The sequence below is a fragment of the Flavobacterium degerlachei genome, from assembly GCF_900106645.1.
Classification (GTDB): domain Bacteria; phylum Bacteroidota; class Bacteroidia; order Flavobacteriales; family Flavobacteriaceae; genus Flavobacterium; species Flavobacterium degerlachei.
On sequence record NZ_FNMV01000001.1, the window covers coordinates 115,344 to 173,014 of the forward strand.

44 protein-coding genes and 1 pseudogene (2 of these 45 cut by a window edge) are annotated in these 57,671 nt (G+C 35.2%); 17 read left to right on the forward strand and 28 right to left on the reverse strand.

Annotated elements, in window-relative coordinates; genetic code table 11:
* Positions 1-569: the 5' end (the start) of a zinc-dependent metalloprotease gene (locus BLV91_RS00475; protein ID WP_091428447.1), read on the reverse strand. 2,089 nt of this gene lie to the left of the window's left edge; the window shows 569 of its 2,658 coding nt (coding positions 1-569); it begins with the start codon at positions 567-569; its stop codon lies beyond the left edge, outside the window.
* Between the two features lie 195 nt (positions 570-764).
* Between BLV91_RS00475 and BLV91_RS00480 the strand changes: the two genes are divergently transcribed.
* From BLV91_RS00480 to BLV91_RS00495, 4 genes are all read left to right on the forward strand, one after another.
* Positions 765-1,688, forward strand: coding sequence for a bifunctional riboflavin kinase/FAD synthetase (locus BLV91_RS00480; RefSeq protein WP_091428449.1), 924 nt, complete (start codon positions 765-767; stop codon positions 1,686-1,688).
* Positions 1,689-1,811: 123 nt separating this feature from the next.
* Entirely contained in the window at positions 1,812-2,255 is a 444-nt protein-coding gene (locus tag BLV91_RS00485) for a hypothetical protein (protein WP_091428451.1), read from the forward strand.
* Positions 2,256-2,356: 101 nt separating this feature from the next.
* Positions 2,357-2,794 (forward strand): hypothetical protein, encoded by a 438-nt coding sequence (locus BLV91_RS00490; RefSeq protein ID WP_091428453.1) that lies wholly within the window; start codon positions 2,357-2,359, stop codon positions 2,792-2,794.
* A 79-nt stretch (positions 2,795-2,873) separates the two neighbouring features.
* Positions 2,874-3,311, forward strand: coding sequence for a hypothetical protein (locus BLV91_RS00495; protein ID WP_091428455.1), 438 nt, complete (start codon positions 2,874-2,876; stop codon positions 3,309-3,311).
* Positions 3,312-3,710: 399 nt separating this feature from the next.
* Here BLV91_RS00495 and BLV91_RS00500 read toward each other — a convergent pair whose 3' ends face one another.
* Both BLV91_RS00500 and BLV91_RS00505 read right to left on the reverse strand, forming a co-directional pair.
* On the reverse strand, positions 3,711-7,574 hold the full coding sequence (locus tag BLV91_RS00500; protein WP_091428457.1) for a T9SS sorting signal type C domain-containing protein: 3,864 nt from the start codon (positions 7,572-7,574) through the stop codon (positions 3,711-3,713).
* A 374-nt stretch (positions 7,575-7,948) separates the two neighbouring features.
* The gene (locus tag BLV91_RS00505; RefSeq protein ID WP_091428459.1) at positions 7,949-14,080 is read right to left on the reverse strand and encodes an Ig-like domain-containing protein; all 6,132 of its coding nucleotides are present in this window, start codon (positions 14,078-14,080) and stop codon (positions 7,949-7,951) included.
* 617 nt (positions 14,081-14,697) lie between these two features.
* Between BLV91_RS00505 and BLV91_RS00510 the strand changes: the two genes are divergently transcribed.
* On the forward strand, positions 14,698-15,177 hold the full coding sequence (locus BLV91_RS00510; RefSeq protein ID WP_091428461.1) for a regulatory protein RecX: 480 nt from the start codon (positions 14,698-14,700) through the stop codon (positions 15,175-15,177).
* Positions 15,178-16,144: 967 nt separating this feature from the next.
* Here BLV91_RS00510 and BLV91_RS00515 read toward each other — a convergent pair.
* Together BLV91_RS00515 and BLV91_RS00520 are read right to left on the reverse strand one after the other, a co-directional pair.
* Complete coding sequence (locus BLV91_RS00515; protein ID WP_091428464.1) at positions 16,145-17,311, reverse strand: aminotransferase class I/II-fold pyridoxal phosphate-dependent enzyme; 1,167 nt, start codon at positions 17,309-17,311, stop codon at positions 16,145-16,147.
* A 60-nt stretch (positions 17,312-17,371) separates the two neighbouring features.
* Positions 17,372-19,192: a TonB-dependent receptor plug domain-containing protein gene (locus BLV91_RS00520; RefSeq protein ID WP_091428466.1), complete on the reverse strand. Its 1,821-nt coding sequence runs from the start codon at positions 19,190-19,192 to the stop codon at positions 17,372-17,374.
* A 77-nt stretch (positions 19,193-19,269) separates the two neighbouring features.
* On the opposite strand from BLV91_RS00520, the gene BLV91_RS00525 reads away from it, so the two are divergent.
* The 4 genes from BLV91_RS00525 (at position 19,270) to BLV91_RS00540 (ending at position 23,396) form a co-directional block, all read left to right on the forward strand.
* Positions 19,270-20,766 (forward strand): aminotransferase-like domain-containing protein, encoded by a 1,497-nt coding sequence (locus BLV91_RS00525; protein ID WP_091428469.1) that lies wholly within the window; start codon positions 19,270-19,272, stop codon positions 20,764-20,766.
* Positions 20,767-20,831: 65 nt separating this feature from the next.
* Entirely contained in the window at positions 20,832-21,371 is a 540-nt protein-coding gene (locus BLV91_RS00530) for a hypothetical protein (protein WP_139262246.1), read from the forward strand.
* 293 nt (positions 21,372-21,664) lie between these two features.
* On the forward strand, positions 21,665-22,786 hold the full coding sequence (locus tag BLV91_RS00535; RefSeq protein WP_091428473.1) for a hypothetical protein: 1,122 nt from the start codon (positions 21,665-21,667) through the stop codon (positions 22,784-22,786).
* Between the two features lie 190 nt (positions 22,787-22,976).
* The gene (locus tag BLV91_RS00540) at positions 22,977-23,396 is read left to right on the forward strand and encodes a hypothetical protein (RefSeq protein WP_245709575.1); all 420 of its coding nucleotides are present in this window, start codon (positions 22,977-22,979) and stop codon (positions 23,394-23,396) included.
* A 107-nt stretch (positions 23,397-23,503) separates the two neighbouring features.
* Here the strand turns inward: BLV91_RS00540 and BLV91_RS00545 are convergent, their stop codons facing one another.
* The 7 genes from BLV91_RS00545 to BLV91_RS00575 all read right to left on the reverse strand — a co-directional run bounded on the left by BLV91_RS00545 (position 23,504) and on the right by BLV91_RS00575 (position 34,585).
* Positions 23,504-23,785, reverse strand: a complete 282-nt coding sequence (locus BLV91_RS00545; RefSeq protein WP_091428475.1) for a F0F1 ATP synthase subunit delta/epsilon — start codon at positions 23,783-23,785, stop codon at positions 23,504-23,506.
* 60 nt (positions 23,786-23,845) lie between these two features.
* Positions 23,846-25,357: a F0F1 ATP synthase subunit beta gene (gene atpD / locus BLV91_RS00550; RefSeq protein ID WP_091428476.1), complete on the reverse strand. Its 1,512-nt coding sequence runs from the start codon at positions 25,355-25,357 to the stop codon at positions 23,846-23,848.
* Between the two features lie 260 nt (positions 25,358-25,617).
* Positions 25,618-27,144, reverse strand: coding sequence for an SGNH/GDSL hydrolase family protein (locus BLV91_RS00555; protein WP_091429090.1), 1,527 nt, complete (start codon positions 27,142-27,144; stop codon positions 25,618-25,620).
* A gap of 34 nt (positions 27,145-27,178) precedes the next feature.
* Positions 27,179-30,013, reverse strand: a complete 2,835-nt coding sequence (locus BLV91_RS00560; RefSeq protein WP_091428477.1) for a TonB-dependent receptor domain-containing protein — start codon at positions 30,011-30,013, stop codon at positions 27,179-27,181.
* A 302-nt stretch (positions 30,014-30,315) separates the two neighbouring features.
* Complete coding sequence (gene glmS, locus BLV91_RS00565) at positions 30,316-32,163, reverse strand: glutamine--fructose-6-phosphate transaminase (isomerizing) (protein ID WP_091428478.1); 1,848 nt, start codon at positions 32,161-32,163, stop codon at positions 30,316-30,318.
* A 7-nt stretch (positions 32,164-32,170) separates the two neighbouring features.
* Complete coding sequence (locus BLV91_RS00570) at positions 32,171-33,757, reverse strand: BamH family beta-barrel-assembly machinery protein (protein ID WP_091428480.1); 1,587 nt, start codon at positions 33,755-33,757, stop codon at positions 32,171-32,173.
* A 21-nt stretch (positions 33,758-33,778) separates the two neighbouring features.
* Positions 33,779-34,585 carry a glycogen/starch synthase gene (locus BLV91_RS00575; protein ID WP_091428482.1) on the reverse strand — a complete coding sequence of 269 codons (807 nt, stop codon included), beginning with the start codon at positions 34,583-34,585 and terminating at the stop codon, positions 33,779-33,781.
* A 78-nt stretch (positions 34,586-34,663) separates the two neighbouring features.
* Here BLV91_RS00575 and panC point away from each other — a divergent pair, with 78 nt between their 5' ends.
* From panC to BLV91_RS00605, 6 genes are all read left to right on the forward strand, one after another.
* Positions 34,664-35,542 carry a pantoate--beta-alanine ligase gene (panC, locus tag BLV91_RS00580; RefSeq protein WP_091428485.1) on the forward strand — a complete coding sequence of 293 codons (879 nt, stop codon included), beginning with the start codon at positions 34,664-34,666 and terminating at the stop codon, positions 35,540-35,542.
* Between the two features lie 14 nt (positions 35,543-35,556).
* Positions 35,557-35,907 (forward strand): aspartate 1-decarboxylase, encoded by a 351-nt coding sequence (panD, locus tag BLV91_RS00585; RefSeq protein WP_091428487.1) that lies wholly within the window; start codon positions 35,557-35,559, stop codon positions 35,905-35,907.
* A 112-nt stretch (positions 35,908-36,019) separates the two neighbouring features.
* The gene (gene radA / locus BLV91_RS00590; RefSeq protein ID WP_091428489.1) at positions 36,020-37,381 is read left to right on the forward strand and encodes a DNA repair protein RadA; all 1,362 of its coding nucleotides are present in this window, start codon (positions 36,020-36,022) and stop codon (positions 37,379-37,381) included.
* Positions 37,382-37,556: 175 nt separating this feature from the next.
* Positions 37,557-37,967 carry a hypothetical protein gene (locus BLV91_RS00595; protein WP_245709576.1) on the forward strand — a complete coding sequence of 137 codons (411 nt, stop codon included), beginning with the start codon at positions 37,557-37,559 and terminating at the stop codon, positions 37,965-37,967.
* A 69-nt stretch (positions 37,968-38,036) separates the two neighbouring features.
* Positions 38,037-38,450, forward strand: a complete 414-nt coding sequence (locus BLV91_RS00600) for a hypothetical protein (protein WP_091428491.1) — start codon at positions 38,037-38,039, stop codon at positions 38,448-38,450.
* Positions 38,451-38,685: 235 nt separating this feature from the next.
* Positions 38,686-40,647 (forward strand): transglycosylase domain-containing protein, encoded by a 1,962-nt coding sequence (locus BLV91_RS00605; protein ID WP_091428493.1) that lies wholly within the window; start codon positions 38,686-38,688, stop codon positions 40,645-40,647.
* Between the two features lie 106 nt (positions 40,648-40,753).
* Here the strand turns inward: BLV91_RS00605 and BLV91_RS00610 are convergent, their stop codons facing one another.
* The 3 genes from BLV91_RS00610 to BLV91_RS00620 all read right to left on the reverse strand — a co-directional run bounded on the left by BLV91_RS00610 (position 40,754) and on the right by BLV91_RS00620 (position 43,690).
* Entirely contained in the window at positions 40,754-41,791 is a 1,038-nt protein-coding gene (locus BLV91_RS00610; protein ID WP_091428495.1) for an aldo/keto reductase, read from the reverse strand.
* Positions 41,792-41,945: 154 nt separating this feature from the next.
* A complete protein-coding gene (locus BLV91_RS00615) occupies positions 41,946-42,887 on the reverse strand; it encodes an OmpA/MotB family protein (RefSeq protein ID WP_091428497.1) in 942 nt (313 codons plus the stop codon).
* A gap of 38 nt (positions 42,888-42,925) precedes the next feature.
* Positions 42,926-43,690 (reverse strand): exodeoxyribonuclease III, encoded by a 765-nt coding sequence (locus tag BLV91_RS00620; RefSeq protein WP_091428499.1) that lies wholly within the window; start codon positions 43,688-43,690, stop codon positions 42,926-42,928.
* Positions 43,691-43,827: 137 nt separating this feature from the next.
* On the opposite strand from BLV91_RS00620, the gene BLV91_RS00625 reads away from it, so the two are divergent.
* Entirely contained in the window at positions 43,828-45,636 is a 1,809-nt protein-coding gene (locus BLV91_RS00625) for a GNAT family N-acyltransferase (RefSeq protein ID WP_091428501.1), read from the forward strand.
* A gap of 56 nt (positions 45,637-45,692) precedes the next feature.
* Here the strand turns inward: BLV91_RS00625 and BLV91_RS00630 are convergent, their stop codons facing one another.
* The 13 genes and pseudogenes from BLV91_RS00630 to BLV91_RS16935 form a co-directional block, all read right to left on the reverse strand.
* The gene (locus BLV91_RS00630) at positions 45,693-45,974 is read right to left on the reverse strand and encodes a TM2 domain-containing protein (RefSeq protein ID WP_091428503.1); all 282 of its coding nucleotides are present in this window, start codon (positions 45,972-45,974) and stop codon (positions 45,693-45,695) included.
* 48 nt (positions 45,975-46,022) lie between these two features.
* Positions 46,023-46,397, reverse strand: a complete 375-nt coding sequence (locus BLV91_RS17310; protein WP_394331827.1) for a VOC family protein — start codon at positions 46,395-46,397, stop codon at positions 46,023-46,025.
* 36 nt (positions 46,398-46,433) lie between these two features.
* A pseudogene (locus tag BLV91_RS00635) lies at positions 46,434-47,327 on the reverse strand (2-hydroxyacid dehydrogenase); the annotation flags it as partial.
* A gap of 212 nt (positions 47,328-47,539) precedes the next feature.
* The gene (gene proC / locus BLV91_RS00640) at positions 47,540-48,316 is read right to left on the reverse strand and encodes a pyrroline-5-carboxylate reductase (RefSeq protein ID WP_091428506.1); all 777 of its coding nucleotides are present in this window, start codon (positions 48,314-48,316) and stop codon (positions 47,540-47,542) included.
* A 48-nt stretch (positions 48,317-48,364) separates the two neighbouring features.
* A complete protein-coding gene (gene mgtE, locus BLV91_RS00645) occupies positions 48,365-49,717 on the reverse strand; it encodes a magnesium transporter (RefSeq protein WP_091428508.1) in 1,353 nt (450 codons plus the stop codon).
* On the reverse strand, positions 49,707-50,486 hold the full coding sequence (gene rsmA, locus BLV91_RS00650; RefSeq protein ID WP_091428511.1) for a 16S rRNA (adenine(1518)-N(6)/adenine(1519)-N(6))-dimethyltransferase RsmA: 780 nt from the start codon (positions 50,484-50,486) through the stop codon (positions 49,707-49,709). The genes mgtE and rsmA overlap by 11 nt, the downstream gene beginning before the upstream one ends.
* Positions 50,487-50,650: 164 nt before the next feature.
* A complete protein-coding gene (locus BLV91_RS00655) occupies positions 50,651-50,962 on the reverse strand; it encodes a DUF4286 family protein (protein ID WP_091428512.1) in 312 nt (103 codons plus the stop codon).
* A 45-nt stretch (positions 50,963-51,007) separates the two neighbouring features.
* Entirely contained in the window at positions 51,008-52,786 is a 1,779-nt protein-coding gene (locus BLV91_RS00660; RefSeq protein ID WP_091428514.1) for a tetratricopeptide repeat protein, read from the reverse strand.
* A gap of 193 nt (positions 52,787-52,979) precedes the next feature.
* Positions 52,980-54,251, reverse strand: a complete 1,272-nt coding sequence (serS, locus tag BLV91_RS00665; protein WP_091428515.1) for a serine--tRNA ligase — start codon at positions 54,249-54,251, stop codon at positions 52,980-52,982.
* 200 nt (positions 54,252-54,451) lie between these two features.
* On the reverse strand, positions 54,452-54,991 hold the full coding sequence (locus BLV91_RS00670) for a DMP19 family protein (RefSeq protein ID WP_091428516.1): 540 nt from the start codon (positions 54,989-54,991) through the stop codon (positions 54,452-54,454).
* A gap of 249 nt (positions 54,992-55,240) precedes the next feature.
* Entirely contained in the window at positions 55,241-55,675 is a 435-nt protein-coding gene (locus BLV91_RS00675; RefSeq protein ID WP_245709577.1) for a hypothetical protein, read from the reverse strand.
* Positions 55,676-55,686: 11 nt separating this feature from the next.
* On the reverse strand, positions 55,687-55,998 hold the full coding sequence (locus BLV91_RS00680) for a hypothetical protein (RefSeq protein ID WP_091428518.1): 312 nt from the start codon (positions 55,996-55,998) through the stop codon (positions 55,687-55,689).
* Positions 55,999-56,122: 124 nt separating this feature from the next.
* Complete coding sequence (locus tag BLV91_RS16935; protein WP_175513922.1) at positions 56,123-56,293, reverse strand: hypothetical protein; 171 nt, start codon at positions 56,291-56,293, stop codon at positions 56,123-56,125.
* 298 nt (positions 56,294-56,591) lie between these two features.
* Here BLV91_RS16935 and metG point away from each other — a divergent pair, with 298 nt between their 5' ends.
* On the forward strand, positions 56,592-57,671 hold the 5' portion of the coding sequence (metG, locus tag BLV91_RS00685) for a methionine--tRNA ligase (RefSeq protein WP_091428519.1). Its footprint extends 981 nt past the window's final position; only the first 1,080 of its 2,061 coding nucleotides appear in the window; its start codon is at positions 56,592-56,594; the stop codon falls past the right edge of the window.

The window sequence follows — 57,671 nt, forward strand, 5'->3', positions numbered from 1 at the left end:
TTCGCTGTCTTATTTAGTAATTGTTTATTTAAAGCTACGTCCTCCGTTTGACAAAGAAATGGCAAACTCCCTGCATCTCTGTATTTAGAAGATAAAACAACATAAAGAGAAGGATCCTCTGTATAAGTCTCTATAAATTCAGATCCACTACCAGCTCTTAAAACCATGGATTGAAGTCCCTCCAGAGACAAACTAAAATTTACCGAAGCCTTAGCATCTGTAATTCCAATTCCGGCATACGCTCTAATTTCAGGATATTTTGCTTGCAATTCCGGTTCGAAATTAGACGATTCCCATACCCGAAACTTCTCCATTACTCCAGCCGAATTTGGAATACTAATTTCAACACTTCCTTTTTTTGAGGTTATGCTATTTATTGTAGCCAATGATTCTACTAAAATATTTTGATCTAAACGATATAACGACTGTTTTATGGAGCTAGGTTTATCCGAATTGTTATCAAAAGTAGATACAGAACTTTGCTCTATTTTTTTCCACGGCGATTGATTTTGGGCCTGTGCCGATGAAAACCAAATCAGAATGACTATATATAAGATGTTTTTTTTCATGGACAACACTATTTATGCTTCAAAATTAAAGGATTTAATTTAATCCCGTAATGCAAAACCTCTATAATAGACAAATTTAACCTTTGATTTAAAAATATTAGCTTCCTTTTCTCTCAATTTTGATGAAAATCGATTTACTATACTTTAGATTTAAAATAGATAGTATAAATTTGCGCCACTATAAAAACATATATTTTGAAGATTTTTCGTTCCATACAGGATTTCAGTACCACAAAAAAAACCATACTCACTTTAGGCACTTTTGATGGGGTACACTTTGGCCATAGAAAAATTCTGGAAAGAGTATTGCAAAATACCGAAATTGATAAATATGAAAGCTTGGTGCTTACCTTTTTTCCACATCCAAGAATGGTTTTACAGGAGAAGTCAAACATAAAACTATTGAATACCATAACGGAAAAAATAGAATTATTGGAAAAAATAGGAATTCAAAACCTTGTTATACATCCATTCGACGAAATTTTCTCGAGATTAACTGCAGAAGAATTTGTCAGTTCTGTACTTGTTAACCAATTACACATCCATAAAATAATTATCGGCCACGACCATCGTTTTGGTAGAAATCGAACAGCTAATATTGACGACCTTATCGGTTTTGGAAAGCAATATGGATTTGAAGTGGAACAAATATCCGTTCAGGAAATAAATGAAATTTCAGTAAGTTCTACCAAAATTAGGACAGCGCTATCAGAAGGGAACATGATTCTAGCCAATAAATATTTGGGATACGACTATTTTCTAACTGGTACGGTTTTTAAAGGAAAACAGCTAGGAAGAACCATTGGATTTCCTACTGCCAACTTAAAAATAGAAGAGGACTACAAACTCATCCCTAAAAACGGCGTTTACATTGTAAAAAGTACGATAAACAAAGAAATTGTTTTTGGAATAATGAATATCGGTTTTAACCCAACAGTAGAGGGAGAAAACCTATCTATCGAAATCCATTATTTTAATTTCAATTCTGACTTGTATGACCAAGAAATAACGGTTTCCATTCTCCACTACATACGTCCTGAGCAAAAATTCAATTCAGTTGACTTACTGAAAGAACAATTAGAAAAAGACAAAATTTTTGCATTAGCGTACTTGGAGTAATTTCAAGAAAATTAAAAAATTTCTTAGCGTTTTTCGTAAAACATCTTTATATTTTACGTAAATTTGATAGGCAACACCTTGTTTATCAAGTAGATGATTTTTTAACTTTAGAAACCAAAACGTATGAAACTGCCAAAAGAATTATACAACGGAGTCATTATTTTCATAGGAATTGGCCTCTATTTCATATTGATGGAAATATTAGGACTTGCTGATTTATATTATTTACGTCTATTTAATGTGCTATTTGTCTTTTATGGCACTAATAGAACACTAAAAATGAACTACGAAGAAGGAAAGACCGTATTTACCAGCAATGCTACCTCAGCACTGCTTACTTCTCTAATAGGAGTGTTTTTAAGTGTTATTGGGCTGATTACCTATAGTTATATACAAGGTGGTGACGCATACCTTCAGTCGTTATCAAAAACATTTTTATTTGGTGGTTCCCCTTCAATAATGACCTATAGTATCAGTTTACTTTTTGAAGGAATAGTGTCAGCTGTAATAATTTCATTTATGCTAATGCTTTATTGGAATAATCGACTTGTTTCTGACAATCAATAAGTTAGATAAGCGTTTTTATCCTTCTATAAAAATACTGTCCTCAACTTTAGGTTACCGATTTTTAGTACAGTGTTCTATTCGTCTCAAATAAAACCAACAAGATGAAACTACCAAAAGAATTAGTTAACGGATCTATTATATTTATTGGAATCACAGCTTACTTTCTATTAATGGTTATTTTAGGTTATGGGAATTCGTTTTATCTACGGCTCGTCAACATCTTTTTTGTTTTCTATGGCGTCAATAGGACAATCCAAATGAATGTTAAGGAAGGGCAAACAGACTTTGTTTCAAATGCTGTTTCAACAATGGTTACCTCCCTTATTGGGGTGTTTTTAAGCATCATCGGATTGGTTATTTATAGCTATATGCAGGGAGGAGATGACTATGTACAATCGTTATCCGAAACCTTTTTATTTGGAGGAAACCCATCAATATTCATCTATTCTGTCAGTTTGCTTTTTGAAGGGATTGCCTCTTCGGTAATTGTCACCATGTTACTGATGCTGTACTGGAACAACCGCCTTACAGCTGATTAGCAATGCTTGTTGAATAGTATTACTGCTTTATAATATGCATTTCAATCACTTAATTATTTTATAACTTAAATCAACAACCATGAAACCACCTAAAGAATTAATAAATGGAATACTTATTTTTATTGGAACAAGCTTTTATTATCTATTAATGGATATCTTAGGACTTTCAGATCTGTTTTATTTACGCTTCCTAAGTGTTTTCTTTATTTATTACGGCATAAATAGAACTATAAAAATGAATCTTGCCCAAGGAAAGAGAAACTTAGCCTCAGATGCAGGTTCAGCGCTTACAACCGGTTTTATTGGAGTAGCACTATCTATCTTAGGCATAATTATATTCGCCTACCTAAACGGAGGTGATTCCTATGTTAGTTCCTTGCCTAAAACATTTTTCTTAGGCGGTGATCCTTCCTTAATGACTTATTCCATTTCTTTACTCATTGAAGGGATTTCCTTTGTAGTAATTATTACTATGCTACTATTGTTCTACTGGAACAACCGCCTTACAACTGACTAACAATTGGTGTTTAAAGATTGTCTATTACTTTTCAACAGCATTACATTGCTTCTTTGGAACAGTTTGAATACTTTCCGGACATCAAAAAACCGCAACAATGAGCATTAAAAAACACAATTGGGCAAAAGAATAAATTATTGCAATTTATAATAGCCTAATGGATTTGCTCTATGAAGCAGTTTGGAGAAATGTAAAAGACGGACGTGAATTTGACTAAGTATTGAAATTCAAAGTATACTATGATCTTGGTAAAAAAACCATAATGGTCAAGACATGGACATGGTATCGAAAAAAATATTGAGACTTCAGGAAGAGGAAAATAGATTTTACACCACTACAAAAAAACCTTTTCAGCCTAAACTGAATGGTTTTTTTTTGTAAAAACTAATATCTCCAACCTCAATAAATTATCTTTTTAACAATTGATTTGCCATCTAGCAGCACTACCTTAACAAGCACTACTTGCTGGCCTATAAGCAAATTTGAAATTTTTAATTCCTGATTATCTACATTTGTTTTTTGGTAAATATTTCTCCCTGCTGCATCAAATAATATTACTTTATCTATTGCAGCTGCAACTGAAGTAATCGAGATCTCTTTATTTTTATTTGTAATGAAAACTAGCTTTTCCTTTGTTGTTTCAAAATCAGTCACCCCTAATGTTTTATCAGTGTATAGCATTACAAAACGGTCATTAAAAGTTCCTTTATCTGTCACAAAGCGATAAGGAGAATTTTTCAAATTATGCGACGTATTATTTAATTTATCAATAATATAAATTTCTTGCTCCTTTAAAATACCATCAATCTCATCAATTTCAATAGTATAATTCCCATTGATAGTTGATTTATATCCTAAAACTATTTCGTCTTGATTATTAAAAGGCAAACCCCTTGCCTGTATCACTAAATTTTTCTCTTCACAAATACTGTAAAAGTCCAGATATTTATTTGCATTAAAAGTGGTTCCATCTAAAAAAGCATCGTAAGCATCAGTTGCGCCTTCCATATACCCTACCAAAATTTGCTTGAATACACCTTCTGAATTATAAATATTCAACCAAGCCCGATGCTTTTCAATAGCAGTTGCCTCATTTCTTTTTTGAGAATTGTTCATCTTATAGAAATTACTATTTTGGCCCGCAAGCCTCATCTTATTATTAAATTTTGCAATTCCACCGCCAGTAGACGCCGCAATAAAAAAAGACTGAGCCGAGGCAATTTTTCCATCAGGCTTAGTATTATTAATTCCTTGATTTTTTGAAGAACTTGTCCCAACTCCTCCCAATAAATTATAAACCGCATAATCGTCTGATGTATAAACATTATTTGTAATAGGCGTATTATGTGACCACAGATATACTGTTCCTTTTAATAAAGTGGCATTTTCCTTTAAAAAAAGGTCTATATCAATGGCAGATGGGTACGGATTCCCTATTAAGTTAAAACTTGCTGCAGGCCCAAGAGTTAGCGTCTTTTCGCCATTATTAGGAATCCCCTTAAAACTAGCCTCATAAATAGCTCTAGTTGTCGTAGAAAAACTTTGAGGTCCCCTAATTATATATCCTTTTGCAGTCTCCATAGTTTTACTAGAAGCTTCAGTTACCCAAGAATTTGTAGCAGGATTAAATGAATAGAATTTGTCCCAGCTCGTTTCAGGAGACGTATTATAAAGCGTCTGATTCGCAACGGGAGAAGACCAATAGGTATAGTCAGATCTTAGAACGGCTGTTGTTTTTCTCTTCAACAAAATAGCACCAGTATTGACAATTTCATCATCTGACTGATAAAGTGAAGCATTATTCTCTAGAACTAGAGTTCCCAAACCCGAGTAATCAAAAATCAAAGACAATGAATTACCAGCTGGCACAGTAACTATCTTTCCTTCTGAAATTTGACAGGAACAAGCATTGACAGTTGTAAAATTGGGAAAATTATCTGTAAAAACGATTGTTTTATCACTCGATGGAAGTCCGTTTTTCCAATTTGCACCATCCCAAATAGAGCTATTTGTACATAGTTTGATTCTGGCAACCCGATGCTTTGCAACACCAGAAACAGAGTTAAAGTTCCCGCCAATCATCAGTTTATTATCGGCAGTAAAACAACTAGTATATAAAGTACTATTTAATGCCACTGAGAAAGTGGGGTCATAAACACCATTATTTAATAAACGGCCCATACGTTTTATTGCAATACCATTATAAGTACCAGTGAAAGTCCCTCCAAATAAGATTCTATTATCTGGTTGAACTAAAAGCGAACGAACTTCTCCGTTACTTAAGCCAGTGCCCATCGTAAATGAAGAATCTAGTGTTCCATCTATATTTAACCTTAATATCCTTTTAGCCGGTACATTGCGATAATTAAGAAATATACCGCCAATAATCAACTTATTATCAGACTGAACTGCTAACGCATAGACGTTTTTATCAAAACCAATACCAACAGAAAAACTAGTATCTAAACTCCCATCAGCGTTTAATCGTGCTATCCTATTACGACTATTCCCATTAACATTTGAAAAACGACCTCCAATGACTATTTTACCATCTGATTGTATTAGAACTGCTTCTACTATTCCATCAGCACCAGAGCCCACATTAAAACTTGTATCTAATGCTCCCGTTGGTAACAGTCTCAGCACCCTATTTGCGAGAACTCCGTTGTAAAGAGTAAAGTTACCTACAACAACTATTTTTCCGTCCTGCTGAAGCGCAATTGCATAAATTTGATTGTTAGCGGCTGTTCCAGTAATAAACGCTGGATCAATTGCGCCGTCATTTAAAATCCTTACAATTCTATTAGCGTTTACGCCATTGTAGCTCGTAAAACTTCCCGCTATTACCATTTTACCGTCATTTTGAATCACAGCAGTTCTAACTATATTATTGGGGCCTGAACCAGAAGAATTATAAGTTGCATCTAATGTTCCATCTTCTAGTAGCCTCGCGATTCTAGGAGAATTTACACCGTTAAAACGGCTAAAGCTTCCAAAAGCCATCGTTCTATTATCTGCCAAAGGGACTACTTTATAAACTGAATTATCAAAACCAACACCCGGCGTGAGGTAGGCTATATCTAATAAACCATCTGTATCAATTTTTGCTAACCTTCCCTGATTTTGAGATTCAAATATAGAAAAAGAACCACCTACAAACCACGAGCCATCGGCTGCATTCTCTAAAGCATAAACTGCTGCACTTGAGGGTCCAGAACCAATATCAAAACTTGGGACAATTACACCATTGGAATCTAACAATACTAATCTATTGACATCTGTACCATTATATTTTTGACTAAAAGTCCCTCCCACCATAATAGAACCACTAGAAGCTACTTTTATCACGTTCACTCCTCCATTACTAAACCCAGTTCCCGAAGCAAAAGATGCGTCTAAACTACCGTCAAGATTCAACCTCACAATCCTATTTGCTGCAATGCCTTTGTACATTGTAAAAACACCTCCTATAATAATTTTTCCATCGGGCTGTAAAGCGAGCGCCGTAACATTATCACTAAATCCACTACCAGTTATAAAGCTAGTATCAATGCTTCCATTCGTGTTTAATCGAACAATTTTATTACACAGAACTCCACTAAAACTATCAAAGGAACCTGCTACAATAATTTTACCATCGGCTTGTACTTTTACTTCGCCCACTAAACCGTTTGGGCCAGTTCCAATAGAAAATGTCGGATCAATTGTCCCATCTGCTAAAATTCGCAGCACCCTATTTACAGTAGTTGAATTATACTTTGTAAAACTCCCTACAAGTATTGTCTTACCATCAACCTGCTGTGCTACTGCATATACAATGTTGTTTTCAACACCTACACTAGAATTAAAAGTAGCATCACGTGATCCATTACTATTGAGTCTTATTATTCTTCCTGAATCTATTCCATTGAATCTTGTAAAGGAGCCTGCAATCATAATTTTGCCATCAGGTTGAAGTATTGAGGTGTATACTTTTCCATTAAGACCACTCCCTAAGTTGAACGAAGCATCAACCGTACCGTCAGGCTTTAACCGACTCAAATACGGCAATGAAACACCATTAAAATATAAATAGTCACCTCCAACAATAAGATCTCCATCAGCTTGTAAAGCTACAGTCCTAACTGTGTTGTCAAAACCATCTCCTTGAAGTCCATCATCAGCTGTATTAAATGTATTATCTAACAAACCTTGCTGGGCCATAATACTTCCTGAAAAAAGAAAACACAGCAAAAACAAATAACCCCTTAGACTTGTATTCATAATGAAAAGGTATTAAATATTGATATCGAAAAGAATCACTCTGCAGTTGAAGATAATTGCTTTTCAATTCTATAACCCAGTATTTACTGAACTATAGTCATTAGCAAAAAATCCCTGATAAAAGTATTCTTAATATCCCATCCTTACAATACCCACTTTTAGTGATATTTCAATTTAAAATACTAATTTTAAGTGATTAACAAAATACATAAACACAAATTAATGATATTAAAATACCTACAAAAACATAACTTTAGTTTCACTGATATGTCACTTATCAACTATATTTGATAATAAGCCACTTACTACTACAAAAAAATACCCCATTACACAATCGTATAATGGGGTGTTCTTAAAAAGGTATAACTGTATGTTTAAAATATAATTTTCTTTGTAACTATGCTATTATCTTGCAATAAAACCTTCACAACTAAAACATGATTAGTACTTCCTAAGTTACTAATAGTAAATTCGTTTTTATCTATTTTTGATTTTAAGAAAATTTGCTTTCCTGTTACATCATAAACAAATACTTTGTCAATATAATTTGTTGAAGCATTGATGTTGATTTCCTTATTCTTACTTGTAATTACAACTTGATTTTCTACAACTTGAAAATCATCTGTAGCTAAGGTTTTATTAGTATAACTCAATACAAAACGATCGTCAAAAGTACCTTTTTCAGTGGTAAAAGTATAAGCGCCCTTTTTTAGGTTGTGAGTAGTATTAGTTAATTTATCCTCTACAAAAACAGCCATAGTAGACAACTCTCCATCCGTTTTATCAATTGAGATGCTAAAATCTCCTGCGATGGTTGAACTATATCCAAGAGGTACAACATCTGTTTGTTGAATAGGAAGCGCTCTTCCCTGAATAGTTAAAAGACTCGTATTATTAATACTGTAAAAATTAACAAAACTGTTTCCATTAAAACTCAATGCGTCATAACCCCTATCGTAATTATCTGTTGCTCCTGTCATATAACCTAACAGCATTTGCTTGAAAGCGCCTTGAGTATTGGTTAAATTTAACCAAATTCTGCTTTTCTCAATTTTATTAGTAGTAGTTGTTTTTTCTGTTTTTGAAGCAGAGGCCGGTTTCAAAAAGCCACTATTATCAAGGGTTTTATCACCATTAAGTCTCATACTATTAACAAACTTAGCTTGCCCTCCAGTAGTAGAACCCCTAGCAAAAAAACCTTGACCTGCTGCAATATAACCTGTCACTGAATTAGTTCCCCCTACTTTAGTAAAAGCCGAATAATCATCTGATGTATAGGCATACGCTCCAGAACCAGCTTTGCCGGGGTCAATTCCTGATGCTAACTGTATAGCTGATTTATGTGTCCAAAAATACAATGTCCCTTCAAGAATATCTGTCGCCCCTCCAGGTACTACATCTGTATTTGCTGCTAAAAAAGCGTCCCCATCTACAGCCGATGGATAAGGATTCCCTATCAGATTATTTTTACCAGCTCCTACTATGGTTACTGGGATAACACCATTGGTAGGCGTCCCAACAAAGTTAGCCGTTAAAGTAACATTACCTGTGTCAAACCATGTACCTGCACCTCTAACAATATATCCTTTACCAGTATTCATTATTGTATTAGCATTAGCATTTACCCATGAATTTCCTGAACCATTAAAGGAATAATACAAAGTACCCGTTTGTATTGCTTTTAAAGCAGCTAAGCTAACTGGTGATGACCAATAAACATAATCCGTTTTTTTGATTTCAGGAGTAGTTCTCTTATAAATTATATTTCCTTTATTTACAGCATCATCATTTATTTGAACTAAACTGGCATTGTTTTCAAAAATAAGTTTCCCCGAACCTAAAACCTCTACTTCATTAACAATTTTCATCGTTTTTCCAGCTTTAATAGTAACGTTTTTACTTCCCGTTACTTTACATGAGCAACCATCTACATCAGCGTCAATATCATAACCATCAGTAAATTTAATCGCCTGTAGAATAGTAGGTGTACCATCAGACCATTTAGTACCATCCCAAGTGTTTGTAATTGCTGGATTGATGACTATGTCGCCAACCGTTGTGGCTGATGAAGTACAAGTTCCGTTAGATACAGTATAAGTATAACTACCAGCAGCTAATTCTGAAATAGTTGTGGTTGTTCCTGTTCCTGAAGTCGTAGTACTTGATGTACCATCACTTCTTACTAAAGTCCATGTTGCTGGTAATCCACTTAAAACTACACTACCAGTTGGAGTAACGCAGTCTGGTTGAGTGATTGCACCTATTGTAGGCGCAGCTAACACATCTTCTACCGTTATCGCAACTTCATTACTGTTAATTGTACCGCAGCCATTGGTTGCATAATATCTTATTTTTTTACCATTATCTGCAAAGCCAACTGTATATGGTATCGATATACTTGCAAATGACCCGCTTCCAACTCCTGTCTCCAATTGCCAACCTGATGCTGTAACCGTAGAACCATTATCTGTTACAGTAGGAACAGTTGGATTTAAAGACCCGCCTGAACATAAGGTTGCAGTAGAGGTTATCCCTGAAATCGTAGGTGTATTATTAACCGTAATTTGAATCGCAGTAGATGTATTTGAACATCCACCAGAAGTAACCGTTCTTCTATACCATGTGGTAGCTGTTAAAGCCCCTGCTGTATATCCTTTCGTATTACTGGTTCCTGAAGCCGTGACAAAATTTGAAGTTGCACTCGTAGTACTGCTTTCCCATAAATAAACATAAGAACCACTTCCGCCTGTTGGTATAGTTCCTGTAAAAGCTGAAGGTGCTGTAGACATACAAATAGTTTGGGCTGAACTTACAGTATTATTAGAAATAACTGGATTCACAGTCATATTTACTTGTGATGCAGCACTTTTTACATAGACAGCACTCATTAAAAGATTGTCAAAAGTGGGCGATAGTTTCCCCGATGCATCTGTTATTTTTCCCAGAACTACATCGCCGGCATCTGTCCAATACATTGGTTTTCCAGGTGTTGCAGTTAGCGAAATCCATTTCTCTGTACCATCAACGTATAAATGGCCATAACCATCTGAAGGGTCATACCTAAAACGATAATTACGGAAAGTATTATCCATTGGGATTGGAAAAATATTGCCGCTAGTCACTGTTGTAAAAGACCCAGCACCGTTACTCACGCGGTAAGAAACACTAAAATTTGAACCACCAGTGATAATCAATGAACTTCCCCGAGTAAATAATTGGCTATCACCTTCATTTCTTAAATAACTTAAACTGTAATCGATACCTTCACTGTTAAATTCAGGTGCTGTTCCAGCAAAAGTTAAATCTATATCGGTTTTAGGAGAAGTAATAGGCGCAAGGCTATATGTTCCATCAGGACCTACAACATATTGCCCAGAACCTGAAAGTGCATCTATGCCATAATCCGAATCTGTAATTGCCTTTGTATTGTCATTCCAAGAAAAATTAAGAATTGGTTGTGTGAGTAAACCTGAAACACAGGCATCGCTCGAAGTTAAAACAACAGACACCTGATCTCCGTTTACGGGAGTATAGGTATAAGTAGGGCTATTTGTGCCCACATTCGTACCGTTTACTTTCCATTGATAAGCTGGTGAAGTACCTCCATTGGTTGGTGTGGCTGTATATGTAACAGATGTGCCATTGCAAACTATGAGGGAAGGGTTTGCAGCAATACTTACACTGGCAGTAAGTAATGGGTTTACTGTTACTGTTACTGTAAAAGTGGCTCCGGTACAGCTTCCTGTTTTTGGTGTCACAGTATAAATTGCTGTTTGTGCTGAACTTGTTGTGTTGGATAATGTTCCCGTTATACTTGAACCACTTCCAGATACGCCACCTGTCAAACCTCCTGGTACTGAAGGTGCAGTCCATGTATAAGTTGTACCTGGCGGTACTACGCCATTGGTTGCGTTAACTGGGGTTGAAGTAAAGCCAACGCCACTACAAGTAGCATTGGTCATAGCTGTTATAGCTGGTGTTGTATTTACAGTAACCGTTACTGAAGTTCGCGTACTCTCACAACTGTTCAATGTTTGAGAAGCAAAATATGTCCCAGATGCCAAACTAGTAGTTGAAACTAAAGCTGTTCCTCCTGTTGAAGCTGCATACCATTTTATTGTCGTACCTGTGGCAACTAAATTAGAAACTGTCGCTCCTGTGCAAAAAGTTTGTGATGACGCTGTAGGTGCTGGTGTTGTATTTACAGTAACCGTTACTGAAGTTCGCGTACTCTCACAACTGTTCAATGTTTGAGAAGCAAAATATGTCCCAGATGCCAAACTAGTAGTTGAAACTAAAGCTGTTCCTCCTGTTGAAGCTGCATACCATTTTATTGTCGTACCTTTGGCAACTAAATTAGAAACTATCGCTCCTGTGCAAAAAGTTTGTGATGACGCTGTAGGTGCTAGTGTTGTATTTACAGTAACTGTTCTCGAAGCACAAGTTGTTGTATTACAACCTCCTTCATATCTAACAAAGTAAGTAGTTGTACTTGTAGGCGAAACGATAATACTATTTCCCGAGCCTACTAATGTTCCTCCACAAGAACTGGAATACCACCTGGCTGTTCCTCCAGCTGCTGTTCCTCCGGTTAATGTAAGCGTAGTAGAACCACCGCTACAAATTGTAATAGTGCCTGATATACCTGTAGGAGCTACTGAAGACTGAGTCACCGTTATTGTGCCCGTTGCATTAGCTGAACCACAACTACCTCCTGTTAATGGAATACTATAATTAAATGTACCTGCTGCAGTAGGTGTACCGCTAATTGTTATTGTGTTTGAAGCAAAAACCGCACTAACTCCTGCTGGTAAACCATTTGCTCCTGAAACTCCACCATTAGATATTCCACTAAATCCAATTGTAGTATGTGTTATTGGAGTTAAAGCTAAATTAGCACAAATTGTTGGTGTTGATGATGCTGCACTTACTGTAGCGCCTGCGGTAATTGTTAAATTACTACTTGTTGATGTTCTACAAACTCCATTTTGAGTAGTAAAAATAACCCTAACTGTACCAGCACTAACTCCTGTTACTAATCCCGCTTGTGTTATTGTAGCACTACCTGTTTGATTAAAGATTGACCATTGCCCCCCTGTAGAAGGATTACTACCACTAATGGTAAATGTAGTATTAGATCCTGAACAAATTGACGCTGCCCCACCTCCAATTTTGCCAGGAGTTGACGAACCATTACCTGTAAGAATAAAACTAATTACATTTGAGTTTCCTCCAGTCCCACAAGTTGTATTAGCTCTCATTCTATAATAGTAAACACCCCCTGGGGCAAGTCCAGTTATAGTATGAGAAAGTGTTTTACCTACTGGTCGATTTTGATAACCAGTAACATAATTTGTAAAAGTATTATCAATTGCGACATCTAAAAAGTATCCATCTGCTTCTTGTCCGCTTGTGTTATAAACACCATTCCATTGCGCTACCCAATCATTACAACTTCCATACCCTGAATTAGCTGTAGGTGCCGCAATAGTCCTTGTTATAAAACTGTGTGCATTTGAATTAGTACTAACACCACAACTATTAGAAGCTCTAACTCTAAAATGATATGTTGTATTTGGAGACAAACCTGATAAAACCAGACTATTTACATTCCCTACATTTAGATTATTATAGCTAGAAAGTATTGTACCTGCTGAAAATGTATCACTAGTCGCTACATCTAAAAAAAATGATGTAGCTGAACCATCCCATCTAATAGTAGAAGTACACCAATTAACATTATCTGACCTTGTGTTCGTTGGAATAAGCGGTGTGATACAGGCTCTCAGTGCCAATAATATTGCACCCGCCTTATCTTTTTTATCATTCAATTGAACTGCGCCCTCTCCAGTAGGTCCCGGAGTTGGTTTTATCGCCCAAGCAGAGCCTACTGAAGCATCACCTGACCCCTGATTATCAAAAATTTCCGTTAAACTTCCTGGAGTAATGGTTTGCCAATTGCTAAAAGTCAAGTCTTTTTTTGACATCCCAAATATTAATACAGCTGTATTAGGAGTCACAGTTGTTATAGCATTGGTTGTAACATTATTATCGTTATCATTTCTCTTCAAAACACCAATAGCATCAAGTGGATTTGAAGTGTCTACTCCTGAAAAAGCAACAATTGCTCCCACAACTTTTTTTGATTCACTCCCTAATGTAAAACTATAATTATTTACTGAAGCGTCAGCGGGTGTAGCAATTTTGTACAAAACAGCTCCCCAAGCACGACCTCCTTTATCTTCAATAGCAGCACCCGCAACTAATGTCCAACCACTGGAAGCCGGATTCGTTTCATCTATTTTATTTTCTTGTTGTGCTATAGTTACCAACATAATATCTCCAACTTGGACCCCATTAGGTTTAGGAATCGTCAAAATAGGGTTGTCTTCTTTTTTGTCAATATTAACACTTGCTGATGTAGAAGCACCGCGCTGCTGAATTTGACTAAAAATTGGATTAACGAAAACGAATAGTAACAGTAATAAAAGTAATTTTTTCTTCATGTGGTATTTATTAATTTGGGGGTAAAATCATTTGAAGGACTTTAATTTTAAAATAAAAATTTTAGTCGTCACGTGCGCGAATAACCTAAAATAAATTTTTTAATAAAAATAAAATCGTTAATCTGTTATTTTATCCGTTAAAGTACATCAACCAAAAAAAAAACGAAAAGCCTTACAAAAAAATAGTTTCATTGTTCTTCTAATTTTAGTCATTCAATAACAAATTAATCTACGTAAGAAATAAGCTCCCGGTTTTATCAATTTTCAGTTTATTTTTTTCCAAATCCAAAATTAAAAAACCAACAAAAAAAGCAACCTTCCTCAACGCTATTCATCAAAATTATAACTGAATTTATTAAGCTAAAAACTCAAATTATTGCCCTTTTAGGCCATCCCTAAATGTGAATAAAAAAACAAACTAACTATAGAGAGAAACATCAAAATCAGCCATATATTTGAATATAGACCACTCAATTAAGAGTCAAAAACCACTTGCTTAACCAATCAACATTCTCCTAAAAAAATAGGAAACTTAAGCAAAATTCATATTGTTTGTAAATCCAATTAAAAACCCGAAATTTGAACAAAACTGTCTACCCCCCAAATTATAACCTCCTATGAATCCTATTTTTTCTATAAAAGACGCCACAAAAAAAATAGAACATTATTGCGCGTACCAAGAGCGTTGCCATGAAGAAGTAGAGTCTAAACTGCGATCCATGAAAATGGACTCAGACGAAATTGATCAAATTATTGCGCATCTTATTCATGACAATTTTCTTAACGAAGAGCGCTTTGCTTGCAGCTTTGCGCGTGGCAAACATCGTATTAAACATTGGGGAACTATCCGGATTACAAATGAGCTTAAATTCAGAAAAATAAATTCTCGCTTGATTACCACAGCGCTGAAAGAAATCACTCCAGAAGAATACTTAGAAACTTTTGAGAAACTAGCGGAAAGGACTTGGGAAAATAGCACAGAAACGAATGCTTTGAAAAAGAGAAAGAAATTTTGTGATAATTTACTTAGAAAAGGCTTTGAGAGTAATTTAGTATATGAAAAAGTAAAAGAATTAGAAGGGATGGAACGCGGATAAGAGGGATTTAATTTTTAAACATATAAGTCATATAAGTTTTTATCAAAATGCGGTTAAATAATTGAAAATGATGGGACACGGATGATACGGGTGTTGCGGATAAAAACGGATTTTAAATGTTAAACATATAAGTCATATAAGTTTTTACCTAAATGTGGTTAAATAATTGAAAATGATGGAACACGGATGACACGGATGTTGCGGACAAAAACGGATTTTAAATGTTAAAAATTTAGGTCATATAAGTTTTTATCGAAATACGGTTAAATAATTGAAAATGATGGGACGCGGATGACGCTTATGTTGCAGATCAAAACGGATTTTTTATTTTTATAATCAGTGAAAATCATTAAAATCTGCGGTAAAAAACAGCATTAAGACATTTACTTTTCTGTGAAGTTCATGGTGAAAAAAAGGGACGCGGATGATACGGGTGTTGCGGATAAAAACGGATTTTAAATGTTAAACATATAAGTCATATAAGTTTTTATAAAAATCCAGTTAAGAAGCTTTTTAGTAGATTATATAAGGCCGTATAAGTGGCGGGTAAACGAATTAAAGATCGAAAAAAAAGCCTAAAATTTAGAAGCAATTGAACGCGGATGACGCTGATGTTGCAGATCAAAACGGATTTTTTATTCTCTTAATCAGTGTAAATCTTTTAAATCTGCGGTGAAAAAACAAACAGACATTAATTTTTCTGTGAAGTTCATGGTGAAAAAAGGAACGCGGATGACACGGGTGTCGCGGGTCAAAACGAATTTTTAATGTTAAACATATAAGTCATATAAGTTTTTATAAAATGCTTATGAAAATATCTTTAGCAAATGACTTAAGGCCATATAAGTGACGTGTAAACGAAATAAAGATTGAAAAAAAGCCTAAAACTTAGAAGCAAATGAACGCGGATGACGCTGATGTTGCAGATCAAAACGGATTTTTTATTCTCTTAATAAGTGTAAATCTATTAAATCTGCGGTGAAAAAATAAAAACACTCAACAATTGCAACACTTCACTAATTTCTTCTGGAGAATTATAACTGTGCAAACAAAAACGAAGTCGTTCCTGCCCTTCGGGAACCGTTGGCGAAAGTATCGCTTTCACATCAAATCCTTTTTCTTGTAGTTTTTGAGCTATAGATGTAACATTTTCATTACCCGTAATGATGGCTGATTGTATTGCTGATTTACTGTGTACGAACAATTGTTTCAGTCCCAACATGTTCTTTTCCTGATTGAAATGAATGATGTTTTTGCGAAGTTGCGCTATGGTTTGTTGTTCTTTTTCTAAATGTTGATATCCAGTCAAAACCGCGGCAACGGAAAGGGGCGAAAGCCCTGCGGTATACTTAAACCTTTGGGCAAAATTTACTAAACAATCCCTCAATTCAAGCGAACCTAAAATCGCTGCTCCCTGACATCCTAAAGCATCTTCGAAAGTCAAAACACGAGCAAAAATAGAGTCTTGAAGTCCCAACATTTGAACAAATCCTTCGCCTTTTGAACCAAAAACACCCAAAGCATGTGCTTCATCAACTACTAAACGACAATGGTACTCATCTGAAATCCGCACTAATTCTTCCAGATTGGGACAATCGCCATCCATAGAAAAAACAGATTCGGTTACAATGTAAATACTTGTTGGGTCTTGGGTTTTAGGTCTTGGAGTTTGGATTAAGCTTTCTAAATCTTCAAAATCATTGTGATTGAATTTACAAGCTTTGGCATTCGACATTTGAATTCCGTCCTGAATAGCGGCGTGACATAATTCATCGTATAAAATCAAATCTCCTTTTTGAGGAACTACACTAAAAAAACCAATAGTAGCATCACTACCCGAATTGAAAATTAAGGCGGTTTGCGTTTGATGGAAATCAGCAATAAAATCTTCTGTTTCTTGATACAGCTTTTGGCTCCCAGATAAAAATCGGGAACCAGTCGCTGCTTCTTCAATGAATTTATTTTTAATTAAATACTCCTGCCTGTCCTCAGTAATAATTTCTGACCGAGAAAAACCTAAGTAATCATTCGATGCAAAATCAATTAAATCATTGGGCAAAGCGACTTTTTGCAAAGCATCGTTTTGTTCCAGTTGATTTAGTTCCGACTGTATTGATTTTGGAAAACATTTCATTTCCCGAAAATATAAAAAGTCTGTCGATAATCTGGAACTTTCCGTTTAGATTGTGATTCTCTATCTAAAATTATATTGTAATCCAAACAATAAATTACCTTTTGGCATAGGAACTAAATTCGTCTCTGTATACTCCGTGTTGAAAATATTGTTAGCGAACAATGACAACTCAAAAGCATGTAAAGTATAGGAAGCGCCCAAATCTACAACTGAATATGAATCTCCAGCAGTTCGTTCCGCATAACGATATGAGATCGTATTACTGAAGTTTTTCAAGAATTGCATATTGTAACTCCCCACAATCTGATGCTTTATTGAATTTAAAGAATACTGTGAGAAAGTATAGCTGCTTTGCTCAATATCATTCTCAATAAAAGAATAACCCAATTGCAACTTTTGAGCAAATGAATTAAGATTAAAGGTATAAAGCAGTTGTGTTTCAAAACCTTTGGTGGTAACATCTTGAATGTTTTGCGCTTGCCACGGATCAGTCAGCTCCATTTTTACGTAATCAATTAAATGATCAGAATTGCGATTAAATACCGCCGCAGACACATTAAAATTAGATGTATTCCATTTCAAACCAATTTCTTGCGAAAATGCTTTCTCTGGTTCTAAATTAGAATTCCCTATCGTAGTTGGAGATTTATAATTCAAATCGGTAAAAGTGGGGATTCTGTAGGTATAACCCAAATTACCATACACTTTCAGATTATCAAGCAATTCATACCCAACATCTATCCCTGGAAAAGCAAAAAATTTAAAGTCAGAAAAATAAGTCACCGCTACTCCCGGAGTAATATCTAATTTTTTATCAAACAATTCCAAACGATGCTCTAAAAACAAAGTACTTAGAAAACGGTTATTATCCCCCAGATTATTACTCGAAAGAAACACTTTAGCCGTTTCTATACCAAAGCCGGTAATACCAATATTTGACGTATACGATCCATTTAATTCTGCAGCAATTTTGTTTGAAATATGCAAATTCCTGTAAATAGACGGATTCTTTCTAATATAAATATATTCGTCTTCATTGCGCCTCCAGTATACCTTTGGCTTCCAGGTAAAATTACCTTTTTTAATAACCGTTGAAAAACCAACTAAACTAGCGGTTGTTTCCTCATATTGATCAATAGCGGCTGGCGAAGAATAGAATCCATTTGACCCAAATTTTTTGTCCGAAAGAGCCACCAACATCGTTATTGGCAAACTATTTTTGTTAAAAACACTTTTCAACACAAAATTCTGATTGTCAAAATCTGTATTATAGCGATAGCCATTCGATATGTTTTTTGAAAAATGCAAAATATGACTACTTTCATCCAAACTAACTCCAGCGGTAACCGCAGCACTAAACTGACCATAAGAGCCCGCCTGAAGACGTAATGAAGCATCATTATCAAGCGAATCCTTTGTAACGATATTGACAGCGCCGGTAAAAGCATTTTGGCCGAATACACGACTTGCTGGCCCTTTTATAATCTCAATTCTCTTGATAACTTCAATCGGCAATGCTAAATTCATCGAGTGATGTCCAGTTTGAGCATCATCTACCTTGAATCCATCTATAAGTAGCAGCGTTTGATCAAAGCTTCCGCCCCGTATATATAAATCAGCTTGCATACCACTAGTCCCGCGACGTCTTACATCAATTCCTGCAATTTGCTGTAAAGCATCGGCAACATTTGTCACTCCAGATTTTTTTATATCCTCGGCAGTAATTAACTGAATGGTTCTGGAATTTTCTTTGAAAGGCAAATCAATCCTACTGGATGTAATAACCACTTCTTGTAAAGTATCTGTCTTTTGTGTGTTTTGCTGTGCACTTACTATCAAAGAACCGATAAAAAAGAAAGCTGAAAAGTATTTATTTTTCATTTATAAAAGTGTTGAATTATTTAAAAACGCTGCAAAAGTACTATCTTTCCGGACTACTAAAATAGTCCAGTTTTAAAATGATAGATAGTCCGGTTAATACATTGCTAAAAAATCTTATCCACTTCGAAAAATCAAGTGCTAGCCCTGTATATATACAAGTTTCCCAACAAATCATCAATGCTATTCAGCGTAGTTATTTAGCAGGAGGCTCTTTATTACCTGGAACTAGAATTTTTAGCCAATTAATAAATGTCCACCGAAACACAGCCGTTGCGGTATATGATGAATTAGCTTCTCAAGGTTGGGTTGAAATAATTGCTAACAAAGGAACTTTTATATCTGTTCCCGAACAGAGAACTGTTACAATAAAAGCGGGTTCGAATCGGATAGGAGACCTTTATAATTTTGCAGCAACAACTGGATTTCCCTTTCAGCCCTCTTTTCATTTATCATCAACGCAAGAATTTTCAGAAGCCAAGTACGAACTAAATGATGGGCAACCCGATTTAAGGCTTCATCCCATTCATGAATTTTCAAAATGGTATGGCGCTTCTATGAAACGCAAATCATTGATTTCGAAATGGAATCAAAATAAAAAAACAAAGTATTCTGTATTTGAAAACCAACTGTGTAATTACCTAAATGCGACAAGAGGACTCCACATACAACCAAAAAACGTAATCAGCACAAGGAGTACAGAAATGAGTTTGTACATCATATCGCAACTTTTAATTCGCCCAAAAGATATTGTTTTGGTTGGGGATTTGAGCAATTATGCTGCTAATATGATTTTTCAACAATCGGGCGCGACTATCAAAACCATCCCTATCGACGCGCAAGGCTTAACTGTCGATTATATCAAAACACATTTTACCAAAGGCGCCATTCGCTGTGTTTATATTTGTGCCAATCGTGATTACCCAACAACTGTTTCATTAACAGCAGAACGTCGCTTAAAACTGTTACAACTTGCAAAGGAATACCAGTTTGCTATTATAGAAGATGATTATGACTATGATTTTCAGTTTGAAGGCTTAGCAATGCTACCTATGGCTAGCTCTGATGCAAGTGGAATGGTGATCTATTTGGGAAAGCTTGGACAATCTTTATTTCCGAGTTTTCAAACAGGATTTGTGGTAGCACCAGAAAATTTAATTTCAGAAGCCAAGAACTATTTACAAATGCTAGACCGCCAAGGCGATTTAACACAAGAACAAATGCTATCCGAATTGATTTATGAAGGTGAAATTCATCGATTACTTAAAAAAAACATCCTGGTCTATAAGCAAAGACGCGATTTTTTATACCAATGTCTTGAAGAAAATTTTAAAGATGTTATCCGTTTTAAAAAACCAACGGGCGGCTTAGCAATATGGTTACAGTTTAATACGGTAATTTCCTTGGTTCAACTTTCAGAACAAGCGCTGCGCTATGATTTGTTTTTGCCTAAAACCATACTTTATCAAGACAAAGACACTTGCGCTATCCGCTTAGGCTTTGGCCACTTGAATGAAGAAGAAATTGAAATTATAGTGAAAAAGTTGAAGCAGGCTTACAATTTAGTGCTCATTTGATCCTTTGTGAAACATTATGTCTAAAAATAAATTTATATGAAATAGATTGTATATTTTAGATGCTTATGAAACGAATTGCATCCCTATTCTTATTGGTATCATTGTTTTACAATGCCCTTGGGTACTATTTGATGTTTGCCTATCAAGAAGAGCAGGCATGGGTTTCTGTTATGGAAAAAACACCAGATCTGGAATTTCAAGTAATAGAATTGAATGCCTCCTTGTATTCCTTTGTTGAAGACACTGATTTTGAATATGTGAATGAGAATGTGATTATTGAAAATAAAAGTTATCATATTTTCAAAAAAAGAATTCAAAACAACATCCTTAGTCTGTATTACTTAAGAAATTCCTATGGAGATGTCATTGGAAAAAAATTGAACGACATTGTTGACAACCAATTATTCGACAGCACAAGCTCTAAGGAATCACCAGTAAAAAAACTATTAAAATCATTTCTTCAGGACTATATCCCTAACACAAGTGTCGCTCTTGAATTTTCTCTAAATTTACATCTAGCCTTACACAAAGATACTGCAGCTCTTAATCTAGCGGTAAATGCAGGTTACTTGCATTCTCTTTATGCGCCTCCAAAATTCATTTGATTTTTAATTACTAGCAGTAGAACCATTTTGTAATTTGACTCTTTAGTGTAAAGACAATCAAGCCTTTTCATTAAATCTGTGTGATAAAGTACTATTATGCTTTTCAAATTGGTAAAACAAACCACTATTCTTTTTATGTTACTATGTCCTTTTTAATAAAAAGAAAGACATAATTATTCGTATTAGAGATTCTGTTTTGCCTGTTTTCTATTTACAAAATCCTTCTACTGTCTTCTTTTGGCACTCGCTACCAAAGGAACAAACCTGCTTCTAATTTATAAAAAAAATGAAAAATGAAAAAACCAAACCAATTCTATATCTATTTTATATTACTAATTTATACATTATTACAAAATCAAAAAACAATTGCACAGGGATGTGTTGCAATTAAAGGAAATGCAACAAGCTGTATGATGATACATCCTGACAGCACTAATGTTGCTGGCTGGCAATTAGCTACTAGCGGGCGCTACTTTAGGTCATTTAGACATTTTTCTGGAACAGAAGAAAATAAGCAAAGGCTAATACAAAAAACAGAGGTTGTAAACTATACTTCCGTTTTTAACCTTTCACTCATTAGAAACCTTAACAATAGATGGTCCATTATGATTGATATTCCTGTTTCAAATAATGTTCGGTCCTCTCTTTATGAACATGGTTTAGTAAATGGGACCTATATAAAAAAAGAAAGACATTCTACAAGCTCTTTTGGAATAGGAGACATAAGATTTGCGGCTTACAGATGGCTATTAGACCCTACAAAAAGTACAAAAGCTAACATACAATTAGGACTAGGGCTTAAATTACCAACAGGAGATTACAATTACAAAGATTATTGGTATAACGTTGGTCAAAACGGAGGCAAAGAATTACGCCCCGTAGATCAATCCATACAATTAGGCGATGGTGGTACTGGAATTACCTTTGAGTTAAATACATTTTATAATTTCGTAGAGAACTTTGGGGTTTATGGGAACTTTTATTATTTAATAAACCCACGCGAGCAAAACGGTACGAGAACTTATAGAGAAACCTTATCCCCAAACTTAGCTAATGAAGCTATTATGAGTGTTCCAGATCAATATATGTTTAGAGCAGGATTTAATTATTCATTCCACCGCATAAAAGGATTATCACTCGCCGCTGGAACAAGATTAGAAGGCATACCAGTTTACGATCTACTAGGGGGTAGCAGCAACTTTCGTCGCCCAGGATACATCTGGTCAATAGAACCATCAGTTAATTACGATTATAAGAAAGTAACAGTGTTCGCATCAGTACCATTCGCAGTAGCAAGAAATCGTACACAAAGCGTAACTGATAAAGAGAACTCAGTTCTTCGTGCTACTCATGTTCAAGGTGACGCTGCGTTTGCTGATTATACCTTAAACTTAGGGGTATCAACTAGATTTTAAGAAGTACTAACTTATTTCATTACTGTAGACAACTTAATACAAATAGTTATTTCGGTTAATACGATAAAAACAAAGTGCGCTTTCATCCAATAATAGTGAGATGAAGGCAATCCCAAAGCATTAATATTTTTAATAAAAACACACTATGGAAATGACATTTAACTCTATATATTTTCAATTTAGCAAAAAAATGGAAAAGCACAGCATCAATTTAATGCGCTTTGCACTCGCCATAATCTACATCTGGTTTGGTGCCTTAAAAATTTTAGGAATGAGCCCTGCGGGTGAGCTCGTAGAGCAAACAGTGTATTGGTTTAAACCAGAAATCTTTGTTCCTATTTTAGGAATCTGCGAAGTGATTATTGGATCAGGTTTACTTATCAAGCGCTTCATTCCTTATACAATTGTTTTGATATTATTGCATATGTCAGCAACACTATTCCCCATATTTATATTAAAAACAAGCTGTTTTGAGGCTTTTCCGTACTGCCCAACATTGGTAGGTCAATACATTATAAAGAACCTTGTTTTGATTGCAGGAGCACTTGTAGTAGCAGGGAATCACAATACTAAATTCAAGAAAGAAATAGACACAATAGATTTGAAATAATAGATAATAGAAACAACTATACTATTTTAAAAACTCATTTACTGAACCTGTAGAAAACAAAAAAGCCTAACATTTACGTTAGGCTTTCCATATATATTTAAATTATTTTAGTCGACTAAAACAATTACTTTATTGTCTTTCATTTCTAAAGTTCCTGCAGAGATAGCTAATGAATAATTATCCGCACTTACTTTAGTAAACAATGCTGATGTTTCTTTGTTAGTTTCGAAATTTGGAGCTGTAAAACTTACAGTTCCTTTTTGAAGCAAGGAAACAATCGCCGCGTGATTATTCAAAATCTGAAAACTACCATTAATACCTGGTACAGATATCGATGTTACTTCTCCTTTGAATAACGAAGCTTCTGGTGATACTATTTCTAAAATCATAATTTAATTGATAATTGATAATTAACAATTGACAATTATCCATTGTCAATTATCCATTGATTACGCTTCTGCTAACATTTTCTCTCCAGCCTCAATAGCTTCTTCAATAGTACCTTTAAGGTTAAATGCTGATTCTGGCAAGTGATCTAATTCACCATCAATAATCATATTAAATCCTTTGATAGTATCTTTGATATCAACTAAAACTCCTTTTAATCCTGTAAACTGTTCAGCTACGTGGAAAGGTTGAGATAAGAAACGTTGTACACGTCTAGCTCTAGAAACAGATAATTTATCTTCTTCAGATAATTCTTCCATACCTAGAATCGCAATAATATCTTGCAATTGTTTGTATTTTTGAAGAATTTCTTTTACTCTTTGTGCACAGTCATAATGCTCATCACCAAGAATTTGTGGTGTTAAGATACGAGAAGTAGAATCTAACGGGTCAACCGCTGGATAGATACCTAGCTCAGCAATCTTACGAGACAATACTGTTGTTGCATCAAGGTGAGCAAACGTTGTTGCTGGTGCCGGGTCAGTTAAATCATCCGCAGGTACGTAAACCGCTTGTACAGATGTAATAGATCCTTTGTTTGTAGATGTAATACGTTCTTGCATCGCTCCCATTTCTGTAGCTAATGTTGGTTGGTATCCTACTGCAGATGGCATACGACCTAAAAGTGCCGAAACCTCAGAACCTGCTTGTGTAAAACGGAAGATATTATCCACAAAGAATAATACATCTTTTCCTTGATCTGTTCCTGCTCCATCACGGAAATATTCAGCAATAGATAATCCAGAAAGTGCTACACGAGCACGAGCTCCTGGCGGCTCATTCATTTGACCGAAAACGAAAGTAGCTTTAGACTCTCTCATTCCTGGCATATCAACTTTAGATAAATCCCATCCTCCATTTTCCATAGAGTGCATGAATTCATCACCGTATTTTATAATTCCTGACTCTAACATCTCACGAAGTAAGTCATTCCCTTCACGTGTTCTTTCCCCTACTCCTGCGAATACTGAAAGTCCACCGTGACCTTTTGCGATATTGTTGATCAACTCTTGGATCAATACTGTTTTACCAACACCTGCACCACCGAACAATCCAATTTTACCCCCTTTTGAGTAAGGCTCAATTAAATCGATTACTTTAATACCTGTGAATAAAACTTCAGATGAAGTTGATAGATCCTCAAATTTTGGTGCTTGACGGTGAATTGACATTCCGTTTTCACCTGTTTTAGGTAAATCACCTAAACCATCAATTGCATCTCCAATTACGTTGAACAAACGTCCGTAAACATCTGCACCAATTGGCATTTGGATAGGATTCCCTGTTCCAACTACTTCATAACCTCTACTCAAACCATCTGTTGAGTCCATCGAAATGGTACGAACGGTGTTTTCACCAATGTGAGATTGTACTTCAAGTACCAATAAAGTACCATCTTTTTTTGTGATTTCTAATGAATCATAAATTTTTGGAAGTTCAACATCTTTACCGTTGAATACTACATCAACTACTGGACCAATGATTTGCGCAACTTTTCCTATTACTTTTGACATTACTTATGTATTTATTAAATAGCTATTTAGGTTTATGAAATAGAACCAATTGAAATTTATCAATTAGACACTTTTTTCAAGCTGCAAAGATAATTTTTTAAAATAAAAAATCAACACCTTTTTCTATAAAAACAAGAAAAAATTAATGCATTGTTTAAAAATCCATTTTAAACGAATAAAAACAGCAATATTTAGTTAAAAATAAGAAGCCATTCGTCTCTCAACGAATGGCTTCTGTTTATCATTAAAACCCTAACAAATTAAAGCGATTTTGGAAATAAAATTCTATAATTCCCTAAATCTACTTCTTTTAAATTAGAACCATACGTTGCATTAATAGCATTAATGAATTTATTTGCAAGCATTGCGTACCCTCTTGGAGAAGGATGAACACCATCTGTCGAAAACCCACCGCCAGTAATAAAAGCACCCGTTACCGTAAATCCATTTGCTGTAAATCCACCATTTGAAACCTGACTCATCAAAGCATTAGAATCAACAAAAGCTAATCCTTTGGCCGTTGCAACTGCCTTAATTTTTGCATTATAAGCATCTGTTGCTATTTTCACCAAAGCAACCTCACTAGCAGTTAACGTCGTTTTATCTTCCATTGGATAGGTAACTCCAATAGTACTATTGGTTGCAGGATAACCTGCTTTTGTAGTACCAATTAAACCACCTGCGGTCAACAATATATAATCCCTAGTTGCCGCCGCACTACTAGCGTGACGAGCTTTTCCATACAAATTTCCTAAAAATCCAGCAGTAGATGCAGGGTAATTAAATGGAGCTCCTTGAAAAGCCGCAGTAAATAAGTCTGTAGCATCATAAGCTAACATTTCATCAGCAATTAGAAGAGGATTTGAAGAACTCACTGCCAATGTTTGGAATCGAGCAGGTTGAGACGCTGATGCCAAGATACTATTCATTGCCCCAAATAACGGGTTCAATTGTGCCACTGACGCAGCATCCAACGGAACTGGATTTGCGGCTATATATGTGAAAAATGGCAAAGTATTTACATAAGGAATATTTGCCACAACTCCTTTTGCACCTGCAGAGGTCAATGTATTTACTAAAGCATCGTAGGTAGCATCAAAACCAACTCCTGCAACTCCTGCAGAAGGAGTTATAGGATTTGAACCATCACCACCAGTTGTAGCGTAACCTAAAACATCATTAGTTCCTATCCAAAGTGAAAAGAAAGTTGGTGTTTGAGACATTGCATATGACACAATAGAAGTGGTAGCATTTGGAGCAAAACGAACATAATATGGATTTGCAGTTCCAAGAGCAATACCTGCTGCACTACCGTAACTTGGCGATAACAAATGAAAACTTTTTGCACCTGGAACCCCACAGTTATTATATGGACCAGCAGCAGCTATGGAAGTTAAGATCTCTGTCGAAGGAGTTCCTGAAACCGCAACTGGCGCTCCACCACCAGTTGAAGCTAACCTAGCTCCAGAAGCAATAGTCCCATTAATTTTAAAACCACCTATATTGTCAGCCATAAATGGAATTTTAAATTCTCCACCCCCAACTGCCGTAAATTTTTGCGCTATTATGTTAGTATAAGAAGATTTTTGCCCTTCAACGAACAAAGCACCATCTGAGTAACCTGAAGTTAATGAGTTTCCTAAAGAAACAAATTTAGAAAAGTTCGCAGACCCAGCAGTTAAAGCTAATCCGTCTGACGAATCTACAATCGTTACTACTTCATCGTCATTATTACATGCTACAAAGGTTAAAGAAACCAATAGTAGCCATTTTAAATTTTTTATCATGGTTGTATTTTTTTTTAAAGTTTTTGTCTCGATATTACGGATTGATTGTCCAAGATGCAAAATATTGTTGCCCAATTAAACCAGCACCTAATACTTGAGCATATTCTTTACCACCAATATTCGAAGCTCCAATTTTTAATGTCGATTTTAGTTTTGGAATTCCGTAATTGATTTGAGCATCAATTACAGTAGCAGCATCAATCATACCGTCTACCATTGTAGATTGCCATAAATAATCACTATTCCATCTTCCACTTACGTTAAAACCAAAGTTTTTGAATAACTTTTCGTTTCCGAATGACGCTTTTACTCTATGTTTAGGAGTGTTGAATCCAGCTTCAAAACTAGGATCCTTTTCTTGGTCAAACTTAAATTCAGCATAATTATAGTTAACACCTACTTCAAAGTCTCTATATACTTTTTTAGAAAGACCTAGACCAAAACCAAGTGATTTAATCTCTACATCAGTATTAGTATACAATTGATACACTCTATAATCACCAGCTGAAAGTGCTGCTAATGTCTGGAATCCTGGATCTGCAGGGTTAGGAGTAGCACTCGGAGAGTCTTGTGTTGTTCCATAATAAGGCGCAATCACATTTAAATTTCCGATAAAATCGTTGTAAATATTATAATATCCATTAACATCAACTGACACATCTTTTATAAATGAACGATACCCTAATTCAAATGCTTTAACTTGTTCTGGTTTTACATAATCAACATTTGTTTTTCTCAACAAAGTCGCATTTCCCGTAGCACTAAACTGACCAACAGATGTTGCTGTATAAGAATTATTATAAGCATTTAAACCATTTAAAACAACCGTGTTTGCCCCAAGTATAGCTTGACCAAAAGCAGAAATTGTACCACTTCCATCAATATCATTCCCTCTAACTTCAGAGAATCTTGTTAAATTATCAGGAGCTGAACCTAGCAACAGAGCACTACCTACATTAAAACCAATGTATTGATCTTGTGTTGATGGATTTCTGAAACCAGTTTGAAAAGACCCTCTAAAATTATGTCTTCTACTCTCACCACCTGAATACACAAGAGAAACTCTTGGAGATATATTACCATCAAAATTCTGCGCTTTATCGTAACGAATAGATCCTGTAAATTTCAAACGGTCGTCTATAAACTTCTTTGTAACCTGAGTATAAGCTCCATATTCATCATAGTTTATAGGTCCATCCTTATCCGTGTAAATTCTACCATGTGAATTCAATTGATAAGCTCTATAAGAACCTCCAACTTGAATTTCAGCAAAGTCGATCAAATCTTTAAAGTTATAATTCGCATCTGAATGATAAATTTTAGAATTATCAACCAATTTTGAACCAGTTAATACACTTGCTTCATTAGTCACTTTATCAAAAGCAGCTTTGAAAGCAGCGGTTCCAGGAATTAATCTTCCTGTATCAGCAGTAGATCTTGCAATAACGTGTGCATTTTCTGGTGTCTGACCTGCCAGAGTAGCACCTATATAGGCCCCAGCGTATTCACCAAACCAAGTTTTATCATCTTTCCAGACTCTATTTATATTAATACCTGTAAAAAGCATATCATACGAATTCCCCCCATCTTCTGTAGTAGTATATCCTCTCACAAAAAAGTTTTTACCTTTTATCTCTAACTTATGCTGCTGCATAAAAAAGTTATTCAAATAATACCTATTAGCACCTTGGTAAACTGCATTTCCCCAACCAAATTTACTTTGCCAAATAACTTCTAAATCATTTGCAAAAGGCTTATAATGAACTGAAAAGTCGATTTTAGTATTACTCGCTTTATTGTCCGTTAAATCTATCTCATTGTATCCAGTTCTACTCACATTAGTACTAGGTAGTAAGTTAACTGCCGAGGCTGGCACCAAACCCAACGCCGCTAAGGACGACCCAACTCCTTTTATATTTGTAGTAACCTCATCACCATACACATTTATACCATCATAATTAATATTACTTCTATCTCTACCTTCGACAGTTTTGTCATCATAATTCGTCGCATACCAATCTGTACCTTTCATATAGGTAAAGTTTGCTTTTGCAGCTAATTTTGGACTAAAGGCATGAGCCATTCTAATCCCATAATCAACATAATCATTATTACCTGCCGCTTTTTGACTTGTTTGTCCAAATTTCGCGTATGCAGTAATTCCCTGACTTGTAAACGGACTTTTACTATTCATAAATAGTATTCCATTAAATGCATTTGCACCATATAAAGCAGAAGACGCACCAGGCAGTAGCTCTACACTTTGAACGTCAATTTCCGAGATTCCAATCATGTTTCCCAATACAAAATTTAATAGAGGAGAAGCATTATCCATTCCGTCAACCAACTGCATAAAACGCGTATTCGCTACTGTTGCAAAACCACGTGTGTTAACTGATTTAAAAGACAAACTACTTGTATTCATCTGAACTTCTTTCAAATTTTCCAACCCGTCATAAAAAGTAGCTGAAGCCGACTTTTTAATATCTGCTGTTCCCATTCTTTCAATGGTAACAGGAGACTCCAAAACTCTTTCAGGAGTTCTAGATGCAGACACTACAATCTCATTAAGCAAGTTTTGTTCTTCTTTAAGAATAACATTAACTTTTTGATTGTTTGATGTAATATTCACCCTTTTTGAAACAAAGCCTATACTCGTAACTTCAATCACATAAGGCACTTTTGTTGGCGAAACTAAAGTAAACTTTCCATCACTGTCAGTAACCGTCCCTACGGCCTCCCCAACAATTTTAATATTAGCTCCAAAAATAGGCTGGTTGTCATTTTCAACAACTGTACCTGAAATTGAGTTTTGCGCAAAAGTTATGCTGCAAAAAAACAATGACAATAAAAGTAAATACATTCTCATTTGGTTGAATTTTATAGATTTATGTTGCCAAAGTACAATTATTTTTAATATTAATAAAAAAACGTTAAAAATAATTCCTTATTGTCAACGTTTTACTCCCATTTTAACACAATTACAGTAATATGATTTTTATACTAATCTCTGTATATATGTTAAAATGATGCAATATACTATGCGTACATACTATTTTTAAGAAATATTTATCTTTATCACAAAAATGATACATTTCCTTTATTTTTATCCAAAAAAAAAAGCGAGATACTAAATCTCGCTTTTTTTTAAAATATTATCAAAACAACCGTTTATTCCACTGTAACCGATTTTGCCAAATTTCTAGGCTGATCTACATTACACCCTCTTAAAACAGCAATATGATATGACAAAAGTTGTAACGGGATTGTCGTTATTAATGGCGACAAAGCATCCGATGTTTCAGGAATCTCTATAACATAATCAGCTAATTCACGAACTTGCGTATCGCCTTTAGTCACTACTGCTATAATTCTTCCACTTCTTGATTTAATTTCCTGAATATTACTTACTATTTTATCATAATGTCCTTGTTTAGGAGCGATAACAACAACTGGCATTTGCTCATCTATCAAAGCGATTGGACCGTGTTTCATTTCAGCTGCAGGATAACCTTCAGCATGTATGTATGATATCTCTTTTAGTTTTAAAGCCCCTTCAAGAGCAACTGGAAAATTATAACCCCTTCCTAAGTACAAACAGTTAGGCGCATCTTTAAACGTTTCAGCAATTTCCTTTGCCTTATCATTAGTTTCCAAAGCTTCTCTAACTTTCTCTGGTATTAATTCCAATTCTTGTAAATACATATGAAAATCTGATTGCGACAATGTCCCTTTAGCTTTTGCCAAACGAAGCGCAATCATCGTTAATACCGTAATTTGGGTAGTAAATGCTTTAGTAGAAGCAACACCAATTTCAGGACCAGCATGTGTATAAGCACCTGCATGCGTTTCTCTTGAGATAGAAGAACCCACAACATTACAAACCCCAAACACGAAAGCACCTTGTTCTTTAGCCAACTTAATTGCGGCCATAGTATCAGCCGTTTCTCCAGATTGAGATATAGCAATAACAACATCCTTACTGTTGATTATCGGATTTCTATATCTAAATTCAGATGCGTATTCTACTTCAACAGAAATCCTTGCAAATTCCTCAAAAATATATTCAGCAACTAAACCTGCATGCCACGATGTACCACAAGCAACTATGATAATCCTATCTGCATTTAAGAATTTTTCCAAATTATCTTCAACTCCGGCCATTTGAATAATACCTTCATTTGCATGTAATCTACCTCTGTAAGTATCTTTAATAACACTTGGTTGCTCATAGATCTCTTTCAACATAAAATGATCGTAACCTCCTTTTTCAATTTGCTCCAAATTCATCTGAAGCTCTTGAATAATTGGATTAACTAAAGAATCATCTTTAATCTTGCGCACTTTCATCTCTTTGTGCAACCTAATAACAGCCATCTCACCATCTTCTAAATACACTGCATTTGAAGTATATTCAATAAAAGGAGAAGCATCTGAGGCAATAAAATACTCACCTTCACCTATACCAATTGCCAATGGACTTCCTAAGCGTGCAGCCACAATTTCATCTGGATTCTTTTTATCAAAAACTGCAATTGCATATGCCCCTACAACTTGGTTAAGTGCAATTTGAACTGCCTTACCCAACTTTATATTTTCTTTTTTCTGCACTTCTTCAATAAGATTTACAAGCACCTCAGTATCTGTATCTGAATGAAACACATAACCTCTTTTTATCAATTCTACTTTTAAAGGAGCATAATTCTCAATGATACCATTATGAATTATTACTAAATCTCCAGAATTAGAAAGATGTGGATGAGAGTTCACATCATTAGGAACACCATGTGTCGCCCAACGTGTATGACCAATTCCTATCGTCCCGTTAGTAGTAATTTCCTTAGAAGCTCTTTCTTCTAGGTCAGCAACTTTACCCTTAGTCTTACTAAGTTTTATAGATTCACCATCATAAATCATTACCCCGGCACTATCATAACCTCTATATTCAAGTCTTTTTAATCCTTTTATAACAATAGGATAAGCCTCTCTATAACCTATATATCCAACAATTCCACACATATTTTTATTAATTAGGTTTAGTATAATAAATCTCCAACTTCAATCTTTTATCTACTGGAACAGTAGACTTACCTCCATATAAAACAGTCCCTAAAGGACTCATAACTGAAGCTTTTGGAGCTTGAGATATTGAAGATGTTGCCGTTCTTAATTTAGATGATGTTGTGGTATTTATATCTTCTGTGACAACAACTCCTAACTTAACATTAGTTGAGTCAGCATTTTTAATAAGGTTTCTTACTTGATTCGTAATTCTTATCTTATAAATTCCATCTGCTGTATTTTCTTTATTTAAAATACCTCCATATACTAATTTACCGTTTTTCGCATCCGTACCTGTCGTAGCGTCTACCGCATAATCATATACTACTCTGCTATTATTTAAATCATATAAGTAAATACGTTTTGGTTCATACGCACTTCCCATTGCACTTGCATCTACATGAAAAACAAGATTAGCCTCATTAATCAACCACCCATTATTTCTAATAGTTTCTAGCTCATCAGCAACACCATTGTTATCAGCATCTGCACCAAATAGCTCAAGAATTGACATAGAACCTTCTCCTCCTTTTAGATATAATTTTTCATCTCCAAGAGTCTTATTAATATTGCTGGAAGTCGTTGCGTTTGTATAAGACGTATTCGCATTACTTTGCTCTAATAAACTAACGGTATTTCCTGTCAGATTAAGCACAATAGAATTATCAATTCTTGTTTTATCTGAATCTGAAGTATCTTCTTTGAATTTTACCGTGATTTTCCCTTTCTTAAAATCTAATTGCGCCAACGCACCTGCACTTGTCCCTGATTTCTCAACTTTGAAATACAATCCTCTAAAATATTCTTTAAAAACATCATTTGAAGACAACTTCCCTGCGGCAGCACCATCAATGATTTTTGTTTTAAAAAAACTTGAATTTAAAGTCAATCGCATTCCAGGAGCTGTTCGTGTAACTACATCCTTACCATCCGTTGTCGTAGTTTCTTTATACTCAGCAGCGTCAAAGAAAAACGAATCGTTCTGAGAAACAATACTGCTATTATTCAATCGACTTCCTACTTTAGCACCATCAAAATCTGCATTTTGATCTGTAAAATATTTTTGCGCTTCTTGAAAACCACCAACAGGATCCAAGTCTCTCATAAAGTAACCTGACTCATATACACTTAACTTAATTTTAGCATCACTTGCCCCATATATAGAATCTAACTCATACACATGGTCTCCCTCTGTATCCGTAGACACTAAGGTACTAAAATAAGGAATCGTCAATGTTACACTTACGATCTCAGGGTTATTCCCTATTACAGGACTTGTAGACTCTAATGTCAACTGAGTTGCAAAATTCGCTGTTGTTGTACCAAATGCGGGGTTATCAAGAATCCCTAAAGAATTAATCGCAAGATTGTTAGATTGTATTGGCCCAATCTTTTGATTATAAGCTAACACACTTGACGTATATTTAGCAAAATCAAAATGATTATCTCCAATCAAACCATCTCCAATTGAATTATAATCTTTATCACAGGAATATAAAAAAACGACACAAGCAACTATAAGAATTTTCTTAAAAAAAGAATTATTGTACATATTAGATAATAAAAGTTTAAATTACAGAACCTCGTTATTGTAAAAATTGCTATAAGCTTCCGCAAATGCATCTTTGGGCACGAAAGGTAAAAAAGGTTTTCCTGAAGATTCTATAAATTTTGTTAAACTTGGAGACAAGCTATCTGAAGCAATAATAACAGCATCCGAATGTTGGATAGACGTTTTTATAATATTTTCATAATCAGGTGTTTTTAAGTCAGCTATAGCCTCGGCAGGTATCCCATCCAATATTATCTTATTAACCATTTCAGGATCTAAAGCACCTTCAAAAGATTGACTGTACACCGAAGTGACAATTTTAGTATCTGAAAATAATGCTTCATTTTTATAATAGTGTTTCATGTAAATAGGCAACATTGCCGCCATCCAACCATGAACATGTATGATATCTGGAACCCAATTCAATTTCTTAACGGTTTCAACAACTCCCTTTGCAAAGAAAATCGCGCGCTCGTCATTATCAGGATACATCACCCCTTCCTCATCTGCAAAAGTTGCTTTCCTTTTGAAATACTCATCGTTGTCAATAAAGTAAACTTGAATTCTTTCTTTAGGAATGGACGCCACCTTAATAATCAATGGCATATCTAAGTCATTTACTACCAAATTCATCCCTGAAAGTCTAATCACCTCATGTAATTGGTGTCTTCTCTCATTTATATTCCCATATCTAGGCATAAAAATCCTAATCTGTCCACCTTGATCATTAACCATCTTTGGCACATCGTAAGACATTAAAGAAACCTCGTTTTCAGCTAAATAGGGCACCACTTCAGATGATACGTATAATATCCTCTTATCTTTCATATTGTAATTTGCTTAATTTATTGGTAATAAAAACCACGCAAAATTACAAAAATTTATGCAGTTATTAACTAATATATTATGTTTGCAGTTAATTTTAATAAAACAACCATGCATATTTTCAATGGAAAAGAAGCTTTGATGGACTATTTGAAATCTATTAAGACTCCTTATTCCACTATTGGTTTCGTTCCCACTATGGGCGCACTACATCAAGGACACTTATCATTGATGCAACAATCATTGGCTGAGAACGAAAATACAGTGGTTAGTATTTTTGTGAACCCCACTCAATTTAACAACCCTGAAGACTTGTCAAAATACCCACGAACAATGGAAGCTGATATCGCAAAAATATCAGGTTTAAGTTCTGAAATAATTTTGTACGCCCCATCTACTGAAGATGTATATGAAGGAAAAATCTTGTCAGAGGAGTTTGATTTTGAAGGATTAGAAAACCAAATGGAAGGAAAATTCAGACCTGGTCATTTTAACGGAGTTGGAACTATCGTAAAAAGGTTGTTTGAAATTGTAAGTCCAACTAATGCCTATTTTGGAGAGAAAGATTTCCAACAATTGCAAATAGTAAAAAAGATGGTCGAAAAAAACAACATGGCAGTTAATGTTGTTGGTTGCCCCATTTACAGAGAATCTAACGGTCTTGCCATGAGTTCTAGAAATGAACGACTTTCAGAGCAGCAAAGAACTGATAGTGCCATAATATTCAAAACCTTAAATGGCGCTAAAGAAAAATTCAAAAATAATAGTGCTAAATCCGTTACAGAATGGGTCGAAAAACTATTCAAAAAAAATACATCCTTTGAATTAGAATACTTTCAAATCGCTGACGAAACGGCATTATTGCCTTGCGAAAGAAAAAATAAAACCAAAAATTATCGTGCATTTATAGCAGTTATTATCAATAATATTCGATTGATTGACACCATTTCATTAAATTAATTTACTTTTGTAGCATGCAAATTCAAGTACTAAAATCAAAAATCCATCGGGTAAAAGTTACTGGAGCCGATTTAAATTATATCGGTAGTATTACCATAGACGAAACACTATTGGAGGCTTCAAACATCATTGAAGGAGAAAAAGTTTCAATCGTCAACATCAATAATGGCGAACGTTTTGAAACTTATGCCATCAAAGGCGAGAGAAATTCAGGCGAAATAACACTTAATGGACCTGCCGCAAGAAGAGTTCAGAAAGATGACATCATCATTATTATTTCTTATGCTACTTTGGAATTTGAAGAAGCTAAAACTTTCAAGCCTTGGATTATTTTTCCAAATGAGAAAGACAATTCCTTAACATAATTAAAATTAGTTCGAAAATAAATGTAATTTTAGTATTACAATCCAAAAGACAATAGCCATCATACCTATTGTCTTTTTTTATTCTAATTTAAACAAAACAGTAACTCTTCCTATGGCCAAAGTAAAAACCACTTTTTTCTGTCAAAGTTGCGGAGCACAATATGCAAAATGGCAAGGACAATGCAATTCTTGTAAGGAATGGAATACCATTGCAGAGGAAATCATTCAAAAAGAAGAAAAGACGGCTTGGAAAAGCGAATCGGCTTCAAAGAGTAAAGCTCCAAAACCTTTAAAGATTAACGAAATAGATTCGACTCAGGAAATCCGTATGGACACAACTGATGCAGAACTTAATCGCGTACTTGGCGGCGGTATTGTTCCTGGATCCCTTACTCTTTTAGGAGGGGAGCCGGGAATTGGAAAAAGCACACTCTTACTTCAAATATCGTTAAAATTACCATACAAAACTTTATATGTTTCAGGTGAAGAAAGCCAAAAACAAATAAAAATGCGTGCCGAAAGAATCACGTCTGTTAGTGACAACTGCTATATTCTTACCGAAACCAAAACCCAAAATATATTCAAACAAATTGAAGCAATTGAGCCCGAAATTGTCATTATAGACTCCATCCAAACGCTTCATACGGATTATATCGAATCGACTGCAGGAAGTATTTCTCAAATTCGAGAAACCACAGCCGAACTGATTAAATTTGCCAAAGAAACTAATATTCCAGTAATTCTTATTGGACATATAACGAAAGACGGAAACATAGCCGGACCAAAAATTCTGGAACATATGGTAGACACCGTGCTTCAATTTGAAGGCGACCGCAATCATGTTTATCGTATTTTGCGTTCCCTTAAAAACCGTTTTGGATCCACAGCCGAAATAGGAATTTACGAAATGCTAGGAAGCGGATTACGGGAAGTTTCGAATCCTTCGGAGATTTTGATTTCACACAAAGACGAAGAATTATCAGGAACCGCCATTGCCTCAACCTTAGAAGGAATGCGTCCATTGATGATAGAAATTCAATCTCTAGTAAGTACTGCCGTTTATGGAACACCACAACGTAGTACAACAGGTTACAATGCCAAGAGACTGAATATGATTTTAGCCGTTCTAGAAAAAAGAGCTGGCTTTAGGCTTGGCGCCAAAGATGTTTTTTTAAACATAACGGGAGGAATTTCTGTAGATGATCCCGCTATCGATTTGGCTGTTGTTGCCGCCATTTTGTCCTCAAATGAAGACATTCCGGTAAATAAAGATTTTTGCTTTGCAGGAGAAGTAGGTTTATCAGGGGAAATCCGCCCCGTGAACCGTGTGGACCAACGCATTCAGGAAGCTGAAAAACTGGGCTTTTCAACCATTTTTGTCTCTAAATACAATAAGATCTCTCTAAAAAATACTGGTATAAAAATTCAATTAGTAGCTAAAATTGAAGATGTTGCCAGTATGCTATTTGGATAAACTTCATTCAAAATACCATCTTCACAACATTTCACTTAAAGCTTTTTTATTCGACTTATAAAAAAGCTTTTAAGCTGATTTACAGCTGATAATATGTTAATTCTAATTCTTTTACCATTGTTTTTTTGTAACTTTATGAAATGAACTCTATTCTTTCATAATAAAAAAATTAATCGTGAAACCTTCAGACAAAACAATGGTTCATTTTTATCAGCAACTCGGCAAACTATTTTATAGCATTGCCGCTGTGGATAAAACTGTTCGCGAAGAAGAGATAAAACAATTAAAAAAAATAGTTCAACAAGAATGGCTACCTCTCGAAAATACTTTTGACGTATTTGGATCTGATTCAGCATACCAAATAGAAATTGTATTTGACTGGCTTGCAGAAAATGACTGTGACTTTAAACAAATTTTACCCGATTTGAAAATATTCAGGTCAGTGCACACTAGCTTATTTACACCTCAAGTAAACGCCTTAATTATAAAAACTGCCAAAGCAATTGCAAGCTCATTTGCAGGCAAAAACAAATCAGAACATGTTTTAATAGGCCAATTAAATGCACTTTTAGAAAATCAACAATAAATTAAAACTCTAGTTATAATAATTCTATCTAATTTAAAATTGTCTAATCTAATTTAAAAATAATAAAAGATGAAAAAGCAAACTGGTATTTGGATTGACTCAACAAAAGCAATCATCGTAACTCTTGAAGGCGGTAAAGAAGCAATAACAGAAATACAATCTGATCTTGAAAATCGTGTTTATCATGATAAAGAGGGAGATAAAGGTAGTTTCTTTGGCGGACAACATATTGACTCCCAAAAATCATTCGATGAACGAAAAAAACATCAGATAAATACTTATCTAAAAGATGTCATATCGAATGTTAATGGAGCTGACGAACTTTATATTTTTGGCCCAGCAGATACTAAAACGAAACTAGAGCAAAAAATCAACTCTGAGAAATCTACTATTGCAACTAAGCCTAAATCTGTTGAAACTTCAGATAGCATGACTGAAAACCAGATTGTAGCAAAGGTCAAACAATTCTACAGCAAAAAATAACATCTATCCGTTAAATGGAACTATCACTTATTTTAGCGATTGCATCAGAAACTACAGCAATAAAGATGTTGTAGTTTTTTTTTGCCAATAAATGAGGTATTCAGATTAGGAGTGCATCAAAACTTTTAATAGTTTGCATCCGTTAAGCAGCTGGATTTGGTAAATGCGAAAAAAGACATTCCAAACGAGTTAGTTCCTTACATTTTAGATCAATCAATAACACATTCTGAAATTCATGAAAACCGGAAAACAAAAAATAATAATTATGCTAGTAGTAATTACTGCAATCTTCCTGGTTTTATCCATCGCTTTCTTTGTATTTAGAGATTCTCTTTTGCAACAGGCTGTAAACAAAGTATCCACAAAGATGAAGCAAGAATACAGTAGTGATTTATCTGTAAAAAAAGCTTCTTTCGAAGGTTTTTCAGGAGTGAGTTTGACCGAAATAATATTAGTTCCCAAAAATGCCGATACTCTTTTTAGCATTAAAAAAATGAAAACTAGTGTCAATGTATGGCAGTTGTTACTTGGAGAAGTACAATTGGGAACTTTAGAAATCCAAAATGGCCTGGTACAATTAGTTCAAAAAGGAAATGCAAAAAACTTTGCTGCCTTTCTAAAAAAAGAAAACAAGGAACCAACAAGCACGGATAAAAGAGATTATGCTGCTTTTGCCTACAGAATCATTTCTAAGGTACTGAATCTGGTTCCCACCGATATGCGCATTCAAAACCTGAAATTTAAACTGGATGACAATGGCAAAAGGGCTATAATCGACATAAAAAAACTTACTCTTTTTGACAAGGAAATTGAGACGTCTATTAATGTGCAAACCAATACTTTTTCACAACGATGGAAAATAAAAGGCTTTGCTGACCCTAGAAATAAAAAAGCAGACATCCGTTTCTTTAATATTGATACTGGCGCAATCAAAGTGCCGTATTTTGACGAGCGTTATAATCTTAAATCAAGCTTTGATTCCATCAGATTGAAGATTGAAAACATTGATAAAAGTGGCGGCGAACTACATATTGATGGCTTCACTTCGATCTCCAACTTAAAAATCAATCATCCAAAAATCGCCAACAAGGATGTCCTAATTAAAAATGCCCGCTTTGACTATCGTTTACTTTTGGGTTCTGATTTCATTTCGATAGACAGCAGCTCTGTTCTAAAGTTAAATAAAATAAAACTTAATCCTTACGCCACATTCGATACTGCATCAGACACGATTTACAAACTTAAAGTTAACATCCCGAAGATGAAAGCACAGGACTTCATCTCGTCGCTCCCTGATGGTTTATTTACTCATTTTCAAGGTATGGAAGCCGAAGGTACTTTTGACTATAAATTAGACTTCAAATTCAATAAAAACAAACCAGACCAACTAGTCTTTGACAGTAATTTGAAAAAAGAGAAGCTAAAAATCACAAAATACGGCGAAGCCAATCTCAACAAACTCAACGGAGAATTTGTTTATAGAGCCATCATCAATGATGTATTGCAACGTCCCATATTGGTTGGAAATGCCAATTCTAATTACACTCCGCTAGATCAAATTTCGCCCTACTTAAGAAAATGTGTATTAACTACCGAAGACCCTTCCTTCTTTTCACATCATGGTTTCATCAATGAGGCCTTCAAACAATCGATTGTAAAAAACATAAAAACTGAAAAGTTTGCGCGCGGAGCCAGTACAATTAGCATGCAATTAGTGAAAAATGCTTTCCTAACCAGAGAGAAAACGGTTTCTCGAAAACTAGAAGAAATACTATTGGTCTACATCTTAGAAAACAATCGAATTGTTAGTAAAGAACGCATGCTTGAAGTGTATTTTAATATCATCGAATGGGGGCCAAACGTATATGGAATTGGTGAGGCGAGTCGGTATTATTTTCAGAAGACTCCTGCTGAACTTAATCTAAATGAATGTTTGTATCTGGCTCGAATTATCCCAAGTCCAAAAAAATTCATGTACCAGTTTAATGATCAGGGAAAACTTAGGGATTTTGCCCAAAAACAAGAAACTTTTTTGACCAACATCATGATCCGAAGAGGCCTTCTCAGTATTGACGACACCATCTATAAATCACAACCGATGATTATTACTGGCGCTGCAAAATCACTTTTGAGGTTACGTGTTCAGGACAGTACAGCGGTTGATACAGTCTCGGTAAAGGATGAGTTTGAGTTTTAATGTCAAAAGGGTTAAAAAACCCTAGAATTATAATAAATGAAAAAGCCCACAAAAATTCTTTGTGGGCTTTCCTAAAAACATTGCGAACCTCGCGGTTAAATAATTCTTACGGCGCTGGATCTGGAATTATCGCCTGAACCTCATTAATGGCTTTCAACACATCCTCAGATAAAGTGACCTTGATAGTGTCAATATTTTCCTTTAATTGCTCCATTGTTGTAGCTCCAATTATTGTACTTGTCAAGAAAGGCTGTTGCTCAATAAAAGCCAAAGAAAGTTCCGTCAATGACAATCCGTTTTTAATAGCAATATCGTGATATAATTTTGTTGCCTCAGTACATTGAGCACTATTGTATCTTGTATATTGTGGAAATAAGTTGATTCTCGCTTTAGGATGATTTTCTCCGGTTAAAAACTTACCAGACAGAACACCAAATCCCATAGGAGAATACGCCAATAAACCTACATTTTCACGAGCACAAACCTCAGCAGATGCATTTTCAAAGAGTCTATTCAATAATGAATATGGATTTTGAACAGTTTTTACTCGAGGCAAATTGTTGTATTTATTCTCTTCTAGAAAACGCATAATTCCCCAGGCATTTTCGTTAGAAAGTCCAATATGCTTGATTTTTCCTTCTTTTACAAAACCATCTAAGGTTGTTAGCACTTCATGAATATTATCTTCCCACTGATCATCTTGAAGTGTGAACCCGCGTTGCCCAAAATAATTCGTTTTACGCTCTGGCCAGTGCAATTGATACAAATCGATATAATCTGTTTGCAAACGCTTTAAACTATTGTCTAATGCATATTTTACACTTGCTGGCGAAAAGTCATTCTTCTCACGCATGTAGGTGAAATTTGGATTAGGACCTGCAATTTTAGATGCTAAAACTATTTCTTCTCTTTTTCCTGATTTTTTAAACCAGCTTCCAATAATTTTCTCAGTGCTACCATAAGTTTCCTCACCTGCCGGAATCGAATACATCTCAGCAGTATCAAAAAAATTAACACCTTGTTCTAATGCATAATCCATTTGCGTATGACCTTCTGACTCGGTATTTTGCTGGCCATACGTCATCGTTCCAAGGCAAATTTTGCTGACTTTTATATCTGTATTGGGTAAAGTAGTATATTTCATTTAATGTAATTTTAAAGGATAAAGGTACAAATGTAGATTTTATTGCTTCTGTTCTTAGAGGGTATTAACAGATATTTTAGAAATGTTTATACCAATAAAAAAAGGTTCAGAGTTTTCACTCTGAACCTTTAAAATTTTGAAGCTCTGAAAATTTTTAATTAATTTCATTCAGCATTTCGGCAATTTCGTCTAATCTTGGTGTAAGAATAATTTCGATTCTACGATTTTTAGCTTTCCCTTCTGCAGTAGCATTACTAGTCAAAGGAGAGAACTCTCCTCTTCCCGCAGCCGTAAGATTTTCCTTGTTGATTGCTCTATTTTCACTCAAAATAGCAACAATTGCAGTCGCTCTTTTGGTTGACAAATCCCAGTTATTAGCAATTGGTCCTGAACTTGAAAAACCATCATCATCAGTATGTCCTTCAATCAAAACTGAAATGTCTGGATTATCACCCAAAACTTTCCCTAATTCAACAACTGCTTTCTTACCCTCAGCACCTACTGAATAACTACCAGAATTAAACAGCAATTTGTTTTCCATAGAAACATAAACCTTTCCGTTTTTTTGTTCTACAGTAAGTCCTTTTCCTTCAAAACTATTCAAGGCCTTAGATAATGTTTCTTTCAGTTTCTTCATTGCCGCTTCTTTGGCTGCAATCAAAGATTCCATTTCCTGCAAGCGCTGTGAGCTTTTGTTTAAACGCTCTTGTTCAATTGCCAATGCTTTTCCTTTAGCATCTAATTGAGCAAGCAAATCACGATTTTTGCTCATGTTGATTTGTAAAGCCTCGTTACTGTTTTTCTCCAAAGCTTTATAAGACTCATTTAGCAAATCCATTTTATTACTTAAAGCACCATAGTCTGCAAGCCATTTATCACGCTCTAATTTCAACTTGGCGTAATCATTTTTCAATGCATCTTGATCCAATTCTAATTGATTTTTAGCATTGGTAAGTTCTGAGTTTTCGTCAGCTAAACTTCTATTTTCCTTTTTAAGGTCAGTAAATTTATTTTCTAAATCATTGTATATCTTCTTAGACACGCAAGAAGTCGAAAGTGCCATTATCAGCAATCCTAGAGAGATTTTCTTTATCATTTTTAAAATTTAAAATTGGGTTATTATCTATTTTAACTTTATTCTACTTCTACTAAAACGGGACAATGGTCAGAATGTTTTGCCTCTGGTAATATAAGTGCTCTTTTTATTCGATCCTTTAAAGGTTCACTTACTAAACAATAGTCAATACGCCATCCTTTATTATTGGCTCTCGCAGTAGGAACACGCATAGTCCACCAACTGTAATTATCTGGTTCTTTGTTCAAAAAGCGAAAACTATCGATAAAACCATTATTTAAAAAAGTGTCAAGCCAGGCTCTTTCCTCAGGTAAAAATCCGGATACTTTTTTATTCCGAATGGGATCATGAATGTCAATAGCTTCATGACAAATGTTATAATCTCCACAAATAACCAAATTAGGAATTGTTTCCTTTAGCTCATTGATATAATTCTGGAAATCATCCATAAACATAAATTTATGATCCAGTCGTTCGCTGTTAGTTCCCGAAGGTAAGTAGAGACTCATTACTGACATTTCATCAAAATCAACACGAATATTTCGCCCTTCAAAATCCATATGCGGAATTCCTGTTCCAAAAACGATATTATTAGGTTTCACTTTTGACAAAATAGCTACACCGCTATATCCCTTTTTGGTCGCAGGAAACCAATAATGATAAGGGTAACCAGCTAATTCGAAATCTAATAATGGCAGTTGATCTGGAGACGCTTTAATTTCCTGAAGACAAATCACATCAGGATTTGCCTGTTGCAACCAGTTTATGAATCCTTTTGAAATTGCGGAACGAATTCCGTTAACATTGTAAGAGATAATTCTCATTGATATAAATTTTTGAATTTCAAAAGTAATAAAAATTAAAAAGGATATACCCCAAAAACCAGAAAATCGAATACGGCAATAGCCAGATAATGGAGTTTTTTTCTATCTTTGTTTTTCGCTCAATAAACAATACGTAAATGGGTTTAGTTACCGCAAAAGAAGTTGCAAAAGCAATAAATGCTGAAAAATATGGGGTTTTCGGAACTTTTTCCGGTTGGCTTTTAATGAAGGTTTTAAAAATATCCAAGCTTAATAAATTTTACGACCGCAACAAACATTTAGAAGACATTGACTTCCTGAATGCTATCGTCGACGATTTGCACATCAACTTTGAAATTCCGCAGGAAGATTTTAAACGCCTTCCTAAAGAAGGTGCATATATCACTATTTCAAACCATCCGCTAGGAGGAATAGACGGTGTTTTATTATTGAAATTAATGCTCGAAAGGGAGCCTAATTTCAAAATAATCGCTAATTTCCTTTTGCACAGAATTAAGCCTCTTAAGAAATACATCATGCCCGTAAATCCTTTTGAGAACCATAAGGATGCGAAGTCAAGTGTGATAGGAATCAAAGAAACCTTACGTCACTTAAGCGATGGAAAACCTCTTGGAATGTTTCCGGCAGGAGAAGTTTCCAGCTATAAAGACGGAAAACACATGGTGGACAAACCATGGGAAGAAGGTGCCATTAAAGTTATTAGAAAAGCACAGGTTCCTGTTGTTCCTATTTATTTTCATGCTAAAAATAGTTGGTTATTTTATCTTCTTTCAAAAATTAGCGGAACGTTTCGTACTGCAAAATTACCCTCAGAAGTATTTAGTCAGAAGCATCGCGTGATAAAAGTACGTATTGGGAAACCTATTTCTGTAGCTGAACAAAACGAATACAAAACTATCGAAGCCTATTCAGAATTCTTGAGAAAGAAAACCTATATGCTGGCTAATCCATACGAGAAAGAAAGCAAATTACTGATTCCTCCAACTTTAAAAATCCCTAGAAGTCCGAAAGAAATCGCAACCCCCGCCAATGGCGAAAAAATGATTGCGGAAGTAGATTCTTTAAGAGATACGGATTGCAGATTATTGCAAAGTAAAAACTACGAAGTCTTTTTTGCAGCAGCTGATAAAATCCCAAGCATCCTTCATGAAATAGGTCGCTTGCGTGAAATCACATTTCGAGAAGTGGGCGAAGGAACAAATGAATCTATAGATTTAGACAAATTTGATCAATATTACCACCATCTATTTTTATGGGACGAAGATGCGCAGAAAATTGCTGGTGCCTACCGAATGGGATTGGGTTCTGAAATTTTTCCTAAATACGGAATCGAAGGTTTCTATTTGAACGAACTTTTTCGTTTTGAGCCTGAATTACATGACATGATGCACAAGTCTATCGAAATGGGTAGAGCTTTTATCATTAAGGAATACCAACAAAAACCAATGCCTCTTTTCTTGCTTTGGAAAGGAATCATTCACACAACTTTGCGTTTTCCAGAACATAAATTTCTTCTTGGTGGCGTAAGCATAAGCAATCAATTTTCTGATTTCTCAAAATCTTTGATGATTGAATTTATGAAATCGAATTATTACGATCCCTATATCGCACAATACATACACCCTAAGAAAGCGTATAAAGTAAAATTAAAGGATGCCGACAAAGATTTCATCTTTAATGAAACTGAGGCCGACTTAAATAAGTTTGACAAAATTATAGACGAACTAGAACCTGGCGTTTTACGTTTGCCTGTATTGATAAAAAAATACATCAAGCAAAATGCAAAAGTGGTTGCTTTTAATGTAGATCCATTGTTTAACAATGCCGTTGACGGACTGATGTACATTAGAGTCGCTGATATTCCAGAAAGCACCATGAAACCCGTTATGGAAGAATTTCAAGCGGAGCTGGAACGAAAATTAAATGAAAAAGACAAATCACATTAAATTCATTTATAAAACAAAATAAAAAAGTCTCGACAACGTCGAGACTTTTTTTATGTTTAAAACCAAGCTTTTTTATTAAGCTGATACGTTTGATAAAATTCTTCATCTGACTTGGTCAAATATATTATTCCTTCTATCCAGCCCAATAAAGTCGTTACTGTACCACAAGTACAAAGACTGATCACTAACCATATTATCCCCTCAGTCGTATATCCTAAAAGGAATTTATGAATCCCAAAAGGACCTAAAAGAATGGCAAGTAATCCTGCTGCCAATTTCTTATTGTTTACTTGAGGTGGTTGCGGGTTATTCCAGTGTTCGTATTTTGTGTTTTCCATGTATTAGTTATAATTGTAAATGTTTTCGATAAATAAATATATAAATTATTATTTAAAGGCGCTATCGATAGGCTCCCAAAGTTCAATTTTATTTCCTTCGGGATCTAAAATCCAACCAAATTTACCGTAATCATAGGACTCCATTTCCCCTACAAGAGTCACGCCTTCTAGCTTTAATTGCTCTAGAAGTTTCTCTAAATTGGCAACTCTGAAATTTTGCATAAATTGTTTTTCGCTGGGAGCAAAATAAGTGGTGTCATCTGCAAATGGAGACCATTGCGTAGAACAATCTGCCCCATCGTTGTCTTTCCACCAGAAGGTCGATCCGTAATCATCTGTTTTTAAACCCAAATGTTTCCCGTACCAAGAAACCAGTTCTTTTGAGTTCTTAGATTTGAAGAAAAAACCTCCAATTCCTGTCACTCGTTTTTCGTCTTCTGGCTTTAGGGGTTCCCCAAAATATTTTACTTTTATCTTATCAACAATAACTTGCGCCAGTCGTTCATGACTCTCAAATGTCCAACCCGCTACATGCGGTGTTAAGATCACATTTAGTGCTTCCAGTAAATACTGAAACGCTTCAGGAGTATTGTCCTCTTGAAAAAGAGTCTCAAATGACAATTTCTCATATTCTAAAACATCGAGTCCTGCTCCTAAAATTTTTCCAGATTGCATAGCAGCTACCAAATCAGCAGTAACGATGTTTTTCCCGCGTGAGGTATTGAAAATCCAAAAAGGCTTGGCAAAACCGCCTATAAATGCCGCATCGACCATTTTATTAGTCTCTGGAGTCCAGGGAATGTGTAAACTCAAAACATCCGCTTTTAGTTGTAATTCTTCAAGTGAAACTTGTTTTGCATTTGCATCAGCCACATTTTCCTGAATATCATAACACAAGACTTGTACATCAAAACCGCGTAGTTTCTTGGCAAAGGCTTTTCCCATGTTTCCATATCCAATAATCCCAACTGTTTTACCGTCGAGTTCATGGCCGCGATTCCTTTCGCGATTCCAATGTCCGGAACGAATTTCTCTATCAGCCGTATTTAGTTTATTGAAAAGGGACAGAATCATTCCCAAAGTATGCTCAGCAACTGCGTTTCTGTTTCCTTCAGGAGCAGCGATTAATGTAACGTTTTTAGCTTCGGCATAATCACAGTCAATACTTTCTAGTCCTGCTCCTACTCTCGCTATAAATTGCAAATTAGTGGCTTTGTCCAAAAATTCTTTGTCAATTTTAAATCGGCTACGAATTACGATTCCTTGATAGTCTTGAATTTTAGCTTCGATTTCTTCTTTAGTTGAAGTGAAATCTTCGTGGTTTGTAAAACCCAGTTCTTGCAATTGTCCCATTAATATGGGGTTATTGCTATCGATGTGGAGAATTTTAATGTTTTCTTGTTTCAAAATATCCGTTTTTGATTTGAATGAGATTCAAAGTTACAAATTTGATTTGGAAACGTAGCTCGCATTAGGGATGGAAGTGGCATCCCACGCTTTTTTAAGCGTGGATATAGCGGACAGCCCGACCCGCCTTTTGTTGGCGGGAAATGACCAAATTATATTTATCCTTTGATTTTTTTTAATGCTGCTTTGATTCCGCGTATTATCGACGAACTAAAGCCATGAGATTCCATTTCGCTTAATCCAGCAATCGTGCAACCTTGCGGAGTGGTTACGCGATCTATTAATTGTTCTGGATGCACTTGTTCCTCCATTAGCATTTTAGCCGCACCTTTGACAGTTTGCGCCGAAATATCTAGAGCAGTTTGCCAGTCAAAACCAATCTCAATACCGGCTTGCATAGAAGCACGAATGTAACGCAATGCAAATGCTGTACCGCTGGCCGCAAGTACTGTTGCCGCATCCATCAACTTCTCGTCAATGACAGGCGCAGTACCTAAATCCTTGAAAAGGTCAACTAACTTTTGCCCTTGCTCCGCATTTTCTTGTTGAAAAGAGATACAAGTCGCTGATTCTCCAAACTGCGCGGCGATATTAGGCATTATACGGATGGCTTGATTAGCAGTTCCAATTTTACCTTGCAAGGCTTCAGTTGAAAGACCAGTTACTGCCGAAGCAATTATTTTGTTATTTATGACTGGTAGAATTTCAGATAAAACCAAATCAACTTGGTATGGTTTTACGGTCAAAATAATAATATCGGCTTCTTGAATATGGTGTGTATTATCAGTAGAAATAGTAATTCCTAATGATTCCAGATGCTGAATTTTGCTTGTATTTCTTCGGGTAACGGTTATTTTATGGTTGTTGGAAAATTTTGCAATTCCGATAGCAACAGAAGCGCCTAGATTTCCGCCTCCTACAATGTGAATATTCATTTTATTAGTTATTAGTTGGTTGTTATAGTTAAGTCGTTGTTTTTAATTTTAGAATCCCAGAATCATTTTTGCTATTGAAAAATAAATTAAAATTCCACAAATATCATTACTGGTAGTTATAAATGGTCCTGTTGCCAGTGCGGGGTCAACTCCAAATTTATCTAATAATAAAGGTATAAATGTACCTATAAGCGAAGCGATAATAATTACCGAAACTAAGGCACTGGTAATAACAACCCCAATTATAGGCGGCTCACCTAAAAGAAAATAACTTCCTAAAAACAAGATAGACGCTAGTATAGCTCCGTTAAACAAGCTCAAAGAAATCTCTTTTATAAGACGGTTGAATAATGATCCGCTCAAGGTATTATTAGCTAAACCTTGAACAATTATTGCTGAGGATTGAACTCCAACATTTCCTGCCATTGCGGCAATCAGAGGAGTAAAAAAGAATAAATTTCCGTGTTCAGCCATGGCTCCTTCAAATAAGCCCAACACTCTTACGGTGATAAATCCCCCCAAAAGCGCTAAAACTAACCAAGGCAAACGTGCTTTAGACAGCTCTAGAATACTATCATCGGCTTCTACATCCTGCGAGATACCTGCAGCCAACTGGTAATCCTTGTCTGCTTCGTCCCTGATCACATCAATAATATCATCAATGGTAATACGACCTACTAATCGTCCCATAGCATCAACAACAGGAATGGCTTCCAAGTCATATTTTTGCATGATTCTGGCTACTTCAACATCTTCGGCATCAACGTTTACAGAGGTTACTTTTTTGATATAAATTTCGGCAATCTGTGTTTTTGTAGAAGTAGTCAATAAATCTTTAAGTGACAACCTTCCTTTTAGTCTGTTTTCATCGTCTACAACATAAATAGAATGTACACGAGATACATTCTCAGCTTGGGCACGCATTTCTTTTACGCAGGTTAGTACACTCCAGTTTTCGTTGACTTTTACAAGCTCTTTCCCCATCAAACCACCAGCGGTATCCTCGTCATATCGCAAAAGGTCAATAATGTCCTTCGCATGTTCTAAATCGTCCAGCTCAGAGATTACCTCTTCTTTTTTGGATTGCGAAAGTTCAGCGATGATATCCGCAGCATCATCCGTATTCAGCTCATCCAGCTCCTCTGCAATCTCTTTTGCAGAAAGTCTTTTTAAGATGTTTTCCCTTAAATCGTCTTCTAATTCTAGAAGTATTTCAGATGTTTTCTCTGAATCTAATACCTTAAAGATATAAGTTGCCTCATCAAAATCCAGTTCATCCAGAATCTCGGCAATATCAGCATGGTGCATGTCACTAAGAAGACGCTCTAATTCGCTGTCGTTCTTATTAACAATATGTTGCTCTAATTCGAGTATTAAGTCTTTGCTGATTTTAAATTCCATCGGCTTCTATTTTTTGGGTAAGTTCAATAAATTGCGCTACATCCAGCTGTTCTGGGCGTAAGTTAAAAACGACATCTTCCCTCAACTCATCTGATAGATTCAATGTCTTTAAACTATTACGAAGGGTTTTTCTACGTTGTTGAAAAGCAGTTTTCACTACCGTAAAAAACAACTTTTCGCTGCAAGGCAAACTATAGTCTTCTTTTCTACGCATGCGCATCACTCCAGATTTCACTTTTGGTGGCGGAATAAATACGTTTTCATCAACAGTAAATAAATATTCTACGTCATAGAAGGCTTGTGCCAAAACAGATAATATTCCGTAAGCTTTAGATCCTTTCTTTTCACAAATACGCTGTGCCACTTCTCTTTGAAACATCCCAGCAAATTCTGGAATTTGGTGTTTCAACTCCAATGTCTTAAAAACAATTTGAGTAGATATGTTGTATGGAAAGTTCCCAATAATTGCGAATTGTTTTCCCTCAAAAACTTCATTGATATTGTATTTCAAGAAATCCTTTGAAATAATTTTATCTTTTAATTTTGGGTAATTCTCATCTAAGTAAGTAACTGATTCTGTATCGATCTCAATTACATACGTATTAATAGGCTTGTCTAGCAAGTACTTTGTAAGCACTCCCATTCCTGGTCCTATTTCTAACACATCCTCGTATCCTTCTAGATTGATCGTGTCAGCAATTGCTTTTGCAATGCTTTCGTCCTTCAAGAAATGTTGCCCGAGGTGTTTTTTAGCTTTTACTTTTTCCATGTTTTTTGTTTAAAGTTTAAAGTTTAAAGTTCCAAGTTTATCAACTCAACACTTTTCCCTTAAACTATTCTTAAATTAGAGAAGACAATTCGCTTCATCTAATATGTGTAATAAATCCCTTTATTGATGCAGAAACCCCAAAACTGAATACGGACTACTTTCCGCTAATGGTCAGAAATCAATTCCAACTCAGTTCTAAAAGCGAGCATTTTATCTCCAAATAAACTTACACCTTCTTCCCTAAATCTAGGTGCATCTTCCTGATAGTATTTCTCTAGAGTTTCCTTGCTGTCTGTGGTATATTGAGCAGAGTAAGTTACGCCTCCCATTTCCTCTTCAATCAAAACGCGAACCAATCGCGCAGAAGAGAATTTTCCCGTCGCTAAAATTTCAGGAATGTGTTTGTGTTGCATCCAAATCATCCATTGATCGTGAACGCTTTCGTGTATGTTTGTGGTAACGTTGTATATTATCATTTTCCTTGTTTAATTGTTGATTTGTTTAATCGGCTAACCTTTTCCTTATAAATTCGTGTCTCCTCTTAATTTCCTAAAACTCTTTCTTGCCTCTACAAAGTAAATGCTGTCCTGATGATTGAAAATTATTTTTTCATATAATGGCTTTGCCTTTTCCGGCGTTGCCAGTTTTTTATTGAAAATTTCTGCTGAGAAAAACAAGGCTTCATCTATATAAATTCCGTCATTATGATGCTCTATTATCTCTTGGTATTGGCTTAAAGCCAAATTAAAATCTCCCGTTTTTTCGTAAACCTTAGCTAAACGCAAAAGCGTTACTGCCTCTATTTCCTGCCCTTTAAACTTTTGCAAAATAGACTGAAACTGGGCAATGGCCTCTTTATTTCTATTTTGGTACAAAAGGTAATCTCCTTTAGCGAATTCCTTCAATGCCGCTTGTGTCGAATCAGCAACGGTATTATCATTTATCAAAAGAAAGTATTCTAAAGCATCGTTAGCAATCAATTGCGTACTGGCTGATTTCAATTCCTTGAATTGCTTTAATGCCCAAACAAAATCAGTTTTAAAATAGCTGGTTTTTGCTGCTTTCAAAGTCGCTTCATGCGCCAGCACATCATTCTTCAGGTTCATCTCTATCTGAGAATAATAAAGCAATGCCTGATTGAATTTTTCTTCGAAAAGTAAAATATCTGCCAACTCCATTTTTGCCTGCGCCACTTGAAAATCGTTCAATTGTAGCTCGAGTGTTTTTTTTATAATTGCTCTTCCTTGTTCTGGATCTTTCAAATTAAAGGCCACAAAATGCGCCTGAATTAATTGCAAAGATAAGGTAAAAGGACTAATCTCATATTCAGCTAGCAAAGCAGACAATTCCTTATTAATTGCAGCAAAATCTTTATCCTGTGCCTTGGCAATTTTCATTTTGATCAAATACGTCTGCGCTTGAATAAGCATCTCTAAATCTTTGGTGTTTGTTATCACAAAATCCAAAATTTCCACCGCCATCTCCTGATCTTCTTCCTCTATAGATAAGTGCGCCAAATTCACGATATTAGCCAATGATTCTGGATTGCGCTTGTAGATTGCTTTTTCTTGAATAAAAGCCTTCGAAAATTCTTTTTGTTGCACGTAAAACCAACTCAAAAAACGGTTCCAAAACAAATCTTGGCTTTTTTGTACCCGCACAATCAATCCTTTTCTTAGCATTTCACTAAAATTACCATCACTATCATCAGACATGAAGCGAGATAATTGATTTTGAATGATTATCGAATTTTGCGGATTTGCATACGATTCATCCAGAAAAGTGGAGATCATCATTTCTGTGTTGCCTAATTGCCCGTAAAGCAATCCATTCTGATAATTAAAATTATATTTGGGCTCTACCTCTGCAGCAATTTGATATGCTTTTAGAGCATATTCTAACAAAACCTTTTTCTCGAAAGAACTAGAAATACCAAAAACTTCATTGGGATTTTTCTTAACTCTATCTAAGGCTTGATTATAATATTCTTTAGCTTTTACATCTTGTTTTTGCAACTGATAATTATAACCAATTTCAACAAGAAGATTTCCTTGCTTACTCTTTTCTAATCTGTCTTTAATTGCTTTTTCTGCAATGCTAAATTGCTGCAATTGTTGGTAACAATCAATAGTTCTTAGAAAATAAGCTGTATTATAAGGAAGTGCTTTTAGTAATTCTTCATAACTAATTTTAGCTTTTTCAAAATCACCCTTATCATAGTAATATTGAGCCAATTGTTCGTTTTGAGAAAAACAAACCAATGAAAAAAACAGAGTGATATGTAGAAGGAGTTTTTTCATTATTCATGTTTATAATCGCAACAAACAGTTCCATCACAAAGCTGAGTTAACCGCAAATTCGCAAATTATTTTCTATACAAAACTAATATTCAATACTTTGAAAAATAAAACCATTAAGAAATTAAGTTTATTAAGTTTAATGCTCCTAAATTTCTCAATGGTTTTAAAAACTTCGCTGTTTATTGGACAGTAATTAATTTATAATATCAAATCCACAGTATGGACGTAAAACCTCTGGAATTACAATTCCGTCCGCAGTTTGGTAATTCTCAAGGATTCCTGCAAGCACTCTTGGCAAAGCCAAAGAACTCCCGTTAAGGGTGTGTGCCAATTGGTTTTTACCGTCTTTGTCTTTGAAACGCAATTTCAACCGATTCGCCTGAAAGGTTTCAAAATTTGAAACTGAAGAGATCTCCAACCAACGATCTTGCGCTGTTGAGAAAACTTCAAAATCATAAGTCAATGCTGATGTGAAACCCATATCTCCACCACAAAGACGTAATATTCTATATGGTAATTTTAATTCGTTTAGAATCTCTTTTATGTGTTCTACCATTCCGTCCAAAGCTTTGTAAGAATTGTCAGGGTGCTCGACACGTACAATTTCTACTTTGTCAAATTGATGCAAACGGTTTAATCCACGTACATGCGCTCCATAAGAACCTGCTTCACGACGGAAACAAGGTGTGTAAGCCGTAGTTAAAATTGGCAATTCATTTTCAGAAAGAATTACATCTCGAAACATATTCGTTACCGGAACCTCGGCCGTTGGAATTAAGTATAAATCATCTGCAGCATCGTGGTACATTTGCCCTTCTTTGTCTGGCAATTGTCCAGTTCCATAAGCTGACGCCTCATTTACCATATGCGGCACTTGAACTTCATTGTATCCTGCTGCTGTATTTTTATCTAAAAAATAGTTAATCAAAGCGCGTTGTAATCTTGCTCCTTTTCCTTTATAAACAGGAAATCCGGCACCTGCGATTTTAACTCCCAATTCGAAATCAATGATGTCGTATTTTTTTACTAATTCCCAATGTGGTTGTGCACCTTCATGCAAAACAGGAACTGCACCTTCTTCAAACACATTTAAGTTTTCCTCTGGAGTTTTTCCTTCAGGAACGATATCAGCTGGTAGATTAGGTAAAGTGTATAGTTTCTCCAAAAGTTCTTGTGCAATAACATCGGCTATTTCAGCTAATCTTTTGCTTTTCTCTTTTAGTAAAACTGTTTTTTCTTTAAGTATTGCTGCTTTTGATTTCTCTCCAGCTTTCATCAATTCGCCAATGTCTTTGGATAATTTATTAGATTCAGATAAAATACCGTCTAACTCGACTTGGGTAGCACGACGTCTTTCGTCTAGTTGTACCACTTCTTCAACAACACTTTTGGCATCCATATTCCTTTTTGCCAAAGCCTTGATTACTTTTTCCTGATTCTCTCTAATAAATGCGATTTGTAACATAGCTTGATTTTTATGACTCTACTTATATATTAATGGAAGCAAATTTAAGGAAATGTTTCATACTTATAGGAACAAAAGTTTTTTTAGAAAAAAATTTCGCAAAGATGCACAAAAGAGGACATAGAGTTTCGCCAAGTCTTATAAAACTATTTGCGAAACTCTGCTTTTTTTTCTTTGTGAATCTTTGTGAAACTAATTAATTAAGCTCTTTTAATCTCGTGCCCAACAAACTCTTCCAAGGCTGCAAACATATCATCAACTGAAAGCACTTCAGTATCAGGGTGTGATTTTAAGAAGTTAGCATTCAGAGCCACTAAATCTTCTTCGATTGCTGCAAATGATTGTGCATTTAATATATCTCTTGTTGGGTTTACGCCTTCCAGCTTTCCTTTCAGAAATTTATTCATTTTCACACTGCTCATTAATTTGGCTTTTTTACTTTGTTGTTGAAAGAATTCTAAGTGTTTCTCGGCACCAATTAAAGCCAAACCTTCTTCTACTAATTCGTTTAGTTCTTTATCCCAAGCTGAATTATATACAAACTGAGCAAAATTCCCTTCGGTGCATTGCGCTGTATAATAATCCAAATAATAACTCATGATCCCATCTTCGTGAATCAAATCATCATCAATTTTTTCTTCACGCATTAAGTTGATTACCGAAATATTAGAATTGATAATATCTTGCGGGTTTTCGCTAGCTGCTGCAGTTTCTGAAATAATTATTTTACCGAATTCCATTTGTTTTATTTTTAAGGAGTGTGCTGCAAATTTCGGGTAAAATAGCGAAGAATCGAAATGTTTTTTTCAGCCTCGAATTACACAGATTTACATTACTGTTTGGGATATAGGTACCAGACGACATAATGAATTTCTATTCTCTATACATTGTTTTTTACCACATAGAAAACAGAGCTCTCCTCTAAGTGAATAAGGCGTTTCACTTATTTAAAGAAAATCATAGGTAAAAATGGTTCTTTCCCACCTCGATCAATTTTGATTTCTGCCGAGTCTCATTACAAACCTCATTTTATCTCTAAAAAAGAATGCAAACCCACCAATGAAATATAAAATCACATCTATAAAATCTGCAGTATATCTCGAATTAAATTGAGGAAGATAATACTCAAAATAAAAAGAATAATAGCCCGCGAGTAAGACTATAAATCCAATAGAAAGCTCAAAATAACTGTCTTTTTTAAGACGCCGAATGATATACGTAATTGCACCAAGTGTGAGCGGGAGGTATAGCAAATCATTCACGTAATTATTAATCAGCCAGGGTAATTGAAAGCCCGATCGCTGCATAACATAAATAGTCAGAGTAATCAGTGACAGTGTGGCATAAAGCCCCTTTTTAAAGCTAATAAATGAGCACCGTTGTTGCCCCTCCAATAAAACAATTTCTATATTTTTATCTGACATTGTTATTTGTTTTAGCCTGCAGCCGCCGCTACAACTATAGAAATAAGGAATCCGATGAGCATTGAAAAGAAAACCCAAATTAAATAACTAACTTGAAAAATTGCTCGTATAATAATGTTCGAATGGTTCTTTCCCTTTTTTAAAAATACATCTACCCGACTTGGTTCTATGGTTTTTTGCTTCTCTATTTTCACTTGAAGCTTTTTTTCCCTTTCTAATTGCCGCTTTAAAACTATATTTATGATTGCGCCGCAGTTGCTACAGTAATCTGAATCTGTATTAACCGTATTACATTCTAAACACTTTATATAAGATTTACTCATAACACTTTTGTTAAATCATAATTTACGACTTTAGAAGTCAAATCGATATTCTTCAAACATAAATTAATCTGAATTCACTGCTTCACTTATTTAAAGAAACTTATAGCCAAAACACAAAAATGATTTACCCATTAGCAGATTCATCGTCCTTTTTCTGTTGATTCATTTTCCTAACCAAAGCCTTCAATCGTAAGGCGCTTGCTTTTTTATCCTCTTGAAGCTTAGCCTTTTTCCTATTTAGCAATTTGGTGTGTAAAGCCTTGTTTTTTGTGTTTTTTTCGGGTCCTTTTGCCATTGTTGGGAAATTACAATAATTTAGTTTGCAAAGATAAAAAAGTAAAACTCCTTATAGTTAAGTTATGCAGAATAATAAATTCTTCAACTAGTTTAAACTAAAGGAAAATCAAACACAAAATGGTTAGAACATGTGATTTATTGACACAATTATTCAATTCATCACAAATCCACTAGCCCCGATAGCAGTGAAAATCCTTTTACTTTTTCTTTAAAAAGTAAAAGATTGCAACGTATAGCGGGAAATAGCTTCAAATAAAAATTGGATTCCTTATTTTTGCAGCCAATAAAATTGAATCATGATACAGAATCCAAAAAGATATACGATTACAGCGGCATTGCCTTATACGAACGGACCAATTCATATTGGCCATTTGGCGGGTGTTTACGTACCTTCAGATATTTATTCCCGTTACCTGAGGTTGCAAGGAAGAGACGTTTTGTTTCTTTGCGGAAGCGACGAGCACGGCGTGGCTATTTCAATGAAAGCAAAGAAAGAAGGCATAACACCTCAGGAAGTAATTGATAAATACGATGGAATTATTCGTAAATCATTTATTGACTTTGGAATTTCGTTTGATAATTATTCTAGAACTTCGGCTAAAATTCATCATGACACGGCCTCAGAATTTTTCACAACGTTGTATGAAAAAGGTGATTTTATCGAGCAGGTCACAGAGCAATTGTATGATGCAAAAGCGGATCAGTTTTTGGCAGATCGTTTTGTAATAGGAACTTGTCCAAAATGTGGTAACGAAGAAGCATACGGTGATCAATGCGAAAAATGTGGCTCAACTTTGAACGCTACTGATTTGATCAACCCAAAATCAACTATCACAGGAGAAACTCCTATTATGAAATCAACGAAACACTGGTTTTTGCCTTTGGATCGTTACGAAGATTTCTTAAAAGAATGGATTCTTGTAGGACATAAAAACGACTGGAAGCCCAATGTTTACGGACAAGTTAAATCTTGGATTGACGGCGGATTGGAACCTCGTGCAGTAACACGTGACCTAGATTGGGGAATTGACGTTCCTGTTGAAGGTGCCGACGGAAAAAAATTATATGTGTGGTTTGATGCCCCGATTGGTTACATCTCATCCTCGAAAGAATGGGCTTTGCGCGAAGGAAAAGAATGGGAACCGTACTGGAAAGATCAGGATACAAAACTGGTTCACTTTATAGGAAAAGACAATATTGTTTTTCACTGTATCATTTTCCCAGCGATGTTGAAAGCAGAAGGAAGTTATATTTTACCAGACAATGTGCCTGCAAATGAGTTCTTGAATTTAGAAGGAAATAAACTATCGACTTCTAAAAACTGGGCAGTGTGGTTGCACGAATATTTGGAAGAATTTCCCGGTCAACAGGATGTT

Coding starts and splice junctions, on each gene's coding strand:
- BLV91_RS00510 (WP_091428461.1), top strand. CDS start 14,698: ATGAATCCTATTTTTTCTATAAAAGACGCCACAAAAAAAATAGAACAT.
- BLV91_RS00575 (WP_091428482.1), bottom strand. CDS start 34,585: ATGAAAGATAAGAGGATATTATACGTATCATCTGAAGTGGTGCCCTAT.
- BLV91_RS00625 (WP_091428501.1), top strand. CDS start 43,828: ATGGGTTTAGTTACCGCAAAAGAAGTTGCAAAAGCAATAAATGCTGAA.
- BLV91_RS00660 (WP_091428514.1), bottom strand. CDS start 52,786: ATGAAAAAACTCCTTCTACATATCACTCTGTTTTTTTCATTGGTTTGT.
- BLV91_RS00680 (WP_091428518.1), bottom strand. CDS start 55,998: ATGAGTAAATCTTATATAAAGTGTTTAGAATGTAATACGGTTAATACA.
- panD (WP_091428487.1), top strand. CDS start 35,557: ATGCAAATTCAAGTACTAAAATCAAAAATCCATCGGGTAAAAGTTACT.
- BLV91_RS00520 (WP_091428466.1), bottom strand. CDS start 19,192: ATGAAAAATAAATACTTTTCAGCTTTCTTTTTTATCGGTTCTTTGATA.
- BLV91_RS00670 (WP_091428516.1), bottom strand. CDS start 54,991: ATGGAATTCGGTAAAATAATTATTTCAGAAACTGCAGCAGCTAGCGAA.
- BLV91_RS00600 (WP_091428491.1), top strand. CDS start 38,037: ATGAAAAAGCAAACTGGTATTTGGATTGACTCAACAAAAGCAATCATC.
- BLV91_RS00500 (WP_091428457.1), bottom strand. CDS start 7,574: ATGAATACAAGTCTAAGGGGTTATTTGTTTTTGCTGTGTTTTCTTTTT.
- glmS (WP_091428478.1), bottom strand. CDS start 32,163: ATGTGTGGAATTGTTGGATATATAGGTTATAGAGAGGCTTATCCTATT.
- BLV91_RS00530 (WP_139262246.1), top strand. CDS start 20,832: ATGAAACGAATTGCATCCCTATTCTTATTGGTATCATTGTTTTACAAT.
- BLV91_RS00610 (WP_091428495.1), bottom strand. CDS start 41,791: ATGAAATATACTACTTTACCCAATACAGATATAAAAGTCAGCAAAATT.
- BLV91_RS00615 (WP_091428497.1), bottom strand. CDS start 42,887: ATGATAAAGAAAATCTCTCTAGGATTGCTGATAATGGCACTTTCGACT.
- BLV91_RS00620 (WP_091428499.1), bottom strand. CDS start 43,690: ATGAGAATTATCTCTTACAATGTTAACGGAATTCGTTCCGCAATTTCA.
- panC (WP_091428485.1), top strand. CDS start 34,664: ATGTTTGCAGTTAATTTTAATAAAACAACCATGCATATTTTCAATGGA.
- BLV91_RS00505 (WP_091428459.1), bottom strand. CDS start 14,080: ATGAAGAAAAAATTACTTTTATTACTGTTACTATTCGTTTTCGTTAAT.
- BLV91_RS00525 (WP_091428469.1), top strand. CDS start 19,270: ATGATAGATAGTCCGGTTAATACATTGCTAAAAAATCTTATCCACTTC.
- BLV91_RS00545 (WP_091428475.1), bottom strand. CDS start 23,785: ATGATTTTAGAAATAGTATCACCAGAAGCTTCGTTATTCAAAGGAGAA.
- atpD (WP_091428476.1), bottom strand. CDS start 25,357: ATGTCAAAAGTAATAGGAAAAGTTGCGCAAATCATTGGTCCAGTAGTT.
- BLV91_RS00630 (WP_091428503.1), bottom strand. CDS start 45,974: ATGGAAAACACAAAATACGAACACTGGAATAACCCGCAACCACCTCAA.
- BLV91_RS00495 (WP_091428455.1), top strand. CDS start 2,874: ATGAAACCACCTAAAGAATTAATAAATGGAATACTTATTTTTATTGGA.
- proC (WP_091428506.1), bottom strand. CDS start 48,316: ATGAATATTCACATTGTAGGAGGCGGAAATCTAGGCGCTTCTGTTGCT.
- mgtE (WP_091428508.1), bottom strand. CDS start 49,717: ATGGAATTTAAAATCAGCAAAGACTTAATACTCGAATTAGAGCAACAT.
- BLV91_RS00535 (WP_091428473.1), top strand. CDS start 21,665: ATGAAAAAACCAAACCAATTCTATATCTATTTTATATTACTAATTTAT.
- rsmA (WP_091428511.1), bottom strand. CDS start 50,486: ATGGAAAAAGTAAAAGCTAAAAAACACCTCGGGCAACATTTCTTGAAG.
- BLV91_RS00605 (WP_091428493.1), top strand. CDS start 38,686: ATGAAAACCGGAAAACAAAAAATAATAATTATGCTAGTAGTAATTACT.
- BLV91_RS16935 (WP_175513922.1), bottom strand. CDS start 56,293: ATGGCAAAAGGACCCGAAAAAAACACAAAAAACAAGGCTTTACACACC.
- BLV91_RS00485 (WP_091428451.1), top strand. CDS start 1,812: ATGAAACTGCCAAAAGAATTATACAACGGAGTCATTATTTTCATAGGA.
- BLV91_RS00570 (WP_091428480.1), bottom strand. CDS start 33,757: ATGTACAATAATTCTTTTTTTAAGAAAATTCTTATAGTTGCTTGTGTC.
- BLV91_RS00540 (WP_245709575.1), top strand. CDS start 22,977: ATGGAAAAGCACAGCATCAATTTAATGCGCTTTGCACTCGCCATAATC.
- BLV91_RS00555 (WP_091429090.1), bottom strand. CDS start 27,144: ATGATAAAAAATTTAAAATGGCTACTATTGGTTTCTTTAACCTTTGTA.
- BLV91_RS00515 (WP_091428464.1), bottom strand. CDS start 17,311: ATGAAATGTTTTCCAAAATCAATACAGTCGGAACTAAATCAACTGGAA.
- BLV91_RS00655 (WP_091428512.1), bottom strand. CDS start 50,962: ATGATAATATACAACGTTACCACAAACATACACGAAAGCGTTCACGAT.
- BLV91_RS00675 (WP_245709577.1), bottom strand. CDS start 55,675: ATGTCAGATAAAAATATAGAAATTGTTTTATTGGAGGGGCAACAACGG.
- BLV91_RS00490 (WP_091428453.1), top strand. CDS start 2,357: ATGAAACTACCAAAAGAATTAGTTAACGGATCTATTATATTTATTGGA.
- BLV91_RS00560 (WP_091428477.1), bottom strand. CDS start 30,013: ATGAGAATGTATTTACTTTTATTGTCATTGTTTTTTTGCAGCATAACT.
- serS (WP_091428515.1), bottom strand. CDS start 54,251: ATGTTACAAATCGCATTTATTAGAGAGAATCAGGAAAAAGTAATCAAG.
- radA (WP_091428489.1), top strand. CDS start 36,020: ATGGCCAAAGTAAAAACCACTTTTTTCTGTCAAAGTTGCGGAGCACAA.